Below are 57,671 nucleotides of genomic sequence, written 5' to 3' on the forward strand. Positions count from 1 at the left end.
CACTTTGTTCTTCAAATGCTCGCGCAAGATCTCAACCTTTTTCTCGGGACTGATTCGCTGCCGTTTGCCTTCCATTTCGCTCCTTCCTAACCACCTTATTCAGCTAGGCCCGATTGTCAAGTTCCATCTGAAGCAGGACAAATAACCCAACCCCAACACCTTTTGTATTGACATCGTCAAGGCAAGGTCGTAGAAAGGTTCATCGTAAAACTCCTTTCCAAGCCCGCAAGTATACCTTATATTCATGTCCAAGTCAAACGGGGAGCATTCCGTAAGGGGATGAAATGTTTCTTGATAGAATAAAAACAATGTTAGTAAGGAGGTGAAAACAAATAAAAGAACAAATTCACGAATCGATATTTTTCACAACCAAAAGGAGAAAACATGAAGAAAGTCTTGATAGCAATAATCCCAATAATCGCCTTAACATTCATTGTTTTGAGCGTCTTGAATTCAAGAACCTCTGCAGACGAATTTGCTCGTTGGTTATCAGGCTATGTTAAGTATGAAAATGGTAATGGCGTCGGTTCTGGGAAAAATGTATTTATATATGACAGTCCGACCCACTACGTGGGATACGATGCTACTGATGGATCCAGCCAATATCAGTGGAATTTTTATCCCCCCTTCTACGTCTATAAGGTGAAATGCTCATGGTCGGGTCTCTACTCAGGAGAAACCATCATAGACAGAACACTCTCTGAAGACACCCAAGTGGATATTACGGTACATTACGTTGGTGGTGATACTACAAAATGATATTCATAGGTCAGGGGCAGGGCAATACCCTGCCCCTGAATCAAGATCCGACCTCTAGGAATTATCGTACTGTTGACAGTGAAGAATTTGATTATATAATTGACTAGTTTAATGTGATGAGATCTAATACGATGGCACTTTTTAAATGAAATTATATGTTTTTTTTATAATTACGTGGAAAGGATTATAAATATGTCGAAATGTGTTTCAATAATCATACTCGGATTTACTACATCAATAAGTGCTCAATGGCTTGAAACAACCATCTATGTACCAGACTCACTCTGTGGAGTTATTTACCCACAGGCATTTGCCTATAATGAAACAAACAACAAAATTTACGTCGGCGGCTGGGAAGGTAATTCAGTAGTTGTCATTGATGGGGTGTCTGACTCTAAAATTGCCCGAATTCCTGTTGGCCTGGTTATTCATGCACTTTGCTGGAATTCAAGCAACAATAAGGTTTACTGCGCTAATGCAACCAACAATACTGTGACTGTAATTGATGGTGTAACAAACTCGGTGATAACAACCATCCCAGTGGACGTTTATCCATTGGCTCTCGCTTATAATTCATTCAATAATATGGTGTATTGTGCTAACGAACAGAGTAATACTATAACCGTGATTGACGGTGCTGGGGATTCGGTTATTACAAACATTCCGACGGGAACCAACCCCCATCAACTGGTTGTGAATTCAACCAGTAATAAAATCTATTGTACTAATTTTTACAGCAACACTATATCTGTGATTGACGGCGTAACAAACTCAGTGATAAGTACTATCACAGTAGGAAATCGACCCACTGCACTAGTTTGGAATGCAACTAATAACAAGGTCTATTGTACTAATAAGAATAGCAACACCCTGACCGTGATTGACGGTGTTGGGGATTCGGTTATGACAAATATCGCTGTAGGAAACGGCCCTGACGGTCTTACTTGGAATATAACAAACAATAAAGTTTATTCTGCAAACAGAAGTAGTAACACTATAACAGTAATTGATGGTGCCGGGGATTATGTCACAACGAGCATTGCAGTGGGCAGTAATCCTGGTTTCCTAGTTTGGAATTCCACTAATAACAAGGTCTATTGTGCAAATGAAAATAGTGATAATGTTACTGTAATCAATTGTACAACCAATACCGTTATCGCCACAATTACGACAGGAAATGGTCCTCTTGCCCTGGTTTTTAATCAAATCAATGATAAAATATATTGTGCTAATGGTGTGCATGATATTGTGGGTGCCTATGATGGCCTTGATATAACCGTGATTGACGGGGTAACGGATTCCATTATTACGAACATCGTTGTCGGATGCGAACCGTTCGCAATGGCCTGGAATTCCACCAACAACAAAGTTTACTGTGCGAATTGCAATAGCGATATCATGACAGTAATCGACGGTGTAACAAACTCCGTGATAAAAAATATAATAATAGATGGACCTTTTGAAGAAATAATGCCCTTTGGGATGGTTTGGAATTCCACCAATAACAAGATCTATTGCGCTAATTACAATCATAATACCGTGACCGTTATTGATTGTTTAGCAGACTCGGTGATCACTAATATCCCTGCTGGAACTGGCCCTTGGTCTCTGGCTTGGAATTTAACAAATAATAAGATCTATTGTAGCAATGGAGAAGGCAACACCGTGACCGTGATTGATGCGACTACTGATACCGTGATAACAAGCATTGCTGTGGGAGATTATCCCTGTGGTTTGCTCTGGACTGCACCTAATAACAAAGTTTATTGCACTAGTTATGGGAACGACAATATGATTGTTATTGATTGTGCCGGGGATTCTATAATTAAAAACATCAGTATAGGGAGAGGTCATGCGGCTCTGGGCTGGAATTCAATCAACGGCAAAGTTTATTGCGCCAGTTTTGACAGCGCTTATGTTACCGTAATTGATGGCACCACCGATACGATGATAATAAATATTGCAGTAGGGAGTAGACCTGATATTTTTGTATACAATTCCATAAATAATAAAATTTATTGCGGTAATACCGGGGATGGCACGGTGTCTGTCATTGATGGCACAGGAGACGCAGTAATTGCGACTATTGCGGCCGGCGAAGGGATAACACCCCTTCCTCTAGTCTGGGATTCGATTAATAACAAGATTTATTGTGGTAACGGCGATACAACGGTAATTGTAATCGATGGCGCAACAGACTCCGTGATAGCAAACATCACCGTGGGAAAATGGCCATACGGTTTGGCCTGGAACTCCATACAGAATAGAATATATGTGGCGAATTATCTCAGTTCCAACGTATCAGTGATTAGAGACGTCGTCGGAATTGAAGAAGCCTATGGATTCAATGTGAAACGCATGATGCTCAAAATCTTTCCAAATCCCTTTTCTTCATTGACCAACATCTCATATTATCTTGAAAACTCCTCCAGTGTTTCACTCGAAATCTATAATGTCGCGGGTCAGTGCATGAACACGCTTGTCAATGAGAAACAGAATGCTGGTACTTATAAAAGAGTTTGGGAGGGTCGTAATGATATAAATGAAAAACTATCACAAGGTGTTTATTTTGTTCGATTAACAGCTGGAAATCATTCTTATACAGAAAAAATTATTATGGTAAAATAAAGGGCTGGCTTGCGCCAACCCCCCTTTTACCGTGTGTCAAATCCGTGCCCAACTTCCCACCAAAACACATTGCAGCATATAGAATTACCGACAATGGATGAAATGATTTTGACAGCAAAAAGTACAGTTTTATTCAGTTTTCCTTATCCCTAAAAATTTCCTTATTTTCCTTAAATTCCTTTTGCTCGGCTCAACCCTGCCCTTCTCCCAGCAAGTTATTGTATTAGTGGACACGCCAATGAGCCTGGCGACATCCTTCTGAAATAATCTCATGTCCATTCTCTTCTTTTTAAGCCTCTCCCCGATTGTCGTAGGCTTCAAGGGATAGTCTTTTGGATGAAATTTCGGACGTTTAATATTAATGTGAAGCTTGGGCTTTGTAAAGAAATTGCAATGAACCCCTGCCGTTTCATTATTATTTCCGTCTTGATTTTTGATCCGTATTTGCTATACTGAGGCATCGAACCATGAGCACTCCCGAATCCGCTTTACCGGAAAATATTTACGAGCGGCTGATCGATGCCCTTGACGCCCTGCCCAATGGGTTCCCGAGGACCCGGTCGAGGGTAGAAATACAACTGCTCCACAAGCTCTTTGCGCCGGACGAAGCGCTGATCGCGTCCCTGATGTCTCGGCACGAAGAAACGCCGGATGTGATCGCCCAAAGGGCAGGTCTGCCAGCTGCTGAAGTAAAAGCAATACTCATCACCATGGCAAAACGCGGGCTATTATGGTGTGCCAAGCGGGGCCGGGAAATGAAGTTCCGGCTCGCGCCCTTCATCGTCGGCATTTACGAAGCCCAAATGGAAGTACTGGACCAGGAATTTGCTCTACTTTTTGAAGAATACATGAGCACGGGCGGCGCCGTCGGCATCATGCGGCCGTCGCCGGCCCTGCACCGGGTCGTGCCTACCCAGGGCACGATCAAAACCGACTGGATCCTGCCGTATGAGGACGTCAAGGCAATCCTGCTCGAAGGCAGGGTTTTCAGCGTGCGCGACTGCATATGCCGCGTGCAGCAGGACCTGCTGGGCAAGCGCCGGTGCAAGCATGAGCTCGCAAGCTGCCTTAGTTTCACGAAGATGGAACGCCCGCCTCGTGCCGGTGACATACCCATCGAGCAGGCTTTAAAGATCCTGAATGACGCCGAGACCGCCGGGCTGGTGCACACGGTCAGTAACGTCGTTGAAGGAGTTTTTTATATCTGTAATTGCTGCGGCTGCTGCTGCGGTATCCTGCGCGGCATCACAGACTTCGGCATCGAGACCTCGGTCGCGCGGTCAAATTACTACGCGGTCATTGATCAAGAATCCTGCACCGGCTGCATGCTGTGCAGCCAGCGATGCCAGGTCCATGCCATTGCCGAACCGCCATCGGGTGAACCCGTGGTCATTGACAGTGTTAAATGCATCGGCTGCGGGTTATGCGTTAGTGCCTGCGCGACGGAATCGATCCGGCTGGAGCGCAAAAAAGACGCTCAGGCGGTTCATCCGCCAAAGGATTTCGCCGCCTGGGAAATGGCTCGCCTTAAGGATCGCGGTCTGCCTGAATAAGTGATCTTTAATCGCCGCGATCACTGATCTCTTTTTTTATCTCACAAACACGAATTTCCCTTTACTCTGTCCCGCATAGTCCCGATACCGGTAGAAATACACGCCGGACTGAACCGGCAGCCCGCCCCGCGAAGTACCGTTCCAGACGAGTCGTCTGCCGGTGACGCTCGCGACCATCATGCCCGCCGCGTCGTAGATCTCGAGCACGGCTTGCGGGCTCGGAGCCGGCGACGCGTCGAACCGCACGCTGCCGGAAGCCGGGTTGTTCACGATCGACAGCATTAAACGCGCAGGATTCGCCGATCTTTGTTCATTGACGGCCACCGGGCTGCTGCCGACCACCAGCGAGCATACCAGCGCCTGGGTTATGGTGCACGTATCATCCTTGAAGGTCATGACCAGCCTCAGACGTTTTATCGTTCCTGGTATCGCGTTCGGACTGCAATAAATGATGAACCGGGAGCCGCTGTTATTACCCGTGCTGTTCCTGCGGATGACAGGGAACGTCGCGCTGGCGCTCTGGACCGTAACCTGCGAATCCAGGGAAACCAGCTGCGCGTTGACATTATAGGCCGAATCGAGCGGATGGACCGCGCGGTTCTTCAAGCTGAACCATATATGCGACGTTTCGTTGGGATCCAGCTGCCCGGTCATATTGCCCAGGACCGTATCCGCGACGGTTTTTTTGAGGTTGTCAAAGAACACGCCGGCGATCCTGGTGAAATAGTAATTTACCGGCCGGCACTGGTTGATATTGTCGGTGATCGTGGTCATGTTGGATACACCGTCCCAGAAGTCATTCTGGTCGGTTTCGATCGAATAAGCATACGTCATGAATTTCTGGACGCCGTTGTGCAGCGTGTCTTTCACTTCCCATTCACAGCTGCCGCCGTTTGCCGCGTATAAAACGCGATAAATGGGACCGGTCGCGTTCGCCGGGAAGCCGTCCTTTGCGCGCATGGAATCCAGGATCTCCCATTGCATGATCGAATCCGGGATCGGTTCGGCAGAACCGCTGTACCCCCAGACGCAGAGGTTGTAGGGCCCGTAAGAGTGGTAATCCATCTGGGTCCGGATCTTTTTGGGCAGGAAATAGTCGCGGGCGACCTGGGTCTCCGGCTCGGAAAACCGGGAAGGACCACGATATGTTTCGCTGGAGGGGTTCGAGCTTGAACCATAATTATCATATCCCCATTTATAGCCGTAATTGCGGTTGAGATCGATGCCGACATTCGGCGATTGCACGACCCGGCGGTTCTTCCGCCAGTTGGCTGTCGAACCGCCCGAATCCGAATTATAACGGTATCCGTCCGGGTTCATCACCGGAATGAAATAGATCTCGCGGTTGTTGACCAGCCAGGTGATCGTCGAGTCGGTACCGTAATTGGAGAGCAGGTATTTTATGAAGTCCACGCAAAGATAAGTTCCCATGGGTTCGCGCGCGTGACTGGCGCCGTTAATGCATACCGCGGGTTCGCCCTCGTCGACCAGGGGATTATCCGATATTTTAAAGGCGATCATGCTCAATCCCTGGTAGGAATTGCCCGCGCTGTAATACCTGCTGATGCCTGGATACAGGCCAGCCAGGTATTGCAGGGTATCACGCACCTCCCAGTATGTGTAAAAATAACCGAAACTGCGCAGGATCTGCCGGTCACGCGTACCGGCCATTTCCCAGAATTTATCGGCGATGTCGTCATACGTTATCTCGGTTCTGAACCCCCGCGCTTTTATCCGCTCGAGTTCATCCCTTGTGGCATTGATGACAAGGTAGTATTCGCCTGTCTTTGCCTGTTGCACTGTACAGACATCCAGCCTTCCGAAAAGTTCTCCCATATCCCGGTAAAGCTGATCGGCGTTGGAATAGTAGACTCTTACTTCCATCCGGATATCGCCGGCAAAAGCGCCTGCGACCAGGGCGGTAAGACACAAAAACCAGGCAATTATTTTCATAGACCATCTCCTTGTTGCTTATATATATTATATGAATGCATTTTTCGAAGTCAATACGGAACGGATGACTACAGCGATGTACTATGAAGGAAGAGTGTAGAGATAAAAATCCAAAAAAACACTATATTCAATCTATTATCGTTGTAATCTGTCTTTTCATCTCCGTAATCAACGCTACGAATGAAATTGGTAGCGTTCTTACTGCTGTAATCTCAGCTCGCCTTTTATCTTGACCTCATCCATGATCTCGACCCGTGCCGGCCAGGGATCGTCGATCTTGACCTTGAAGGGTTGTGATGGGTAGGCGTTCCAGTCCACGATCTTTACCGGCACCGGTTCGCTGATGACGACCTGGAGCGGTCCGGAAACCGATGGTAACGTTTCCTGAGCCATAAGTGCGTGATCGGGTAAGGCCATTTTAAGCGCGATAATGGTCAGCGCAAAAGCGATCCACGCCAACAAGAGCTTCATGGTCCTGTCTATCTTGATCATTTAAGCCTCCTTGATAAATTATAGCAAAGCCGGCATGATAGTCAACTGATGTGGGATGCAAAAAAGAAAAAAAGGAGCGATGCGCGACCGCTCCTCTTTTTCAGGCGTTTTTATGAACGCGTACAAAGCTAAACGCGTTCGATCTTTGTGGCTTTTTCGCCCTTGGGCGAAGAGGTGATCTCGAACTTCACCTTTTCGCCTTCGCGCAGCGTACGGTATCCATCACCGATGATATCCTGAAAATGTGCGAACACATCGCCAGAACCATCCTCTTTTTGGATAAAGCCGTAGCCCTTTTTGCTATCAAACCACTTTACAGTACCCAATGGCATACGTCTCCTTTCAAGCCTTTATTTGTTTTTGGGTTGAGAATATGAATATTCTTCCACCGCTTCTCACAAATACCAAGCTTTTCAATGGGCAATTATATTTATAAATAGAAATATGTCAAGTACCAAAATGCACTCGGATCACTGCTCAATTCCCCGTCTGGAGCCAAGGTCATCGTATTAATAAAATAGAGACCTTGCCGTGATCCCTAGACTGTCTCAGACCCATCGATCACATAACCTTCCTGCTTAAATAGACTCAGACATGCCTCAGCCACTTCCGGGTCATAAAGATCCCCTTTATTCTGCTTTATCTCAGCCAGGGCTTTTTCAATACCCAGCGCCGGACGGTAGGGACGATGGGATGACATTGCTTCGACCACGTCGGCAACGGCTAGTATTCTGGCGCCGAAGGCGATCATTCCTCCGGACAATCCATGCGGATAGCCCGATCCGTTCATGCGTTCATGGTGCTGCAACACCGCCGGCGCCACCGGCCATGGGAAATCTATGGACTTTATGATATCATAACTAACCTGGGGGTGAGTTTTCATTATATTGAATTCGCCTTCAGTCAGCTTGGATGGTTTGCTCAAAATCTCTGCCGGCACATATACTTTTCCAATATCGTGCAGTGCCCCGGCGACGCGGATACCTTCCAATATTCCTTCTGAAAGACCGAGTTTTTTGGCAATGGCATATGCCAGTTTGCTTACTCGTTTTTGATGGCTTGCGGTATACGGATCCCTTTTGCTTAAAATCAGGGTTAGGGCATCGATCGTGTTTTCCAGCGTTTTCCCCGCGCTGACAACACTTTGCTTGAGATCGGTTTCCAGACGCAGCACCCGGTAACCGATGACGATATCGCCCGCGATTTCGGTCAGAAAATCGATCTCATCGTCGCCGAATGCATTCGGACGCGTGGAACCGATATTTAATAAGCCGATCACATTTTCATGATCGATCAGCGGCAGTATGATCCGCGACCAAAAAACCGGCTGCCCACTCTCGCCGCGGTCGCCTACATCCGGCTCATTGAGCACTAATGGTTTCATGGTCTGGATCGCCGTGTGACCCGGGCCGCGCTGCTTGTCCAGGTCGGCGCACAGCAGCAAAATATCTTTGGTGAGCGTATGCTCAATGCCGGCTTGCGCTACGAACTTGATCTTCTGCTCTTTTTCAAATTCCTCTATAAGACCTATCCACACATACTGGGCAGAATCGTAGTGAGTAATGATGGCGCATACTTCGTTCAAAAACAACCTTTCGTCTTTGATCTTCAATAACAGCTGGCTGATTTCCCGGACGATCAGCCTCTGCGTTGACAGGCTGGCAAATTCAGAATTAAACGAAGGTGAATTATCCAAAGACTTTGTCATTTTCTCCTGTAAATTATGTTATATAAATAAATTAACCAACCCATAACCCGGGTGCCGCTCAAATGGCGAACAGCAAGCTGACCAGAAAGCTGGTGCTACGTCAGCTTGCTGTTCTCGGGGAACTTATTCACTCCCCCCTGCAGAGACAGGCGCCTTATCGACGGCAGAGACACATACTTTGCGCCAGCCCAATTCCCGTATGGAAACGATGCCGCTGTAATATAGGCGGATCTTATTCTGCTCCACTGAACCGGACCTCATGATGATCATCTTATCATCGCGATACGGTATTTCACCACGGTATAAGGTGCCGTCTATCAGCTTCACTTCGTAAAGGTGCAAAGATTTCATGCAATACCTCAATCCATTATTACTTAATCGGCGGCGGTTTGGGAATATATCCACCAACCGTATCCGAATCTGCATAAGCTACCGACGGCATGAAAATATCCAGGACCACGCCAGTAACAGCATTGTCGGTCTTGGCCTGTCTAGTAGTAAACCCCACCATACACCCGATAACCAGTACCAATAGTGTATAAATTAACGCTTTCTTCATGGTTATGTCTCCTTTCATTATTATCTTAATAAGCAAAATCTGTGCCAACTCTGTTTGTTTCGAAAAATCGAAGAATAGTCTTATTAACCATCATTTTGGATGTCTGAAAAGTGCGACAAAATGTCGCACTTTTTAAATATGCAGTTTTCGCCGTGATTTCATGGAGTTTGAGATGCGCTTTTACGACAAAATGTCGCGCTTTATTGAAATGTCGCAGCAGCTGTCAATATGTCATGTAATAACGTTATATTTCTTTATATGTCTCTCGATTGTCCTGCGGCTTATATGCAGCATTTTAGCTGCGAGTGTAACATTACCGTCTGACGCATTTAACGCTTCAATGATGGCTTCTTTTTTTATGTCGGTCATCTTGCCCATTACCGGCGTTACATGTGATAATCCAATATCTTCAACCGACACCATGCTGCCCTTTGATGTCACGACCGCCCGCTCGATCAAGTTTTGGAGCTCCCGCACATTACCCGTCCAGTAGTATTCTTTCAATTGTTTCATCGCTTCAGCGGTAAAATCTCTGATCGCTTTATTCACTTCAGTGGAATATTTTTTTAGAAAATACCGCGCCAGGTGCGCGATATCGCTGGAGCGTTCGCGGAGCGGCGGGACATGGATGCTGAATACGTTGATACGGTAATACAGGTCCTTCCTGAATCGTCCTTCTTCCACTTCGATTTCGAGGTCTTTATTCGTGGCGAACAAGAACCGGACATCGATTTTTCTCTGCTCGGTTTCGCCCAGTCTGCGGATGACCTTGTCTTCTATGGTCTCGAGCAGTTTTGCCTGAAATGACAATGACGTGTTGGTTATTTCATCGAGGAAGATCGTGCCGCCGTGGGCCTGCTCAAGCAGACCGCTTTTATCGCTGACCGCGTCGGTAAACGCGCCTTTCTTATGACCGAAAAGTTCAGATTCCAGAAGCGTCTCCGGGATCGTGCCGCAGTTGATCGTCAGAAATCTATTGTGTTTTTGACGGCTGTACATATGGATATACCGGGCGATCATTCCTTTGCCCGTGCCGGTCTCACCCAGTATCAGTACCGGCGCGTTGCTGGGACCTATGTCTTCGATCTGACGATAGATGGCTTTCATCGGTTTTGACCTGCCAATGAGATAGCCCTGTCCGATTGCCGGATCTATTTTGCTTTTGAGCAATATGTTTTCTTCTTCTATTGCCTGCATTACCGTTGATTTTTCTAAAACCGAAGCCAGAATTTTCGTTACCGTGGTAAGAAAATCCTTATCCTGCACGCTGAATACAGCGTTGGCAAAGCGGGAATCCAGATATACCGCGCCGAGCACCTCCTTGTCGATGGTCAGGGGGATACATAAAATCGTGCGAATCTGATTCAGCATCACGCTCTTTCTGACATTGTATATCACGTCGCTGACCGCGTCCTGGATATAAACAAACTCACGGTTGGCGATGTCACTGATCACGGTCCGGGACAGATCGCCGGCGTCCTTGATCGTGGTTTTATCCAGATTGCGTCCGGCAGCCAGTTTCATCCGTTTCTTGCTCTTTATAAAAAGCGCGCCGCGTTCGGCGCCGGTCGCCTTAATTATCAAGTCAAGGACCTGGTTACTGAAATCAGGATCACCAAGTTTTGCATGAATCAGAGTTGCGATACCCGACAATGTAGCGAGATATTTCTGAGAGACAGCGTGTCGGGAATAATCGCGCACGAGCACAGGATAGAGTTTTTCTTTGAGCTCTTGCACCCTTTGAAATTCGGTCTTGGCGCCGGACAAAGCGTAAATATTTCCGATCTCATAGAGATCCTTAAGAATAGCTTCGATATTGTTTGCTTCAATGTTGGTTTCCAGGCGTATCTGACAGACCAGCTTTGTTAAAAAGGCATAAGTGCTTATGAATCCTCTTTCTTTTAGAAATAATAAATCTCCGTCGAATCCCTGAGGGTCAGTATTGTTCATTGCTGCAGATATGATACTTACCAAAACATTCGTAATGTTGCGGTGGATACTGTGTTCAGAAGATAAAGCTGCAACCTGTTCTGCAAGACTCAGTGCGCGTTCAAATTCATTAGTAAGACAGTAGAATTCGCACGCCCTTATTAGTATATCTGTTTTGTCTGATATATTTGTAACCGCCCCGTTAATAAAATCGAGGGCTTTGGCTAGAACGGATTTAGCTTCGCCTAGCTTTCCCAATGCGAGGTATATGAAGGCGAGATTCATGTAAAAAAGGTTATTTTGGCTCCGACTCAAAGCATTTTCAAGCTGTGATTGTGCTGCATCAAGATCACCTTTCAGATACTGGATAAATGACATTTCATAAATGGCGTGTGGATCATCCGGCGCTGTGTCATGTGCTTGCCGTGCGTAAATCAATGCTTGTCCCAGATCACTAATTTGTCGGCTAATCAAACTCAAATTGAGGAGACAGTTTTTTAGTATTTCGTTATTATCGTGGAGGATTTCGGATTTTAAGACTTCCTCGTATGCGCTTTGCGCGGATTTGAGATCTCCTTTGATAAGGAGAATATTTGCCTTATAAACCACAGCAGTTGCAACAGCATCCGCTTGCTTAACTTTTCTAAAGCCCGCAATTGCAAGATCCACAAATTCCATTGCTTTAACATAATCCGCTTTCAGGAGATAAAACGAAGTGAAAAGGTTCGCAACAAAAGCGTACTGCTTTTCAAGACAATGGGTTTTGCAAAAACTAAGCAGCTCCGTGCTTTTGACGATTCCTTCGTCATAATTTCCCCTATGCCAAGCCATCGTGATCATATAGTAGGATGATTCGGCTTCAAGTGCGTGATTCTTCAATTTACGCGCAGAATCGACGGATTGGTTCAGGATATCTCGCGCTTTATCAAACTCGGAAACATCGAACAGCGCGTACGCTTTATAGTTCGCTGTCCTGATGTATTCCTCAGTGCCAAGAGACATTCGCTGGAGCGCTTGATCAAAGAGCCCCAAAGATTCGCTTAGTTCGCCAAGCGCGTGTATAACTTTTGCAAGGCCGGCATAAGCACGCGCCATTATTTCAGGGTCCGCTGTTTTAAGTGCTTGATCATAGCGTTGTTGAGCGCGGGCATTGTTGCCCGCAATGTCATAAAGATCGGCGGCTTTGAGCACAAAAGCGAAGTATTGGTCATTTTTCTTACTTTCCGACAGGCCGATCAGTTTTTCATACAGAATTACCGCCGAATCATTGTCGTAAATTCTTTCCGCTTCTTCAGCTGCTTTTTGAAAATACGTTATTGCCTGAGGTATCCTGCCTGACTTCTCGTATAACGCGGCGACCGGCGCGTAATGCCATGCCTGCATCGGTGACATGGATTCGAACGCGGCGATCAATTTATTGACTAATTGCGCCTGCTCCTGCGGCGGGATCATTTCCTTAACGATGGCTAACAGGATTTTATTGGCAACCACGGCTATGATGCCGTGCGCAGTATGCTCGATCCGGACCAGACCGCTGTTTTTCAGACGTTCAAGGTTGATTTCGCCGCGTCCGGGCACCAGGTCGTTTATCATTGCCATTGATAATGGGCATTCACAAATGGCCAGCAGCTTGAGTAACAAAAGTTCATCGTCCCCAACATCTTTTATTCTCATCGTGAGAATGTTTTCGGTCTTTGAAGGCATTTCCGTTTGTTTTAGTAAAGCCATATTTACCTGCCATTTGTTATCCCTGAAAACAAGTGCCTGTTTCTCATGGAGCGCTTTAAACGTTTCGACAATAAAAAGCGGATTTCCGCTGGTCATATCCATAATTGATCCGGCGAATTCATGGATACCGCTTTCCGACGGCTGAATCTCGATGACGAAAAAAGTCTTCGCGAGCAGCTGTTCGATTTCGGGCATCGAGAAAAGCTCCAGGCCGATCATGTCGAAATTTGTCTGCTTGACGCGCTCCGATGTTATGTCTCCGACCGTATTCGCGCTTGCCGCGACCAGCAGGTTAGAACCGGCTGCTCCCAGACCGATATAACGCAGCAAACCCAGTTCGAAATCACTGCAATCCTCAAGATCATCGACCAGAATCCCCAAACCGGAACGGGAAGCGTACTCAGCTATTGCCTGCCTGATCTCTTCATAAGCCTGGATCTTATTCTGAGGATGATAATCCCGGCTATTATCATCATCCGGGATACCGAGGAAATCCCTGAGCGCCGCCAGGAGCGAGATGTTTCCTTTGCCGATATGCCAGAGGACCTGCCAGCCCCTTGTCTGCAGCCTGTACTTTATCTCCCTTAAGTGGCGCGTTTTGCCGGCGCCGGTGTCGCCGCAGATAACGAAAGGATTTATTATTGCGGCGGTATCCGTCCTCATTTTTATTTCAGGGTTTTCCACGTAGCCGGTGACGGGGATGTCGACGTCATACTTCATCGACTCGATCTTGCCGCTGGGGAGTTGTTTTCTGAAATACTCATGCAACTCGGGCAGAGCCGGTCTGAGATAAGGCTCGGGTGCGATAAGGCGGTCGAGATAAGAATTCAGCTCTTCAGGCACGCGGTCTAATTTCTGAAAATTCTTGTACGGTTTGATACCGGATAAAATTTCATACATGATTATGCCGAGGGAATATAGATCGCTGCGCTGGTCAAGCCCGATGCCCTTGAGCACCTCGGGCGCTATATACCCGATCGTGCCGGCGCCGGGCGAATCGCCGCAGGCAATGCCGGCAAAGCCGAAATCGATCAGCGTCGCTTTTTTTCGGACCGTATCGTACAGAACATGCTCGGGCTTTAGGTCGGAATGAATAAAACCCTTGTTATGAAACGCGCCGAGCGCGTCGAAGACCTGCAGAAAAGCGGCGATGAAATCCTCGGTAAATCCTTTGAAACACTCGCCGATAGGCTTGCCGTCGATATATTCGGACGTGAAAAAAGCCCGGCCTTCCTTGTCAATATCGTAATCAAGTACGCGCACGATATGCGGATGCTGAAACTGCGTCAGAATACGATATTCCCGTGAAATGAGCTCATTGAATTGGATCGAGTTGTCGAGCGCTTTTTTTTGAATTAATTTGCTTTTATCGGAGGCTTCCAGGAGATAAACGACCGCATTGCGCGTTTCCTCGAGTTTTTTGGCTTTTTTGTACTGAGCAAGCGGCGGCGTACCGGTCATAATAACATTTAGAAGTCTATATAAATCTATTCGGTTGTCAACACCTTTGGAGGTTTAATTCTCTGCTTGCTTCATTCACCGACACCAGGCACAAAAACTATAGACAGATAATATCAATTCCTTTAATATCGTTTTTGCTCAACACTTCATTGACCAAGTCCTTGCCGTTATGACCGTTGCAGTTCCTCGGCACGACAATATGGAATTTGGCGCCGAGATTCAGGGCGGTCATGGCAAATAACCGGCTTTTGCTGACGGTAGCATCGTCAAGCATCGTATCGCATGTTTCGATCTCGTAGAGCAGCAGTTTGAGATTTTCCGAGGTGGTGTTTTTATATACGGCATCCGGCAAATGTCTGGTGTTGGGTCCGGCGATCTCTTCACAATCGATTTCCGTAAAATCCTTCATGTTCTTCAAACTATCGCGCAGCGCACACCGAAGCTGATCATATTCGCTGGTTTTTCTTGCTCCACCCTCCACGATTCTTGGTTCCATATAACCGACGTAGAGTTCGGTATCGCACCGTGGACAGATCATCAGTTCGTCGGGACCGATATAACCCAACGACATCCAGCATTTAGAGCATCTGAACACCAGCCTGGGTATGGCATCCTGCGAATCGTCTAATGGCATGGGTCATTCCTCAGCTTTTAATGTAATGATATTTAGAATTAAGCCTCTGTCAATAGTTGATCAAAAGGGAACAGAAATTAGATTGTGTGTTATTTGAAGCAAAGGGTAATGCACAAAGTAAAGATCTGACCTCCAGGGTTCAATCTCAGCCTGGAATATGTCATTGCGAGTGATTTTGGTACGCAACCTTATATATAACAATAAAAATACATGGAGTCCCTGTGGGGCAACCCTTAAAATTCCAACGCTGGTGTCCCGAGGAACGAGGGGAAGCAATCTCATCCCGGACTATGTCATTGCGAGTGATTTTGGTACGAAGCAATCTCATTTTTTTTATGTCATTCTCGTGCAAACGGGAATCCAGTGTTTATGTCGTTATCACTGTAATCTATTTCTTCATCACTGTCATCGATCTGCCGCTAGGCAGAAGCAATCTCAGCCTGATTCTAATATTTGTGTTTCACAAACCTGCTTTCAGGACAGTCCGGTTTGGTTGGTTTTTAGTCTGAGAACAACCGTGATCCAACCGCCGGCTACGATTCCACAATTGCGAAATAGTGAAATAGTCATATCAACGAAATGTATAATGTAAAGATCTGACCCCAAGGTACACACATCAGATTATCAGGTGTAAATCCTTTAATTGATCTGCTGACAACCTTGAAAAAAAGTTGTTACTGGTGTCCCTGTGGGATATCCTGATGATCTGGTCTGCTGTCATCATTTAAGGCAGGCAGAAAATCTGGATTCCCGTTTGCACGGGAATGACAGAGGGAAGCGGATTGACAATGAACCCCTGATGGCTATACTACAGGGACATGGCCGAACTGCTCGATGCCCAGACCAAGCAAGACCTGACCGCCCTGCTGGAGCAGCTGCCAAGGCCGGTCAATATTATTTTCTTTACCAAGGAAAAAGACTGCCCCCATTGCCAGGAACAGCAGCAGGTACTCTCGGAAATAACCGCGCTGTCAAGCAAGATCACGCTCACGGTCTACGACATGGCCAAGGACAGCATCACCGCTGCCAAGTACGGCATCGCGAGAACGCCCGCCACCGTGATCATCAGCACCAAGGATCACGGCATCAGGCTCTACGGCGTGACCGCCGGCTATGAGTTCTCGTCGCTCGTGGAAACCATCATCATGGTAAGTACCGATACTTCGGGCCTGTCGCCGGAGATCGAATCCATAATCAGGACCATTGACCAGCCCGTGCACCTCGAGGTCATGGTCACCTTGACCTGTCCTTATTGCCCGCGCGCGGTCCACGCCGCTTTCCAACTGGCAATGGTCAGCGACCAGATAAGCGCCGACGCGGTGGACTCCGGTGAATTCCCCGAAGTGGCGCAGCGCTACGATGTCTCGGGAGTGCCCAAAACGATCATTAACGAAAAATTCTCGTTCACCGGCGCGATACCGGTCGAATCGGTCTATCTTGAGATCCTCAAAAATCTGAAACCAGACGAATATAAAAAAGTAAGGGCTTCGATCCAGGAAGCCCAGGGACACCGCCACGTCCGCCCCGCCGATCCCAAACACACTTATGATATGATCATTGTCGGCGGCGGTCCGGCCGCCTTGTCCGCGGCGGTCTATGCGGCAAGAAAAGAACTCGATGTTCTTCTTGTGGCCGACGAACTGGGCGGGCAGATCATCAATACCGCGGTGATCGAGAATTATCTGGGTCTGCCCGGCATCAGCGGCAAAGAGCTGGCCGAGCAATTCCAGTTCCACGCCGAGCAGTTCCCCATTGCCGAAAAGATCGGTTCACCGGCATCAAAGGTATCGGAAATAGACGGCATATTCACGGTCAACACGGCGGACGAACAGAGTTTCACCGGCCACACGGTCATATACTGCGCGGGCAAGGAATACCAGAAACTCGGGATTCCGGGTGAAAACCAATTTGTCGGTCACGGCATTGCTTTCTGCGCGACCTGCGACGCGCCCCTGTACAAGGGGAAAAAGGTCGCGGTGATCGGCGGGGGCAATTCCGCGCTCACTGCGGCGCGGGATCTTATGATGTACGCCAGCGAGGTTCACCTCGTGCACCGCCGCGATTCATTCAAGGCAGACCCAACCCTGGTAGACGAAATAAAAGCATTGAAAAAAGTAATCATCCATTATGAAACCGAGGTGAAGGAGTTCCTCGGCGATGAGAAACTTAAAGGCATGAGGATCTCGACCGCCGGTGGTGCAAAACCTGAGGATATCGAGGTGAACGGCGTTTTCCTGGAGATCGGGCTGAGCCCGAACACGGCACCGGTGCAGGATCTCGTGCCCTTGAACGCCAACCGTGAGATCCCTGTTAACCGCGATAATTCGACCGCGCGGGCGGGATTTTTTGGTGCCGGTGACGCCACCGACGTGGTGGAAAAGCAGATCGTTATCGCCGCGGCCGAAGGCGCGAAAGCCGCGCTCGCCGCGTACAAATTTCTGGTTGGCAAAAAAGTCTTGAAAAACCTTTCGGCAGCGGATTCATGGACCCAATGATCTTATGCTGGGCGCTGCTATTTGCGGTCACGGGAGGATCTCCTGATCAAGGCGCGGACATGAACGATCCCTATCAGATCCTGGAAAAGCATTTTGAAGCGACCGGCGGGCTGAAAAAGATCCAGGGGATAAAGACGGTTTATAAAGAAGCCAAACTTGTGATCGCGGGCACCGACCTCAAGGGAACCGTAAAACAGTGGGAGCGCCTGCCCCGGATGTGGCGGCAGGAGGTGGACCTGGGCGTGATCAGAACTTACGCCGGTGACAATGGCGAGATCCGGTGGTCGGTCGATCCAAACGGCAAGATCCAGATCCACCGCGACAAAAGCACGCTGGAGGACCGCGAACTAAAAAGGCTGATGAGTCTCCTTGAGTACCGGGATCCTCAGTCGCAGCATTTCAAACTCACCTTTGACGGCGTCAGCAAGGTCATGGACGAGGATTGCTACGCGGTCACGATAGCAAATACCGTAAGCGGCACGACCCAGATCAACTATTACAGTACGGCTACGTTTTACCTGATAAAAATGGTCGTCAAGAGACCGAATTCTCAAGAAACCACATTTTTTTTCGACTTCCGGACCATTGAAGGAGAAGGGCTGATTTTGCCATTCAAAGAGGTGACCGAGACCGCCCCGGCCGGCGAGAAGCAGATCATGGAATATTCGACTTACGATAACAACAAACCGCTCGAAGGCATCTCTTTTGATCCGCCGGCGCAGGACGTGAAAGATTACCGCTTTACCAGCGGCAGCAGCGCCCCGGATATACCTTTCCAGCTCATCGAGAATCACGTTTACCTGCCGATCACGATCAACAACAAAGAACAGTTGTGGGTGCTGGATTGCGGCGCGGCGGTAACGGTCGTCGATTCCGGTTACGCGGCGGGACTGGGGTTTTCTTTTGAGGGGCCGATCAAGGGACAGGGCGCGTCCGGAACGGTCGATCTTTATTACGTAACCCTGCCGGCGTACGCGATGAACGGCATCGAGTTTAACGCGCAAAAAGTGCTCTCCATGAACATCCGGGATATTTTCAAGCCGATCCTCGGTCTGGAGATCGCCGGCATCCTTGGTTACGACTTCCTTTCCCGTTTTGTGACCAGGATCGACTACGCCCGCGAAAAAATTTCATTGTACGATCCCGGAGTATTTGATTACGCAGGTTCCGGTAAGGTCATCGACTCGCCTCTGCAGGACAGGATGTTCAGCCTGCCCATGACCGTGGACAGCATTTACACCGGACAATGGAGGCTCGATATCGGCTCGGCCAGCATCGATTTCCAGTACCCTTTTGCCCGCGACCATGGTCTCCTTAACCGGACCGGAATTGACCTCGTCGCGATCGGCGCCGGCGGCAGCCAGACGATCCGCGTTTCGAAGTTTTCAACCGTCGAGATCGGAGGTTATACTTTCCTCAACCCGCTGATCGGGATCCCGCAGGAAGAAGGCGTCGGCGCGTTCAGCCACTCCACGGTCATCGGTAATGTCGGCAATATCCTGCTGAGGAATTTCGCGCTGTATCTTGATTACGCTCAGCAAAGGCTTATCCTTGAACCGGGCGAAGATCTTGGAAAAACTTTCCCCGAGGATAAAAGCGGGCTGCATATTCAGTACGATCCGGACGACCAGATCATGGTCGCCTATATCACGCCCGGCACTCCGGCGGCTGACGCCGGGTTCCAGAAGGGCGATATTATTACCAAGATAACCGGGAAGGGTGTTGCCGAGTATGGAACGATCCTTGACTTGAGAAAATTATTCAAGGAAAAGGCTGGCCTGCATTACCAATTCGTAATACTCAGGGGCAGTGAAACCCGGGAACTGGAACTAACGCTCCGCGATCTGTTTTAATCCTTGAAATAGATTATTTTCCCCGTCCTGGGGTACCCGGAATACCACGCTGGGTCCTCTCCATTTTTTTGTATCATTTTTCGACAACACCATCAAACGCCATATAATCAGTATGCAGATCGTCAACTAACAAATAATGCCTATTGAGGTTGTCAAAAGGCAGTGGTCGAGTTTATTGAAAATACTCGAAGGGGACTCGACTATTCTGGAGACACGCAGACCAGGGTCTGCCACTACAAAACATGCAAAATACCAACAAATTATTGAAAAAAATTCGAAACTGCCGATGGTAATAGTGGAGAGAACTCAGGTCAATACGGTATTGACAATTTTTGATTTTTATCTATAATATTGACATAAATTTTGTTACGGTGACTAAGGGTAACATATAAAGTAATGAAAAAAAATATATAAAATCAAAAGGAGGTTCAATGATACGATTCTGTTTGTTTATTCTCATGGCTGCTTTAGCAGCCCTGCACGCGGTAACGCCGCTATTCGATGCTCCCATTGCTATCCAGGCCGGCGGTTCGCCGATCAATGTCGGCTATGGCGGGAACGCATCGCCGTTCATGATCGACTGGGACAGTGATGGCAAGCAGGACCTACTGCTGGGCCAGTTCGATGCCGGGAAGATCCGCTTCTATGCTAATACCGGGACCAACTACAATCCGGCATTCGGTAGTTTCAGCTATCTGCAGGCTGATGGGGTCGATATATCGCTGAGCTGCGGCTGATGCCAGGGCGCTACGGTCGCAGTTTGCGACTGGAACCAGGACGGCTATAAAGACCTTATCACCGGAGAGCGTTTAGGTTACTTCCGGTATTTTCGGCGGCTTGCTGCCGGCACTCTCACTTTTGTTGGATATATCCAGACCGACGGCGTCAACATAACGACTGCGAATAATTCCTGGCCGTGCGTCTGTGATTACAATGCCGACGGTAAGAAAGACCTGCTCATTGGACAGGAGGGCATCGGTTCGCCATGCAATGTCTTTGTCTACCTTAACGTCGGGACCAATGCGGCACCGGTCTTTACGGATTCAACACCGGTCCTGTTCAACGGCAGCCCGACCACCTATTACCGCACCATACCCGTTTTGCTGGACCTGGATCTTGATGGCAAAAAAGACATGATCCTGGGCGGCTGGTACAGCGACGTCCGTTTCTACGCGAACGTCGGCACGAACGCCAATCCGGTCTTCACGAATTACATCTATCTGGTCAACCCCGATTCCTCCGCTTACCTCAACGGCAATCCGCCGCGCCTTAATTTTACGGACTGGGATGGTGACGGTGACCTCGACATGCTTACCTGCGATTATTACGGGTCGGTCTTTCTGCGCCGCAATATTTCAGGCGTCAATGTTGAAGAACTCTCAGGCCGGTCGGCCGCACAGGACCGATTCTCCGTCACGCCCAATTTGATCACAAACCGGGCGTTGATCAAGGTCAATATCGAAAGCCCCGCGTTCGTGCGTCTTGATCTCTACGCTCCTGACGGCAGGAAGGTCGCCTCGCTCCTGAACCGCCATGCGGATGCGGGCGAATTGCGGTTTACACTGGATCTGAATTCCTTTGAACGGCAGGTACTGAGCAGCGGTGCTTATTTTGTGGTGCTTAAGACGGATAACCGTATTATTACGAGTAAAGTACAAATCTTGCGCTGATATCCGATAAAAACGCGATAACCTTCACGTAAAACAACCAACCAGTAAAAACTGGACCCAGCCGTTGGCAAGGGTCCAGGCGCTCATCGGGCCGATGGAATTGCCGGTGTATCGATAGATCAAACCATAGCCGCATGAAAAAAGCGCGACCTGCACGGCGTTCGATACATTTCCGGTCGTGACGATATGGAAAAGACCGAAAAATACCGGGACCAAGATCGCGCCGGCCAAGAACGTGTTCGGCGATCGCTTACCGGTCATGACCGATACTAAAATATCCACATTGACCATAAGATAGACGACAAAAAACGCCTCAAGCGGGCCATAGGCGAAAATACCGAGCAACGCATAATACAGATTCAATGGAAAAGCGAGATCAAAACTGCGATAAACCAGGACCACGCCGGTATGGCTGAGCAGGGGACTGATAAGGCGGTAAATCAGGGCGAGCGATAATCCAAGAGTCAAACTCCTGATGATCCCCTTTTTGCCAACGCCGTACATGCTCAGGTTCTCCCTGAAAAATATTACCAGGATCAGCGGTGCCAGACCGACAAACATAAATTCAAAATACGAGGTGTAATGCGGTCCCCTGGCCAGAATGGCCGTGACCAGCGGTTTAAAGATCGCGCCCGTGGTAAGGAGAAGCAGGAATAGCGCGAAGACAACCGTTACTCCGATCTTGCCCAGCGTGCGCTGGATCACTGCATCGCTTGACATATCCATATTATATCGTTAGTTGTGGGTTTAAAAAAGCCTCTCCCCCTTCTTATCGAAGGGGGAGAGGAACGCCATGGAGAATGATGCTTCGTGATCGCGGTAAGAGTATTACCTGAGAAGGATGGCTTTCTCCGTCTTCTTCTCGCCGTTTACCTCAAACCGGACAAAATACACGCCAGCGGGAACTCGACGACCAATGTCATCTGAACCGTCCCAGATGACATCAGTAGGTAGTACGGAGTAGGTAGTAGGTAGCTCAAAGGATTTTACCAACCTGCCGGAAGCGTCAAAGATCCGGAGGGATGGATTCCCATTTTGCTCCTTACTACTTACCACATACTTAATTACTGTCTTTCCAAAGAACGGATTCGGCGACAGCGCGAGGCTTGTCACCAGCATGCTGCCGTTCTGCTCAGCCACGCCTACCAGTCCGTTGAGGTTGCCGACTTCCCAATCGAGAAGCGCAGGATTCGTCGGAGCCTTTGACGACTTGCGGTAGAACGTGCCCTTCAAACGGATATTCCGATAGGTGTTCGTGTCCAACCCGGACAAATTGACCGAATCATACGCTGCGTTCTTGAAAAACCCGGTCGAATTGCCCGGCAATGTACCGTTCGGCACTAATTGCCATGCGCTGCCCGTATAGTATTCGACCTGCAGACCGATCGAATCGCCGGCCGTTGCCTTGTGGAACACCATCCATCCCCACTTGTTCCGGTTGAAGGTCTTTGACAGTTCCTTGTAATCGATGCCCATACCTGTCATCGTGCCATAATCGTTGGAAAGCGTGTAAGTCCGCTTGAGGACGACGTTGTCCGCCGCGTTCGCATACCCCCAGTGCGACGACGCGGTGCTGTCCGAGAAGAACCAGTCGAACTGCATCGAATCGCACGGCAGCTGCGATGTCAGGCTGACCGTTTGGGTGCCGGCTCCGCTGCTGGAATAAACGACAAGATCGGTCCACGCCGTCCAGGCGCCGCTTCCGGTCTTCTTGCGGAATTTCAAGCGGTACTTCTCGCCGACCTGGTATATCTGGAATCCATAGCCATACTCAACCTCCAGGTCATCCGTGATGCCTCCCACATACCACTTGGGCGAGAGCAATTCCTCGTTGTTATTGATCACGCCGCTGCCCGCGTCGTCATCCGAATAGTACGCGTAGTACGTTCCATAACTCGGCGGCGTATATGATCCAAGATCGCTGGTCGTGCCCACTGTCCACATGTATGAATCACCGTTGCCGTTGACCACGCTCCAGCCCGACGGGATGCCGGCTACATCAAAGAACTGCTCCTGTATGGTATCCACAACGACTGCGCCCGACGGCACCAGGATCACGCTGTCCCCCTGGATCATCGTCGCGTTATAGGTATTGTAACTGAACTGCGCGGCCGTTGTCTGAAACCATGAACAGGTGTTGGCCGGCAGACTGGTGTCGACCGTGAACGACCGTGCGGTCGTATAACTTGTCCAATATCCGGAACCGCTGGGGTCGGAGCATTTCACTTTCCACCAGTAGGTCGTGCCGTTGGTCAAATCGGAAGGGAATGAGAAATTTACAACGGCGCCGCTTGCGTAGTTGGCTGTGAGCGAGCTTTCCGGACTGGCGAAAGTCGGGTCGGTATCCCATTTTACGCAGTACCGGATCTGCTCGCCCTGCGGATCAGTGGAATAGAATGTCAGCACTGGGTTCAGCGCGGACAGCCGCGCGAAATCCATCGGTTTGACCACCGTCGGCATTGCGGGCATGCCGGCGTCGATGACGATGGCATAGCCTTCGTACGGATAGTGGTTCTTTTTCGTGACCGTGACCCACATCGTGTCGAGCGGGACCATCGCCGTGATCGTGATATTCGCTACGCCTGAGCCGTTCGTATTGCCGGTCCCGTATAATCCCGCGTCGCTCTTGCCGTCCAGGCATACCAGCGCGCTCGTGACCGGTGTCGTCCCGTCGCTTTCCTTGACCGTTACCGTAAAGCTGTTCGTTCCCATCGGAACCATGGCATTATATGTGACCTGCATGGTCGCGGGGATATCGGTCCAGAGCGGCATTTCAGGATCGCCGAACAGGTTCAGCTCATAGATACACCAGCGGGTCATATCATACTGATTACCAGAATCAGCATAGGGAACCCAGGCGTCCTTGTCCACGGCCAATATCGGTCCGATGTTATACATGCCGGCATTGAATATTTTCGCATAGAACGTAGTGTCCAGGCGTTCGGAAGGACCCGGGACATACTGCGTGGTATACGCGCCCCATCCATATCTTGCATTCATCATCGAGGCTACGAGACCGCCGCCTTGCCGGTTCACCAGGTGTTCGGCAAAACAATCAAGGCCCGAAGAAACAAGGTCCCAGCCGCCGGTCATACAGGCAATGCTGATATTAATGCCCACTTTATCGCCATTGATCAATCCATCCGCAGCGGAGGAACTCAAATACGGCGTACTGCCCATGTAGATCCCGTTCTCATCCCCATGGCCTTCCCAGGCGCCCATGCCAAAACCAACATTCATTGAATCGACCATGAGCTGAGGCGATAAGGTGCCGTTCCTCTCATAGAGTTTACCATCAGTCCAGGTCGCAGCTGGCGTCATCCGGGCGATGGAGTCCTGCATGGGACGCTCTTCGTAACTGGACCAAAGGATCGCCGTGGGTAAAAGCATTTTACGCAGGTATCCAGTCGGCGGATTTTTTTCATATTTGAACACTTTATAGACAAAATTCTGGGCCAGAGCAACCGTGTAGACCGATGCCCGGCCTACATAGACATCATGATACATATTGACATTGTCGCTGAGCTCGCCGTAGGTATGATCACCGTCCGCGTCCCAGTTGCCATTCAGGTCCGAATAGTACAGATCCGCGGGGAGGTAATCGCCATCCGGACCGCCGGCAGATGTATACCATCCCTTGCGCGTCGGTACCAGGTTCTGACCGGTCGAATTGTAGTCGCCTGAACCGCCCAGCAGGAAATACATTGATCCCCATGTCGCATAGGCATCGATGATAAAATTCCTGACTTTCTCTGCCAGGTCATAGCCGGTATAGTTGCTGTTGATATAGGATACCAGGACGACGGTGGCCGGAATGCCTTTCTTGGTCTTCCAATTGGCCAGGCGCTGCAAAACCGTGTCCACGGGCGGCGCGCTGATCACAACGTACTGATAATTCCCCGGCGGCAATGCCCTCGATCCCATGCCAAGCCTGACCTCGGGCGCGAACTTATCAACGGCCCCGGGGTTGGCGACGATCGAACGGACTTCCTGTCCGGATACCTGCTGCTGCAGTAAGGTCGGGATCCAGGCATCCACCTGGTGCTCTTTGTAGGTCAAACGATATGTCAGTTTCGTGACCAGTGTCAACTTCTGTTTCTTAGGCTGGTACGTCAACGGGTATATTTCCACGTGCGCGATACGGTAGCCGTTCAACGTGCCGGCACCGGTCAGCCTGATATTTATTTCGGGATAACTATTTTCTGATCCATAGATAAGTGAATTCGGTTTCGATACCTTGGGGGTAAAAACTTTACCCGGCATTGGCAAGGGCACATCGTGTTGCGTAGGGAGAATATTGTAAGTGCCCGGAATATCTGCTGCCTCTTCCGAGATCAATTCCACTGATACCGGATTAGCACCGGCCGGAATTACCAGTGCTTGAACGACCCTTGGCAGCCTGGGCTCGCCAAGCTTGGTACCGCTGGGGTACCCTTTCAGGTCAACGACATCGTAGTTGTCAGCGGCGGTGAAATACAGATCTCCCGGCGAGAAACTCACGGTCTGAACGATCTCACCCGCCCATAACATGCCGGTGATCACGACTCCCAGCATTACATATTTTATGACACCCGCTTTTATCATTCCTGCCTCCTTGCATTCATGTTTACCGTTATTTTTTATTAACTATATTATACTACCGGCATTGTGGATTGTCAAGTGACATCACAAAACCCGGCCGGCTGGTCGGCAAGCAGACCGCCCGCGGTTCACTGACAGCCGGTGATGATGATTTTTTCTAACGATCCATAGCGCTGGTCGGGAACTTCATGATCGCGCTGGAAATTCAAGTTTACAAAATAGACGCCGGCCGGCAAATCGATTATCCTGCCGGCAGAAACGTTATGTTCCTTGAAAACACAACGGCCTGACGCATTCCAGATTATAACATCGGCAGATCCCGGAACCTTCAGTTCCTGGCAGATACCGGGTAGAACACGGATATCCCGGGAGACCGGTATTGCACCGCGGCCTTCATTGATATCCACAATGCCGGCATATCTCAGCCGCAGCGCCGGGTCACCGATCAGGTTGTTTAAGACTGCCGGCCCGTACAGCGAATCGACCGGGAAATACGTGCTGATGATGCGGCATTTCGCGTCATACACGATCCGGCCCAGGACGCGTTCATTTTCAACGTATATCTTCTTAAGCATCTCCCCGTATAGATAATGGTGGCCGGTCGGGGTGCCGCAGGGATTTGGCGCCGTGGTAGCGATCGCGCCCCCGGTTGCGTATTCCACCAGCTGTTCGGCGAGACACTCCGAACTGGAGTTGTCAAAATATCCCTCGGTTCAGCCCCGGCCGAACGAAACGGGATACACCTGGTTGCTCAAGCTCGCGATATCAATACCCATGAACAGGGTGTAAGTTACACCGATCCATGCCGGCGGCTGGGCGCCATGGCAAGCAGGCATGATGATGGCTGCGCCGTTATTGATCGCCTGGATATGACGAGCGCGCAGGCTGGGTGTGTTTCCCTCGGATTCGTATATTTTTACGATCGAGTCGCCTGCCGGCTGGAAAAAGTTTACAATGTACTGGTCTGCATATATTTGCCGGTCGGTTGACGAATTCAGGATAACAGTCCTTTGCCATGGTCCGGCTGAATCCCCGGTCTCGTAATTTATTATTTTATTCACGACGTTCTGCGCCATCACCGCGGAGTTGACCGCCAGACGGCCGATGATCATATCCGGCACGGAATCGTTGCCTTCCAGCGTTACATACCAGTTGTCGGCGCCATGCTGGGTAATGCCGCCGGTGTAAGGATAGTTGAATTTTGGAAAGGTCTTTACCGGCACATAATCATTGGCGCCGCCGCCGCGCTGGGCGTCGCCGACCAGTAGTATGTAGGTAGGCCGGGGATTCCAGTAATTGTAGATCCGTTCCATGCAGAGACGGATCGACATCGCCGGGCTGGTATCGGGAAATGTCGAATATATCAGGTCGGTCTGCGCCATTTTTACCTGCAAACCAAGGCTGTCCCGTAACCGGCATAGCGGCGTGATAGCGTTCGTGAAATCAGGGTGTACTGCGATGAAATAATCGGCGCCGTTATTGAACAGCGAATCCGGCGTCGTGATCAAATACTGAGCGTACAGGGGGACCAATGCGATGAACAATATACCCGGTATTTTCCTATTAATTGTCATTTTGCATCTAATTTATTATTAATTCAGTATGCATGTTATTATATGCTGCGATGCCGGCATGTCAAGTCAGGTCTTCACATACCAGCCTGATATCGAATAACAGCCGTTACATATGGACGTTATCGGATCGATATTAAAGCTACATGACCATGATCTATCATATTATTCGACTTATTCGACGATCAGTTTTGCCCGGGTTGTCCGCGCGCCGTCGGTAATTTCAATAAAATGAACGCCGCTCGGCAGCCTGTCCGTTGAGTAATAGAGGTCATCTCCACTCTGCCGCAATTCTCCGCACCGTACGCGATCGACCATTCTGCCATCGGCATCGTATATTCGGAGGAGACTTGACGGTATGTTTTTTCCCGCCGATCTGATCCGCGCGGCATTCCCGCGTTTTACGATGCTCGGCAAGATCTCGATGTTGGTAATGCGGGAATTATTATTGACCTCCTCCGTGCCGATTATACCGACCGTGATGGATCCAGGCACAACAATGGTGCGCCAGCTCTGGGTGTGGACGACCACAATGAAATTATTCTGCTGACCGCCCTGCGCGAACGAGCACGTCGTTGTATCGATGGCGATCGTTTGCGGTATGGCATTGTCCGCAATAGTAAAATAGAGTTTGAGCGCAAGATAGTATCCGGGAAGCATGGAATCTCCCGCCCATACATACAAACCGGTCGCGCCGCACGTCTGGACGCCATCCCACTGCCCGTTATTAACAAACTTGCTTTTCCACGCCCAGTTCTCCATTGTCGTGCCGGCGTAGCTTACCGAATCGCAGACCAACGGCGATAACCCGTTCCCGAATTTCATCGGCAGGGTCCAGCCCTGATAGTAATCGGTCGTTCTGATGTATATCGGCACCATGACATGCTGTCCCGCAACACCGATCACGTTCCCGACGTAAAGAGTGTCATGGGTCAGTACCCCCTGCCCAAAAGCCGCGGCAGCCCATAATGCTATAAATACCAAGCCGAGGACAACCTTAAAATATGTTGGTTTCATAAAAACCTCCTGTTCCATTACAATATAATAAAGTTTGTGTGCGCGAGACGTGATCGAAGGGCTTCCACCCATTGGAAATACACACTATTCTGCGTTTATTCGACGGCTTCTTGACATTTTGATAGAAAATTGTATAATATTTCCATAAATGGTGAAAAATGGCTTTTTCTGAGTTCATAAAAAAACAGGCGCTTGAATGCTATTTAACCGGCAAAACTCTTGAACAGACCGCCACATTGTTCAAGGTCCACAGAAATACGATACACCGCTGGCATAGAGCATATGAACAGCACGGCTGGAATGGATTGGCTGGTCAAGGGCAATATCCAAAGAAACTCACGGCTTCCACTGATGCCAGGATAGTTGCGCTCAAAGAATTAAGGCCTGCGATCACTATTCGCAAAGCCCGGGATTTGCTTCGCGGACAAAGTATCTTTGTCTCCCAAAAAAGCATATGGAAGACATGGCAGCGTTATGGCCTGGGCGGTTTTGCCAAGGAACAACTCTCCCGGTCGTACGCGCAATACTTGAACAGCGTCATGCCGCCGGTGTTGACCGGGGAGATAGACCGGCTCGTAGATGCAGGGAAATACCGGAAGGCAGCCGACATCATCAATGGTCTGCCGGTATTCCCCCAGAACGAAATCATCCTTAAGATCCCCGAACATCTGCTCAGTTTACGCAGAAGGGTCGACCGCCTCCAGATAGAATTCGCCAGGATCCCTTTAAAGACTTACATAAGGAAAGCAGAAAGGCTGCGCGGTCAGCTGGAGAAAAAAAAACTGTATTACTCATCGCTCTGGGTATGCGTTGCCGAGTGCTATGCGCATATGTGGGCGGGAGCGACACTGCACGTATTGGGACTATTAAAGCTTATGCGAAAACGGACAAAGGGGCTGTGGGACGCGCGCCTGCGATTCATTATGATCATGCTTGAAGGGCAGGCGCAGGCAAGCCTGCTCCATACAGAAAAAGCCATGCTCTGTGCGGGAAAAATGAAACAGATCATCCGCGGAGCTAAGGATCCGCACTTTTTCATGGGTGGTCTGGGCGGCCTGTATTCACTGATCGGTTATTTTCGCGAAAGCATCAAGTGGACGCGCAAGGCTCTCCTGGGAGCTGCTCCCAGTTACCAGCAACAGCTCCATGTTAACCTGGCAGGATTCTATACGACATCCGGTGAGTACCAAATGGCATTGGAGTCATTAAAAAACGGCAAGCTTGAGGACTGGGGATTTCATTCCCGCACGAGCATGATAAAAGCATGCGCTTATCTGGACCAGGGGAACTTCGGAAGGGCGATCGATGAAGCAAGCGAGACCCTTGGCCGGGCAGAAAAAGAGGGCGTCAGGAGGCTGCTCCATCCGGCCACGCTGATCCAGGCGTGTTGTCACCAGGCGGCAGATGATAAAAAAGAGGCATCCCGAATTTTAAGGGAAGTGTTACCGCTGCTGAAAAAATATGATCTTAAGCTGGAGTATTACCAGCGCCGGATGATTATCGGCCGCGCAAGGATTTCTAAAAAACTTCTTAATGTCCCAAGCTTGCGTTTGATCTACCTGTTGCAGAAATCCATATGGAACTGCAGTCTCGGGAATTACCGCGTCGCCTTGAAATACGCCCGTACTCAAAAGCTCCTTGGCTTGTTCATGCGTCTTGTCCCATTTTTTCCTCAACCGGTCAGGCGCTTGCTGGAAAAAGGCAAAAACACCGGTCTTCCCCAGCAGTTCCTGCACATGCCGGTATTTCAGTTTGACATTCCTGTCTATAATATTCGCTACCTCGGCAGGCTGCACATTGCCCGGCGAGGCAAACCCCTGCCCGGATCGAATCTCCGGCCGAAAGATGCTGCTTTTCTCATTTATCTGGCAGGCAATAAAGCGCGGTCAAAGGAGCTTGAAAGCCTGTATAGAAATTTTTGGCCCGGCCGCAAAGAGCCGGCAAGGAACCTTTCTCATCTGCTCTCCCGGCTTCGAAGGGCCCTTGGCATCCCCGCGCATCTTGTTAAAATGAAAGGCGGATACCTGCGGTGGGATGTTTTTTTCACTACCGATCTGGAACTTTTTTATGAACTCTTATCACGCGCGGCGGCATATGCGCAGGCTGGCGAGTGGAAATTTGCCACGAGCGAGTACCGGCGCGCTTTCCGGCTCTGCCGCGGCATACCCTTCAAAAGCATGTATGACAACTGGTCAGAGGATAGCCGGCACGCCTTTTTAAACCGGCTGGAATCGGCAATTACTGGCTTTGCTGAATCCTGCAGGAATTGTGGAGATATGGTTGAATATAATCGGGTATTTGAAAATCTGGTCGCGAAAAAACTGCTGCCCGGTAAAAACGAATAACCGACTGGTTTAAAAGACGACTTGTATCGGATCGGTGTTTGAAGGCGGGTCAGACGTCGAAGCGGTGTACAGTTTTACCTGAATCAGTTATGTTTTCGCCGGTGCTACGATAAGCTTGTGAACTTCATATAGGATACGCTGTTACTTTTTAAATTCACTTCTTTGATCCGGCCTTATCCTGTGATTTGTCCTTTTCCTCCTGCTGTTCGATAATATACTCATGCGCCTTGCTGGCGCTTGGCTCAAGGGCGTCCTGCACGGCCCTCATCGCGTTGCCCGCTGTTCCTGAAGCTCTGCCTTTCATAAAAATATGGGTTATATTGAAATGATCAAGGACAGCCAGGACAATAAAGGCTAATATTACTCCACCGGCGATCAAGAGAATTATCATCATTTGATAGTCCTACTTTTTTCCGATCCGTTTAAGTTCGTATACTACGTGGTTTTCCGGATCGGGACAACAGACATGGGTCATGCCTTTCTTTTTATCCCAGGGCTGGGAACCGCCGAATCTTAAGATACGGAGGGCTGAAAATATGGCCTGATAGGCGCTCTGGCACATGCCGCCCGGAGTCGTCTTGTCGATCACCCAAGTTCGGCCGGCTTTGAATTTCATCGGGCACTTGCCTTCAATGGATTTGATCCTGACTTTAACTTTATTGGTTTTTCTCATTATCGCTCCTTCTTATTATTTTATTATATAACGCTTTTGATCAAAATCAAGTTATATAAAAACAGATGGGATTGCTTCGTCACGTTGTTCCTCGCAATGACGGACGAATGGCTTCCGCTATAACATATTTAGCGTTGATACAAAAAGGGGGGGCGGGTATAGAGCCCGCCCCGAGTTTACTCCTGTGTGATTATTTAATTACCGCACCCGCCGCAACCACTGGCGCCGTCCATACCCTTGCCGCAGCCCATGCCGCCCATCATGCCGCAGTTCTCGCCGATATCGCAGCAGTCAAAACCACCGCAGCCCATGCCCATCATCCCCTTCATCATGGTCTTCTGCTCTGGCGTCAGGATCTTCATCATGGCCAGCTTGTGGTTGATCATCTTTTCCTGCAGTTTGAGTTTCAAGCCGCCGATCTCCTGCACCTTGACCAGGATCTTCTTAGCGTTGGGATTGTCATCCTTCCACAGCTCCATGAGTTCTATGCCCTTGACCTTCAGGTCGGTCTTCAGGGGTTCTGTTTCCTTGAGCATGGTGGTTTTCAGGTCCATCATCTGCTTTTCCTGCTCCGCACTCAAATCCATGGCCGGCATTGGCACGCCCTTGGCGTTTCCGGCTGGCATACCTTTGTTACCTGCCATCGGGCACTGACCGAAGAGCGGCGCGGTGGCTAACAAGCCCGCCACGATCACGACCGTCATCAGAATATGTCCATATTTTTTCATGTTTATCTCCTTTTATTTAATTATTTATTCTGTTCTTGACATTCATTCATACAGCCCGCTTCCATTGCCGGGCATAGTTCTTCCGTCACCTGGCGGTACAGGATCTCACGCTGCGCAGGATCCAGCTGGTTCCGAACGTCGCACATATGTCGAAAAACTTCCTTTTCCAGGGAAACCTGGTCAATGACCAATAGCGCCAGCAAGCTGTCCAGCATTGGTTCTGGGACCGTATCCCGCCGATATAGATCGAGCAGGGCCTGGCGGTGTGCGCGCAGTTCATTCCGGATCCCCGCGGTTCGATCGACCATTTCCAGGCGGCTCTTTTCCAGAACCTCGGCCTGGTCCTGGCTCAGGTGATAGTCCCCACGCATGGCCGAACAGCGCCAACCATACTGAACATCCTTCTGCGATCGCGCCTGCTTCATAAGCACGATTATGGCTCCAGTGTTAATGCCAAGGGAAATAATAAGCAGGCAAGTTAACAAGATTTTGGATTTCATATCGGTCACTCGCCGGTAAGCTGGCTGTACGCGCCCGCCAGGGTAGTTTGGGGCGCATCATGAAACACGGAAAGGTCCATAGTCGCGGACGTGACCTGGAGTTGAGGACTAGCCGGCGGGGCAATGATCCGCGTTATCAGGTCAGTACTGGCAAAAGCGGTCAGAATAAAGGCGGCCGCCGCAAGGACCGGGACCAGGGCCGGCTTCCACCAGGGGATGGCGCGGATCCGGTTATGATCCGGCAGGCGTTCGCGGATCAGGGCGAATAAGCGAGTCGGGGCCGGCACGTCGGCCGGTTTTTCAATGATTTTCAGCAACGACCGGAGTTCCTCGGTCTCCTGCCGGCAAGCCGGGCAGGCCGCGAGGTGGTCTTCAAAAGCGCGTAAAATATCTTCCGACAACTCCCGGTCGAGGAATCTGGAAATCAATGATCTGGCTTGTTGGCAATTCATTTTTGGTCCTATTAATTAGACGCCAAATAATACACCGTTCTTACGCATGACTTTGCCGGTTGATATTCTGTCATAATTCTCCTTTGAGCCTGAAAGGCTGCAGGACCTTTTTCAGTTGCTCCTTGGCCCGGTGCATTATGGCGGCGACCGCGTTGGCGGAAATGCCTAAAACCTTCGAAATTTCGTCATAAGAGTACCCGTCAAACTTTCCCATGATGAACGCGATCCGCTGTTTGGGGGGCAAGGAATCGAGGGCATTACGGACCAGTTCCGCTTTTTTCCTTCCGCGGTATATCTCCTCCGGTTCTTCTGATCTGGGCGCCGGCTCCTGCACAAAATCCAGCGATTCAGTCATGATCTTTTTTCGGCGCTTGAAATTAAGGCAGGTATTGACCGTGATGCGGTACAGCCAGGTGGTGAACCGGGCTTCCCGCCGGAAAGAAGCGGCTTTTTTGTACACTTTGAGAAAAACATCCATGCTGATCTCCTCGGCGTCCGCAGACGACCCCGTATACCGGTACGCCAGGTTGAACACCTGGTCGCGGTGGCGGTCGAACAACTGCCGGAAGGCGCTTTCGTCGCGCTGGACGATGCGCTGCAGCAGGTCATGATCGGGGATCGCGGGCTGGTCGTTCATAAAAACATGAGAAGTATAACCCCCGCTTCGTTAAAGTCAATGAGAACTCTATATGGTTTAGAACGTTTAGACCGGCATTTTTTCGGTGTTGACATCATCATGTGGTCTATTATAATAAACTCAAGGAGATAGAATGAAGCTGATCAGCTTGATCCTCGGTGCGATATTGATCCTATGCGGAACTATTCAATGCCGTAAAAACGAGCCGTTGAACCACGGGATTGTCTTTTGCTCCGATCGAGATAAATCGGGTGTCTGTGAAATATATGTCATGAACGCCGACGGCTTTGATCCAATACGATTAACTGATAATGACGCGGACGAAAGATACGCTGACTGGTCCCCGGACAGCACGAAGATCGCCTTTACCTCATGGAGGGATGGCAACAGCGAGATCTATATCATGAACTTTGACGGCTCCGATCAGACAAATATAACTAATGATAGTGCTAGTAATATCTATCCTTCCTGGTCCCCCGATGGTTCAAAGATCACCTTTACTTCTGACCGGAATGGTAATTATGAGATCTATGTGATGAATGCCGACGGCTCCGATCCGGTAAATATTACTAACGACAGTACTGGCGCCGATCTTTCTCCTTCCTGGTCCCCCGATGGCACAAAGATCGTCTTCACTTCAACAAGGAATGCCACCGTCGGGATCTATGTGATGAACGCCGACGGCTCCGGTCAAGCAAACTTGAGCAATCACCCGGTTGGTGAAGATTTTGCATCCTGGTCGCCGGATGGCACAAAGATCGCCTTCACTTCATGGAGGGATGACAACAGTGAGATCTACGTAATGGACACCGATGGTTCAAATCAAACGAATTTGACAAAACATGGCGCTGACGATCATTATCCTGCATGGTCGCCCGACGGTTCAAAAATAGCCTTTACATCAATGAGAGACGGCAACAATGAGATCTATGTGATGAACGCCGACGGCTCCGAGCCTGTAAATCTTACTCATAACGGCGCTTTTTTGGATATATTCCCCAATTGGCATTGAGGAAGTAGAACAAGACGTTCAGATCGTTTAGAGCGTTGTGATCGTTAAGGAGACAATGGGGTCAAATCTTCAATCTTCAATTTTGATAAAGATGTTTGGTAATTACGCTTAGTGGAGTCTATTTTGATCTATTGACGGCACATTATAATCCCGTTTCATATAAATAGTTATTTAAGAACGGGAAATCCGACACATAAAAAGAATCGGGGTTGGCTTAAAAACAGATCCCAATCCACTATCATTGATATCTTAATAGTACAGTTGTTTTGTTACGATTTTGTTATAATTTAAAACTGTCAACATATGATTATCTTCCAAATAACCAAATAAATATTGTCAAAATTAATGGCAGTCCTATTACTAGCAATAAAAACAAAAATATAGTCCATCTCTTTTTCCTAAAGGGCATTATTCCCCAGTTAATTTTCATAAAATCTTGATCAACAGGTAACTTTTCGACAATTGCTTTTGCTTCTCCAAAATGTTTTTTTGAAACAAAGATAATAAATTCTATGCCAGGATAGGCAACAGGAAAAACAGGAAATGCTTGAAGAAGCCCGGTAATGGCACCTTCCTGCTTATAACACGGGATTTTTGCTTCCCGTAATACATTGAAAACCATGTCAGCCACAAAGGGTTGCTGATGACGAAATATCTCTGTGAATTCATTCATAATTCTATGTATACTCGGGATTCGTGTTATGTATCAGCGTGAATCGGACATATTGACAATAAGTTGTTGGACATTTTTCAATCTTATACCATACCATATCCTCACACCACGACATTATATAATAATTTCAAGATCAGTCAATAGTGTTTTATCCCTTATGGTTTTTCAACCAACCTGGGCAATCTGGTGCTGTCTGGACGACAGTATTCACTCTTAATTTGTGGGATTCCAAATAAATTTTCCGGTTTTATCAATGTAACACCATTTATTGTCAATCTTGACTCTTGCCAATCCATCGGAAAAACTTCTGATTTCATCGAACTGGGGATTGATGATAAATTCCCCGGTTTTGTCGATATAACCCCACTTATCACCTATCTTTGCTGTTGCCAGACCATCAGAAAAAGGAAAAGCGAGGTCAAACTGGGGTTTAATCACCAATTCGCCAGACCTATCTATATAACCATATTTATCACCTACCCTGACCACTGCAAGACTTTCAGAAAAATATAGAGCACCGTCAAACTTGGGTTTGATAATAAATTTGCCAGTTGTATCAATAAAACCAAACTTATGACCTGACCACACCATTGCCATTCCTTCGGAAAAAAACAGACAATGCTTAAACTTGGGCTTAATAACAAATTTGCCGGATTTATTTATATAGCCCCATTTGTTATGAATCATAACCATTGCCAGCCCCTCTTTAAACAAATCAGCACGTTCAAACTGAGGTTCAATAACAAATTTGCCTGACTTGTCAATATAGCCCCACTTTTGACTAATCAGAACTACTGCTAAACCTTCACTAAACCTTCCGGCTTGGTCAAATTGGGGGTTGATGACATACTCGCCAGTCTTATTTATATAACCACTTTTAAAATCTTTCCTGACTTCTCCAAATCCCTCAGAAAAATTATCGACACCATTAAACTCAGGTTCGATGACAATTCTGCCAGTTTTATCAACATAGCCCCACTTATGGTCGATTTCAATACGTGCTAATCCTTCAAAAAAATCATCGGCAAAATTAAACTTCGGAACGATGACAATTTTACCGGTCTCGTCGATAAAACCCCAATGATTATTTTGGCAAATAGGGAATAATTTTTTTTCTTCAACTGTCTTATTTTGTTGGCAGTTTAACATCATTAAAACTATGAATGGAATCAACGAAGTCAAATTTCTTGTATTAAATAATACGTTCATTTTCACTCCCCCTCTCTTATCTTGTTTTTTCTTTGTTATGTTTCTGTGTAATCGGACATTTTTACCTTTCCTCACTGCCATATTATAAGAGGTTTTTAGGGGAAGTCAAGTTTTTACCCATTGTATAAACCAAGGCTCGCCAGAACAAATCTGGTGCTGGCTGGATGGCAATATAGCAGGGGTCAATTAAAAGCAAAAATCGTCATATACTTAGAGGTTATTTGCTTCTTTATGCAACATGCTTTTTAGCTGACTTTTTAACCGGGGCAGCTCGTCTTTGGGCAGGGGGGGGCAGGCGTTAACCGTTAACCTAAATATCTTACAACGATATGACCGCATACTGGATTCCCGCTCCCCGTTTTTACGGGGACAAGTTTACCCCTGCGGAAACACGGGCGGGAATGACAGAAAAGAGAAATAAAGTAGTTTTCGATTCCCTCCATACACCATGGCGGGCAGGCACAGCGTTCACTCGAATAATATATGGAAGATGAGATTGCTATGCTACGCATTCGATTGCAGTGATAAAACAGCAGATACCGGCTTAAAGCCGGGGCAGGCGTTAACCGTTAACCAGAAAAAGATCCCCTGACGCTACTCGGTGGCGGAACATAGGACGGGCGGCTCGTTAGCGTCGCTACTTCATTTTCTTTAGAATTTTCTCAATCAGTGGTTTCACAGCAGGTATTTCCTTGGTTGCCGAATCCCAGACAATGTCCAGGTCGACGCCGAAATATTCATGAATGAGTTTATCACGCATACCTGCCATTTTTTTCCACGGGACATCCGGATATTTATCTTTTATTGTGGATGGTATGTTTTTTGCCGCTTCACCAATGATTTCCATGCTTCTTATTACCGCATTGACTGTCTTTTTATCGCCCTCGAAATCGCGAAAGCTTAATCCTCGCGTGAAACTCTCCAATTCCAGTATGGCGTCCAGAATATCCTGGACATAATCGCCGTATTCCTTGAACGTCATACGTAGACTACCTCTTGCAGTATATGCTTGCCGATTCGCGGCTTAAGCGCTTTTTTGGAAACGAGATCGACCTTGATGCCTATCAGGACAGTAAGGTATTCCTCCAGGTCCATAAAAGCGAAAATCCCTATCGGTTGTTGAAACTCGACAAGAATATCAATATCACCGTCTGTTCGTTCTTCACCGCGGGCATATGAACCGAATATGCCAATACTCTTAACGTTGTATCGCTCCATGATAAAAGATTTCTGCTTTTCTATTTTCTGCTTGATCGCTTCGATTTTTGCCATTCGGACCTCCGTGCCTCCAGCAACTTCACGGCAGATTATAATGGTATTGCCGTAGTTGTCAAGCGATCGGTGAAAAAAGCGGATTCCCGCTGGCACGGGAATGACGGATGAGATTGCTTCGTCCACCAAAAGAAATAGCGGACTCGCAATGACGATAAGCGTTTAGAACGTCATGATCGTTATTATCGTTTGATTCGTTGACATAGTTTACTTATTGAATATAATATTTCATCCTCACTCTGACCTCCCCCATCAAGGGAGAGGAAAGGGAAAGATGGATTCCGGATCAAGTCCGGAATGACAAATATGGTCGCCGAGATGGCGGAACCGGGAGACGCGGCGGACTCTTGAAGGCTCCGCAGCTTTTTAGGGAGCCGGAAATCCCCGTTGATATATGCGGGGAAAAATCTTGATTTTGTAGTCCGCCGGAATATGCGTAACGTATTGTTGATGCGTTTGTAATTAACTTTAGTCGCCGAGATGGCGGAACTGGGAGACGCGGCGGACTCAAAATCCGCAGTGCTGCAAGGCATGTGGGGGTTCGACTCCCCCTCTCGGCATAAGGGGGCATATCCCCCTTATATCCAAAAAGTTTGGACGAAACAATACTTTTCGGATGCCTTGAATCCCCCTCCAGCTGTTCTTATACTAAACGCTGCTATTTATCTCTTTATGCTACCAGGACCGAATAGGCTGTGTAACTTATTAATGATCTGGGGCATATCCCCTGCCAATTTTTCCCAAATCCGACTTTGGATTTGGCTGAAAAATTGAGCATCCCGCATACTCATTAGTTTGTTTTACAAATGCGGGACTTCTCTCCATTCGGTTTTTGAACACCACAAAAACACTCATGGAGGCCTCGGATCCCCCAGAGTTTTCCGATAACATACGCTGGGTTCGATAAGTGTCGGTTTTACACTAACAGGTTTGTACAAATTTTAAATGCATTTTTATACTCTCCCCTGAAGGGGGTTTGGAATGCTCCCCGTTTGACTTGGACATGAATATAAGGTATACTTGCGGGCTTGGAAAGGAGTTTTACGATGAACCGCAAGATTTGGACGCTCGAGGAAAAGCTTGGGGTGGTTTTGGCGATGTTGAAGGGAGAGGAATTGAGGAAGTGGAGACCGCATAACCCCCTTCAGCTGTTCTGTTACATGTCGCCTTAATCCACAAAGCTTACGCAACCAACTAAAATAGACTGCGCTGTGTTAATTTCACCCTCACCCTAACCCTCTCCCATCAAGGGAGAGGCGATGTGTAGAATGGAACCCTAAACAACCCTTGATTATACTTTCTGGCTGGTTAAAATATATCATGGTATTGAGTAGAAAAACCCTGGTAATGACATGCTTGCTGATCGTGTTGTCGGCGCTCGCATGTTATGGCCAAAAGCAGGGTATTTATCCGGTCAAGGTGCGCAAGATCAATGACAAAGTCATCATCTGCAATTGTCTCGGCGTAAACGTCGCGGCCATTGCGGCGAGCAAGGGCCTGGTGATCATCGATACCAATCGCTCGCCCGGGATAATGGAAGACATAAAGAAGATCATAAAAAAAGAATTTAAAAGAAATGATTTCCTGTATGTCATTAATACCCACGGGCACTGGGACCACGCTTCGGGTAACCAGGTTTTCCCGGGATCGATCATTATCGGTCATAAAAAATGTCCCGAGTTCCTGAAACGGAATCCGGCGACAGCGCTTACCACCATCTCGTCCCTCGGACACCGGCTATCGCTTTATAAAAACAGATCGCAGAAGCTGAACAAAAAATCGACCGAAGCAAAAGCGCTCGTTGCCGATATCCGCAGCCTTGAAATGCTGATCCGAGACCTTAAAGATAATTACTCGGTGACTCCGCCCGGCAGAACATTTACCGACAGCGTGACGCTCGATGCCGGCGATATGACGCTTAAACTCTTTTACTGCGGGAACGCCCACACCGACAATGATATCTTTATTTTTATCCCGGAACAAAAAATGTTATTTTCGGGCGACGTGTTTTCCAGCCGCAGCAGTTTTTCTTTCAGCGTGAACGTTATAAACGACATCCCGCGAGTGATCGCCGCGATCGACCGGATACTGACCGATGGTTCGGGCGTGGAATATGTCATAACCGGCCATGGACAATCAGATCTGTCCGGCAGCGACCTGGGAAATCTCAAGGGATCACTGCAAGAACAGTATCTTGAACTTGACAGCGCGCGGTCGGCGGCGCTGGTTTTGAAAAAATTACTGCTGGATCAGGACGGCGAGACAGCTATCCAGAAATACAAGACCTTCCGGAAAAATGCCGGGGCTCGATATTGTTTTTCCGAAAATGAGTTCTCCCTTGTGGCCTGGCAATTGCTGTGGACCGGCTCGATTGACAAGGCGATACGAGCGTTTCGGACGATGACCGATGAATTCCCAGCTTCTGCCCTGGCACCCGATAACCTGGCAGAAGCCTTTATGCAAAACAGTGATATTGATTCAGCGGTGAAATATTATAACAGGTCTCTGCAGTTATACCCTGGCAACATCAACGCGCAGGAAATCCTGAAACTGCTCGGTAAATAAACTGCTGGCAACAACATATTTAAATACGTCTAAACGCTTATCCACTCAGTCCACCTACTCTGTCACATTCAGCGGAATGTTACGATTTCTGATTATAATCCCCCTTCTTCCCCCTTTAAAAAAGGGGGAAGAAGAGGGGTTTGTATTTAAGGTGAATTAAGTGGATATGCATTTGAGTTCATTTTGACAAATCGATGATCACTTCATGGATCTGTGAATGACGGAGCTTTTTGATAATGAACTGCACGCCGTTGGCCCTGACCCGGGAATCGGTCTTCACGTTGTGATCCAGCTGCTCCTGGAGCCAATCATTCAGGGAGATATCCTGGTCTGGTGTCGACACCGGTATCGATGATGATACTTTGGAATTCAGCTCGGACAGTTTTATCTTGCCGCCGGCAATATAACGGTCCCGGGCGATCTTGTACAAGTAATCGGGCATAAGGTCCAGTTCACCGCTGATATCGCCGACCAGCACCTCGATGATGTCCTCCTGCGTGATCAAACCCAGTTCGGTTGTTTCCTTCTTCGCGTCCGTAACGAGACCGATATGCTGGAAATTCCTGATCATGGTCTTGAGCGCGGCGACGATGTATTCCTGGTCATTAAATTTTATTAAAGGCCGGCAAATAGACAAAAGCGACGGCTCGCGGGGGTTGAATTTGAGCACGTTGATGATGTCCTTGAAATTGATATAGCCGATCGTTTCGTTTGTCTTTTTGTCCAGCACCGGGTACCGCGTATGCTGGTGCACGTGCGCCTCAAGCAGGGCGTCCAGGAGGCTCATGTCCGAGTAAAGATACTTGATGTTTTCCTTCGGGACCATGATCTCGTGGACTTTTATCTGGTTGATCCGGATCGCGTTCTTGATGATCTTTTCCTGCTCTTTCTCGATCTTGTGCTCGATCACAGCCACTCTCGTGGCGCCCAGGATCTGCTTGACCATGTCAAGCTCCTGGTCTTTGGCAGTTTTCGGGATGCCCGCGATCTTGAAGAACAATTTTATGGAAAAACTTAAAATCGCGACAAAAGGGTACAGTAGTATGGAAAACACCCGGATGATATTGACCAGCCGGATGATCAGCATCTCTGCGTTACGCAGGGCAAAGGTCTTGGGTATAAGCTCGCCGAATACGATCGTAAAATAAGTGACGACCAGCACCAGGAGGACCAGTGATATCAGGTATGCGTAATGGCTGATGAACGCCACGGGGATATGCACGATAAGCCGGCTGAGAGCGCCCGCCAGAGTCAGGCCGCTGTACGCGCCGGCAATGACGCCGATCAGGGTTATGCTGACTTGGATCGTCGATAGAAACTTATCCGGATCCTTGCGAAGTTCGAGAACCTGCTGGGCTTTTTTATTGCCCTGGTCGAACGCGATCTCCCTGAGCCGGCTCTCGCTGGACGCGACAAACGCGATCTCGGCCAGGGCGAACAGACCATTGAGCAGGATCAGAAGCGCGATAATGATTATTTCCATGTTTTCAGTTTGGTCGTTAAAATTCCCAACAACCTGATATCATTATTATATCGATATATTCGACCATGTAAAGACAGGAGCACAGATCATGTCATGCTGACATAAAATTTGAAAGCATTATACGGTTATCTACGTTTGTTCTTTTAAGCTGTTTGGATTAGAGTATGACTTTCAGGTTCAGTATATACCGCCAACAACGGCACCCAATACGATCCCCACGATTATTGATACCATTATTAGTTCTCCACCGCCCATGCAGTCATCGTCTTGCATTGCGATTAACGACCCGGCGGCCAGGCCAACAACACCGCCCAGACAGCCGTAACCAACCTGCCTTATAGATCGAGGAGTGCCCTCATCTTTTACGGTTACCTTCATTTCGGGTATTGGCGCCACGGATGTAGTTTCCGGCGCGGCCACAGCCGTTTCGATCTTTTCAACCTCAGCGGCGGCGATGCTGATCTGACCGGCTGATGTCTTGACCGTAACCGAATCAGCCGTGACGGAGAGCAGCTCGCCTTCGATCTTAAGACCGTTTTTCAGGGTGATGGTATCAGAGTAAAGAATGGCAACAAACAGGATAACTAGTAGGCACATTATATTTTTAATCTTCATGCTTTTCATTTTTCCTCCCTTTCAGCTGCTCCAAAAATTTATGCATCATACACAATAAATCATTACTTAGATGACATAATAATGCTATATGTATTTTATCGGTTGTCAAGAGGTTCTTAGAGACATGCTCCCAGTTACCCCCTGAGGGGGTATCGATTACCCCTTGACAAACCGGCAATTTTAATTATAATATACTTAAGTGTCAAAATGAATATAATGATAAATAATACAAAATAACGAAAGGAGGCTGCAATACCCTATAAAAAGTTTACGATAGAAGGAAATAAACGGCGCGAAAAACATACAAGGAGGTGTGTAGTGCGCATGAAATTTTTACCCATATTTCTGCTGGTGTTTATCGCCTTTGGCATGGCAGCATGGGAAGCAGTCGGGCCATATGGCGGTTATATCCGCCCGGTCATGGTATCATACAGCAATGAAAATATCGTCTACGCGGTTTCATACACGTACCCTTCAGCGGTCGCTAAATCCACGAACGGCGGCGCCACATGGACAACCGTTGGCTCGATCAGCGGCAACGGGTATTCCGGCGCGATCGATCCCACTAACCAGGACAAGGTCTATGTTGGCACCGGCTCGTATTTTTATCGTACGACTAATGGCGGGACCAATTGGTCCAGCACCTATGTCGCCAACACTTACCCCTACGGCTTGGTCGTCAATAATCTTGTGCCATCGACGATCTATGGCGCGGGCTACGCGTACGACAATGTAAAATGGCGCATGGCGTTCTTCAAAAGCACTGACAGCGGCGTGAGCTGGTCGACCGTGTATCTTTATGACAGTTCGGCCTATGGCTACGGCGTCGCGATAAACCGAACGAACCCCAATATCGTCTATGTCTGCGGGTATTCCTATTACAATAGCACGTATGTTCCCCTCATCTACAAGTCAACGAACGGCGGCACGAACTGGACCCTGACTACGACCGGCATCCCCTCCACCGCCTACTACATCAATTCCATCGCGGTTCATCCCACGAATCCGAACATCGTCTACGCCGGTGCCTATTCAGGAATCTACCGCTCGATCGATGCCGGCGCAACCTGGACCCAGACCAGCACCCATTATTATAACTACGGCATGGCGGTCAGCAGTGCCTCGCCCAATGTCGCTTATGCGGCTGGCTATACTGATATATTTAAGACGACCGACGCGGGTGTCACGTGGGCCACCGCATCAACCGGTTTTCAGGGGTCTTATCCTTACTTCATCGCTATGAGCCATACCGGTACCCAGGTCGCGTATTATGGAGACAATAAGGGCATTTTCAAAACCACCGACGCCGGCTCGAGCTGGTTTGACACTAACAACAACCTGAACATCGGCTCGATCGGCAGTTTCGCAGTCGCGCCTTCGTCCGCTTCCACGATCTACACATCGTTCAAGGAAGTCGGCGTATACAAAACGACCAACAGCTGCACGAGCTGGTCGATCCTGCCCACGCCGGTAGGCTGCGGTAATATCTGCGAATTCGCAGTAAATAATACCAACCCCAATATCGTCTATGCACTAGAGGGGTCTGGCTGAGGCAACGCTGAGCTCTATATGAGCACAGACGGCGGGTCCGTCTGGTCAGCAGCCTTAGAAAGCTATTATACTGACGGCGGCGCGTTGGTCATGGATCCCAATAACAGTTCGGTATTATACAGCGGCGGTTACGTGTATAATCCCGATACCCTTGTGTATACTTATGTGATGGCCGTCTCAAAAACGACCGACGCTGGCACGACTTGGCACCGTGATACCCTGACCACGACTTACGGCATGTGCTACGCGCTCAGGGTCGACCGCACGAATTCCAATATCGTTTACGCGGGCGGCTACAACGGGACGTTGTACAAGAGCACGAATGCCGGAAGCACATGGTTCTTGTCGAACACCGGGTTGAGCGGAACTATCAATGATATTAGGATCGGTTCGACCAAGGCCAACACCATCTATGCCGGTTCATCGTCCGGCGTATTCAAATCTACCAACGCCGGTTCGAGCTGGACCAATACTGGGTGCACGAACGTGTATGACGTCATGATCAATCCGACCAATGAGAACGAGATCTATGCGGCGACCTATACCGGTGTGTACAAGAGCACGACCGGCGGCGGCGGCTGGACACTGATGAATACCGGTCTTGTGAACGTCAATACGACATCACTGGGCATTTATGCTAATAACTACTTGTTTGTCGGCACCGACGGTGGCGGCATGTCTCGATGGAACATCATGGTTGGCGCTGAAGAGCAGAAGACGACCGGGTTTAAGACCATGTTCACGGCCAAACCCAATCCTTCAGATGGCTGGACCAGGATCTCATACCAGGTCACGCAAACAGGAAACGTTAACCTGGCGATTTACGATATCCAGGGGCGGCTTGTTAAAATGCTCGTCAATACAAACCAGGCGCCAGGCACATACAGTGCGGTCTGGAACGGGATCGATGAACAGAGTAACCGCGTAGCCAGCGGTGTTTATTTCTGCAGGCTGGATGCCGGTGATGAGCAGATGATCCAAAAACTGATACTGGCGCGATAACTGGATAACACAAGAGCAGAAAAAAAAGCGCCCGGCGTATTATCGCCGGGCGCTTCACTTTGCGCAGGCGATCAGTTCTTTAAACGCTCCAGTTTTGTAGTGCCAGTTCTTTCAAAGAAAGGCTGAACCTCAACAGTGGCGTCCGGTCAAGTTCAATTGTTTTCTCGCGTGCCCGAACCACGAATTCCACGATCCCGGCCTCGCCCTTTCCGCCTTGCGCCTGGTCACGGCTGGGAGCATCGATACCGAGCATCTCATAAGGTACCGATACTTCGATGATCTCACCAACCTTGAACACCACCGCTGCCGGGCAGGCGTCATCGAGCGTGATCTTCAGGTTTTTTGGCTTGTAAAAATCGATCGAGTATTGATAGGCACCGATGTCGTGATTTATAACATCGCACCTGACGTAGACCGCCCGCTCATCAAATCCATAGTGGATCGCCGAGAACAAGCCGGCAAAACGCTGCATGGTGCCGCCCATCCGTTTGACTTCGGCGCGGCCGGCATTGAACCATTCGTAGAAATGCGTAACCCTGCCGTCGATCACGGGTTTTATACGGTCGATCGGCGGCTGCGAAAGTGTATCATCCTGGGTGTTTATCGAAGAGAACAGTTCGTGCGGGCGTTTCTCGCCGATCCGGTTATAGATCCAGATCGCAGTGAGCCTGAATAACTCGTCAAATACTTCGCCGGTGACCGAGAAAAAATCGTCGCCGAACCACCAGTACCAGTCGCTGCCCTCTAGAATATAGAACCGATCCCAAACGGCGGGATCGGTTATGTTCTTCTCGACCAGTTTTTCCCTCAAGTCCTTAAGCACCTTCCATGCTTTATGATCCTGAGGTCGACCCATCCAGATATTGAAATTCGCGCCTATCCATGATCCCGGGAACAATTTCGTCAGTTTATTCTGCGCGCCGTGCGCATGCAGATAGTCCGAAATGGTGGTGGTCGTGACCTTCTCCTTGAGCAGCTCCTCGTACAGGCAGTCAAGGAACTCCGAGCCGTCGCCCGCGAAGAATTCCCAGGCGTTTTCGCCATCAAGAATTATCGGCAGCAGGAAACTATCGAACTGCGACAGCGAATTCCCAATTGTCTTGATCCGCCCGACCAGATCCTGCGCCGCCTTTTTCTGATCCCAGGTGTTGTAGTTAAAGGCGATCATGTCGGACAGAGTATGGTCCCTGAAGATCATTTTTACCTTGCCGATCTGCCATGGCTTGTACAACTGGGCGGCATTGGTCGGGATGCCGTTCTCGTCCCGGCGGAATGACGCACTGAGCGACCGGGCGAGGATCTCCTCGTCCGCGGCGATCCATTCCACGCCCAGATCGGAAAGGATCGGGATCAGTTCCTCGCATACGCTGCCCTCGGAAGGCCAGATACCTGCGGGCTTTTTACCAAAACAATGCTCGAACAGGGCGATACCCAGTTCCAGCTGGCGACGGGCGTCTTCGGGGTGTTTGAATTGGAACGGTATATCAAGGTTGGGATTGGCGACCTTGGCGAGGTCGCTGTTGATCAAAAGCGGAAGGATCGGATGGTACATTGGTGACGTAATAAGTTCGATCTGCCCCGAATCATAGGCTTTTTTATATTCATCGATGATCGATGACAGAATCCGGTTCTGCTGCGCGACGATCCGGTCCTTGTCCTGTTCGTGGAATCCTCTGCCCTGCTTGTAGAGATCGCTGATCTCGTCCCGGAATATCGGATCTATCCAAACCAGGTTGGCCCAGACCTGCAGGTCCCTGAATTCATCTACCGTGAATCCTTGAGCGACCGCTGCCAGTTCATCATCAACGATGTTCTTTCCCCGTTTCATCAGCAGTGAAAAATACCGGGGGTATGGTTCTATCATGGTCGTCCAGTTGGCAAGGAAAAAATCGCGCAGGATCTCGGTTTTTTCCTCCACGGTCAGGTCGCCGGCATCTTTCCGGAACAGTTCGAACTGACGGTCGGTGCACGCGCCCGAGCCGTAGTCCTGGATCTGCTTGAGCAGGGATGGCGTGAAGTTGAACGTGGCGCGAATACCCGGAAATTTCTGGATGTGCTTGAGCATGTCCAGATAATCCTTGAGCGCGTGCAGACGCACCCAGGGCAGGGGCATTACTCGGTCATCGGGTTTGGAATAGATCGGCTGGTGAAAATGCCAGAGAAACGCGACCTCAATATTCATGGCGCTGCGCTTACAGCGAATAAAACGAATGACAGCGAATTAACCGAATCCTTTCTACGAATGGAGCAAATGACAGCGAATTTATCGAATCCGAGCATTCTTTTTCGTTCAGCTCATTCGTCTTTAAATTCGTATTTTCTCATTCGCAATATTCGTGTTTATCTATTGAAGTACCCGATGTAGAATTTCGCGTCGTTGGTGATATCTGGAGGCGGGTTCTGCGTCACCAGGTCTTTCAGGATCGTTTGCGCTTTTTCATACTCGCCCTGAATGCCGCTGATCCGTCCGTAGGCGAGAAGTGACTGGAAATAAAAAGGCGAAGTCTTATCCTTGATTATGCGGGAATAGTACCCAAGGGCTTTTTCGTATTCTTTCAGGCCTTCGGCCGCGCAACCGGCCGCGTACTGCGCCGACGGCGTAAGCAAGTAGTCATTCTTCATGTTGCCCAAGAATTTATCGAAGTAATCCAGCGCCTCGGCGAACTGCCCCCGGTAATAGTATATTACGCCCAGGTAATACAGAGCGATCTTGCCGGGTCTTGTGTTCGAGTACTTTGTGCTGAGTTCGGTCAGTACCTGCTCCGCGTCCGGGAACCGGCCCTGGGATATCATCCCGATCGCCTGGGTCTGCATGAGTTCGGCTTCCGGTTTCTGCACTTCGCTTTTTGACGTCATATAGCCGAAAAACACGATGGCCGCCACAACTCCAATGCCGACCCAGATCGAAGTCTCCTTGTGGCGGACAATGAACTTGATCGCCTTCTGCATTATGGATTGGAACTCGTCTTCGGTCTTGACCCCGCGCTTCATATCTCTAAACATGTTTTATTCTCCTTTTTTTTCAATCACCTAATATCCATCTTCTATTATCTAACAACTGTTTTCCAGTTTCAACAGCACCCCTGACCCGATTCGAACGGGTGGCCTGCGGTTTAGGAAACCGCCGCTCTATCCTGCTGAGCTACAGGGGTAAAGAGGGGCGCTGCCCCCCTTTTATCCATTCACTTTTTAATACACACCCATTAAAAACTTCATGGATACCTTGAATTCCCCCGTCGGCTTTTCTTACACGCCCGGGTGATAACTCTATGCCTCCGCTACCAGAACCAGCAGCTAACGCTGACAAGCTATGCAGTTTCAATGGAGGGGCACATCCTCTTATAATCCCGCATATTCAAAATGCCACTATTTAAAATGCGGAGCTTTTCTCCATTCATAATTATTTATTTCGTCCTCACCCCCGTATCAAGTACGGGGCAGGCTCTTACCCTCTCCCACCAAGGGAGAGGAAATTGAGGAAGCAGAGACCTCGGATCCCCCGCTACCGACGATCGCTGTCATTGCGAGGAACGCCAGTGACGAAGCAATCTCCCGTCTCGTTTATGATTATTATATCTAATGGGTTTTGAATGTCAATCCGCGCCGTAAGATTCGTTTTTCTCTTTCTTCGATATCTCAACGACACAAGATATTGCATCAAAGCTGACTAAAAGCGACGGGTCCGGGTTAACGTATTAGATTCCGATCAGCTCAAAAACTTTTGCCCTCAGTTCGGCGATATTCACGGGTTTGGTAATGAAAGCGGCAATGTTGGATGTGCCCACGACAACGTCGTCCTGCATCAGGCGGTATGCTGAACAGATGATTATCGGTATGGTTTTGTTTCGCTCGCGGATGCGTTCGATCGCCTCCAAGCCATGCGTCCCCGGCATCTTGATATCGATGATCAGCAGGTCGAATTCCTGCATGGTCACAAGTTTTACGGCCTCGCGGCCGTCACTTGCCTCGGTCATTTCGTAATCGCCCTTCAGAATTTCGCGCAGCAACAACCTAATCGACGCTTCATCATCACAAACCAATATCTTCTTCATCTTGCACCTCGCTTTTTATTGCCGGGGCAAAACAGCCGGACCCTTCCGCAGCATGATATTGCAGGTGGTTCCTTCCCCGACTATGCTGGTGAATTCGATTTTACCGTTATGCTCATCAATGATCTTTTTCACGATGGCAAGCCCCAGACCCGTGCCCCGCTCTTTGGTTGTGTAGAAAGGTGTAAAAAGGCACTTCAGGTCCTGCTCGGCTATGCCCTGACCATTATCGCTCACCTTGATTATGGTCCATTCATCATTCTCCGCAATTTCGATCTCGACCTTGCCTTCTTTGCCGATCGCATCAAGGCTGTTTTGAAGAAGGTTCACGAAAACCCGGCGCAGCGACTCATACTCGCCCTGCACTACGGGTTTGGAGATTCCTTTAATGCGGATATCGGCGGCAAAATGCTTGACGATGCCCTCGATCAGACCCCTGACATCGACGTCCTTCATCTGCAGCTGCTTGGATCGAACGAATCCAAGGATGTCGTCGATTATATGGTTGATCCGGTCGGCTCCGTTGCGGATTTCACCGCTGTAAAGGTCGATGCTGGCGGGATCCCGGGTCGTGGCCAGCAGTTGGGCAAAACCAGCGATCGCGGTCAACGGGTTGCGGATCTCATGGGCTACCCAGCTTGCCATTTTGCCCAGGTAGCTCAACCGTTCCGATTGTTTCAGCTTTTCCTCAAGCGCTCGCACCTGGGAAAGATCTTTGAATACCACGACACAGCCCGTAACCGAACCCTCCGGCCTGTAGATCAGTGAAGTTGAAAATCCCAGCGGTATCGGATCGCCGCGGCGGTTGCAGATATCGATTTCGTCGCGGCCGATCGCCTTGCCGTCATGCAGCGATGGTTCGATTTTATCCCATAGCGGCTGCAGTTCTTGGACGTTTTTTATATTATACCCTTCGGTATCGTCTTTCTTCAAACCCAGCGCTCGTTCGGCTTCCGGATTTAGGGTGGTGATGACGCCGTCGCGCTTGATGACGATAATACCGCTCGGGACGCTGTTGATGATCCGTTCATGGTAAATTCTCAATTCGATTTCTTTGGCGATTTCTTTATCGATGATGTGTCTCAGTTCTATATTTTTCTTTTCCAGTTCATTTTTCTTCCTGGACTCCCGCCGGACGAATGAAACCCAGAAACTGCTGATAAAAGAAATGATGAACAAAAAGGGAATGCGGATGAGAAATTTAGCGTCAATCAGCGATATCCCGGGGTTTTCGCGGTACAGCAGCCAGCCGTAAAATATGCTGATAACGATGGCGATGACGAAACTGCCACCGATATTCTGTCCGATCGCCGAGATGAATATGACCAGAAAATAAACAAGATAAAAATCGGTCTGTATGCCTTCGGACAAGTATATCGCCAGCGTGATGATGAGGATATCGAACAGTAAAACAAAGAACGACGACACCGGCCGGTTGATGATCTTCGTCGGGATGAAATAGAAAATGACATTGGACGCGAAATATATCAGGGCAATGACATAGCCCGGCGAATCGATGCTCAGCCCCCGTTTCGAATAGGTCATGATCAAGATGGTCGCCAGGATGAGCACGAACCTTAAAAACAACATGATGCGTTTTGGAGAGCTGAATATCTGATGGTTCATCTCTTTTGCCGCGCTGTCGTCTTGCGTCATTTTACCCGGTCCTGGGGAAGTATATACGAATACCGAGTGAAGTCAATCATAACTTGACAACGGCCTCCGTATATATATAATTCAGACAGGAGATTGGACCTTAATAAAGGAGGATCCGTGAAATCCCGAATCGGTGAGATGCTGGTCAATCACGGTATTATCAGCGAAAATCAGCTGCAGCAGGCGCTCGACCTCCAGAAAGAGCAGAATAAACGGCTCGGCGAGATCCTCATCGATCTCGGTTTCATTAAAGCCAATGACCTGATGTGGATGCTCAGCGAACAGGCAGCGATACCGTTTGTCGATCTTCACCCTGAAATGCTCGATTCCCAATTGATCAACAGCTTTCCGGAAAAAATATTGTATGACAATTGTATCCTGCCCCTGTACGCAACGGATGACTCCATTTATATCGTGCTGGGCGACCCGGCAAATACCGCCGGTATCAATGCCATTATAGAATACACAAAAAAACAGATCGTCACTGCTGGCGCCGTACCGGGAAAAATTCTCGAATTGCTTGATAAATTCTATTTGTCACAGCAGACCGAGGCGATCATCGACGGCGAGTTCAAGGGCAAGATAAAAGTCCTGATCTGCGATAACAAGGCGACCGTTGAGTTCACCGATGAAAAGGGCGCCGTGGCAAAACGTAAATTGCCAGTCGAGGTGAAAATACACATCGGCAAGTTCAAGGATGAAATAGACGATGCGAGAGATTGACGGCCTGCTGAAGTACACAGTTGAAAACAAGGCCAGTGACCTGCATATAACCGCGGGTTCGCCGATCATGGTGAGGATCCATGGATCCATGATACCGGTGGACCCAAACTCCATAAGTCCATCAAAAGCGTATGAGCTGGTGCGTCCGGTTTTGAGCGACGAACAATTCGCCACTCTGGAAAGAGACAAAGAAATAGATTTTTCCCTGTACATCGAGAGCATCGGCCGCTTCAGAGTGAATATTTTTTACCAGCGCCATGGCATCGGCGCCGTTATGCGCGTGATACCCGAAAAGATCCCAAGCATGGATGATCTCGGTCTGCCCAAGGTCATCAAAGAGCTCATTGACCTGGAAAACGGCCTTATCCTGGTCACGGGACCAACCGGCAGCGGCAAATCAACCTCTCTGGCCGCGATGATCGACTATATTAATACCAACCGAGACGGACATATTATCACGATCGAGGATCCGATCGAATTTATGCATAGTTCCAAGAAATGTATAGTCAACCAGCGGGAAGTCGGAACGAGCACGCGATCCTTCAGTAACGCGCTGCGCAGCGCTTTGAGAGAAGACCCGGACTATATACTGGTGGGCGAAATGCGGGACCTGGAAACGATCGCCCTGGCTCTAACGGCCGCCGAGACCGGGCATCTGGTATTTGGAACACTTCATACTTCGAGCGCGCCCAAGACAATCACCAGGGTGATCGATGTGTTTCCGACCACGCAGCAGGACCAGATCCGGGTCATGCTGTCCGAGTCGATCCAGGGCGTGATCGCCCAGAAATTGTACCCGCTCAAGGACGGCCAGGGCCGGGTCGCGGCGTTCGAAATACTCATTGCCAACCAGGCCGTGAGGAATATCATTCGGGAGGAGAAGATCTTTCAGTTGGAATCGGTGATCCAAACCGGCCGGCAGCTGGGCATGCAGGTCATGGAACAGGCAAAGCGAAAGCTCGTGTCCGAAGGTAAAATATCACCCGAATTCCTTGAAGAACGGATGACCCTGTATTAAAAGTTAAAAGATCACGGCCATTTAAACACCAGCAAAAAATAAGTATTTCTACCTAGTTGTTTTCAAGTAGTCTATCTAATTTACTTGTCAAAACACACGCTTACAATAAAATTGTATGAAAAAAGAATTCATTCAATTTTCTTCGTATGCCGGGGAACATTTCCCGCCAGTGAATTATAAACTGCACAGAGACGCAACTATGTGTGATGAATGGACCCGTATTACGCCACGCACCGAGGAAAAAGCGGCAAGAATACGCCCGGCGGAACTGCTAATTTATCATGAGCGTTTGTCCAAGAGAATTTTTGATATCTTACTTGCAGGTTTCGGATTATTCATATCGTCATGGTTATGGGTGTTGATCATTACGGCAATAATCATTGAAGATGGATTTCCGGTTATTATCCGCCAGAAACGAATCGGCAAAGGCGGTGCCCTGTTTAATTCATTCAAATTCCGCTCAATGATCAAAGCGTCATTAAATGAAAAGGTGCAGGTTCAGGCCGCTGAAAATGACCACCGCGTCACGAGAGCCGGCAAAATTTTAAGAAAAACCGCCCTTGATGAACTGCCGCAATTGCTTAATATTCTGTTCGGTGAGATGAGTTTTGTCGGTCCCCGACCACTCTTACCATCAGAGTCGGAAATAAACGGAAATCCCCAAATTATAAATATCGCGTGCATTCCCGGCTATGATAAGAGAATTTTAATCCGTCCGGGATTGACCGGGATATCACAGGTTTTTGCTTCCCGGGATCTGCCCCGCCGGCATAAATTCAAATATGACATTTTATATATAAGAAAGGCAGGGATTGTTTACGATATAAGGTTAATTATTTCGTCTTTCCTTGTGACCTTCAAGGGCGCCTGGGAAAAGCGCTGTACGAAGCTCAGGTTTCTAGAAACAAGAAATAATCACGACCATTATTTAACATCCAATTAATATGAAAAAAGTGTATGACGTGGCGGTTGTCGGCGGCGGACCCATCGGTTCTTATACAGCATACCAATTGGCCGGAAGAGGCTTTAAAGTCTGCGTGTTAGATGAGAAAAAAATTATCAGCGAAGGGGTTATTTGTTCGGGAATAATAAGCAAAGAGGCATTCAGGCGTTTCGATTTACCCCGCGCATCCATATTGACGGACATTGACTCTTTCCGGGTTGTATCCCCCGGGGGTCAAACTCTGGAATATAGGCATCAGAGTCCTTTTGCCCATATTGTTGATCGCGAAAAATTCAACGAGGATATCATGGAAAAAGCCAGGGAAAAAAGCGCGCAGATATACCTTGATCATCGGGTGGACAGAATCGACAAAACCGGCGATTTTTATATGATATCTCATAATGGTGCCGTGCTACAAAGCAAGGCGGTGATCCTGGCAACCGGTATCAAGTATGATTTGCATGCAGCATCGGGTCTGGGCAAGCCGTCCAAATTTCTCTACGGTTCGCAGACCGAAATCCCTTTGTCAATGCCGATTTCGACGATTGAAGTCCATCTCGGTCAAAGTTTTGCGCCGGGATCTTTTGGCTGGATCGCGCCGTTACACAAAGATACGTCGCGGGTTGGCGTTATCGCTGAGGAAAAAGGTAAACATTTATTAATGCGCATGCTCAGGGAAAGAATCAATTATCCCGCTAGTAAAATAAAGATAAACATGATAAAATCAAAACCTATTGTCTTTGGTCCGATCAAGCCCAGCGTTAACGGCATGCTTTTAGCGGTTGGCGAGGCTGCCGGGCAAGTAAAAACAACGACCGGCGGAGGAATATTTTTCGGATTACTGTGTTCAGAAATTGCGGTTGATAAATTGACCGCGACATTAAAAGGTAAATATGTATTAAATGAATACGAAACTGCCTGGCGGCAGGCTCTGCATGCAGAACTCGAAATCGGGATGGAGTTGAGAAAAATTGCCGGCATCCTGGGTGACAAACAAGTGGAAAATTTGCTTAGTTTTATCAAAAAGAACCCGGTATTAATTAAGTGGATAATACCGCACATTAAGTATGATTTTCATTCAAACTTCCTGCTGGATTGCCTGAAAGGATTTCAATCATTGCTGGGTTCCTGGCAACCAAAAGCTTTCAGGAATGATGATGTGACCCTTCTACATGTGAATAGTTGTTTAAACTCGAGACCTTTTGCCGAAAAGAACCTTGAACCGGCATTCATACCCTCAGGTTCATGGAGAAATCCTTTAATCTGAAAAAGTCCATCCTCAATCTCTCTTTAATAAGGGAAATTTAAGGTATTTGCCATTGACACTAATTCAGTCTTAGGTATAATCAAACATGTATAATTTAGTGGTTGCCGATGATCATACGCTGGTCCGGCAGGGTCTGCGCAGGATCATTGAAGAGGGCGGCGCATACAAAGTTGTCGGTGAGACCGGGGATGGCGCCGGGATTATTCCCTTGATTCGCCGACTTATCCCCGATATGATCATTCTTGATATTTCACTGCCCAATCTCAGAGGGATTGAAGCAATCCGCAAGATCATCAAAATCAACAAAAAGATCAAAATCCTGATTCTAACCATGCATAAAAACGAAGAATATGTGTACGAGAGTTTGACCAACGGCGCCCATGGTTATCTGCTGAAAGAGGATGCGGACAGTGAATTGATCAAGGCAATCAGCATGATTCAGTCGGATAAGTTATATATATCTTCATCCTTCAGCAGCGACATCATCAAAGGTTTGGTTCAGAGAAAAAACCATAAAAGCGTCAAGTCACAGTTCAGGATCCTTTCCGTACGTGAAAGAGAAGTCCTCAAGTTGCTTGCTGAAGGAAATTCCAGCAAGAAGATAGCAGGTCAATTGAGTATTAGCACCAGGACGGTTGAACATCACCGCCTGAATATCATGAAAAAACTAAAAATCTCGAATATCGCGAGCTTGGTTCAGTATGCCATAAAGGCAGGACTGGTCGACCTGGCTTAACAATTTTTATAGAATTTCCTTTTGGACAAAAAGACAACAACTATGAAGAACAAAAACGGCAGACACAGTATACCCAACCGCGTAACCCATGACCATGCGGAAAAATATGTCGCCATTTTGCGCGAGCTTCCGGATATTGTTTATAAGATTGATCCCAAGGGTTATTTTACATTCATAAATAAGTCAGTAAGCGTCCTGGGTTACAATCCGGACGAAATTATTGGTAAGCATTTTAGTAAAATAATCCATCCCGAAGATGTAAAGTTATTCAGCCGGAACTATGTTTTGCCGAAGTACAAAGGAAAATCGACCGGAGCTGCAAATGCCCCAAAGTTGTTTGACGAAAGAAGAACCGGCGAGCGAAGAACAAAAAATCTCGAAATAAGACTGATCCCAAAAGACTGGCGAAAAGCGAAAGATTCCAAAGCAATTATCGGCATGGTCATCGCTTTCGGTGACGTGAGTGCCGGCGGATATTATGGTCTTGACACTGGTGACGGAAAACGGAAGTTTCAAGGGACCTTGGGGATTATCCGGGACATCACCGATCGCAAGCGGCTTGAGGACGCGCTGAAGAAGAGCAGAGAATATTTCCTCACCCTCACTGAAAATTCTTCGGACATTATCATTATTTTGGATAGAAAAGGGACGATGACTTACGCGAGTCCCTCGATCGAGCGTTTTAGCGGATATAAAAAAGAAGAATTGATCGGCAAAAGCGGTTTTGGTTTCATTGTAGCCGGTGATCTTCCGAGAGCTATTTATGATTTTGGCAAGGCAATACTAACAAAAGATGTTATCATCCCCAATGTTTTTCGCATTCGACACAAAGACGGGTCAGAACGCATTTTCGAGGGGCTGGGTAAGAATCTTTTGGATAATCCGGTAATCGCGGGTTTTGTTATGAATGTCCGGGACATCACCGATCGCAAAAAAGCGGAGGAAGCATTAAAAGAAAGCAGAGAAAAGTATCGCTGTTTGGTCGATGGTATGCATGATGGTCTGATGCAGGTTGACAATGACGATCGCATCCTTTTTGTGAATGAGCAGATTTGTAAGATACTCGGTTATACTATGAAGGAACTCCTGGGTCAAATAGGCTATAAAATATTTTTCAGCGAATCTGATCAGAAACTTATAAGAAAATACAACGAGAGACGGCTTAAGCAATTATCCGATAAATACGAAATAAGGATGAAGAAAAGATCAGGAGAGTTCATCTGGGTGCAAATACGTGGTTCGCCGGTGATCGGACCTAATGGTACTGTCTTAGGTTCGATCGGTGCAATCGCTGACATTGACCAGCGCAAACATGCCGAAGAAGCCTTACGCAAATCCGAAGAGAAATACCGCGACCTGGTTGAGAACATAAACGATATTGTCTTTGCTACTGATCTAAATGGTATTGTTACTTACATAAGTCCGGTCATCGAATCACTCGGTGGCTACAAACCCGCTGAAGTAATTGGAAAACCTTTTACTGATTTTATTTATCCGGAGCATCTGTTATCTGTTAAAAGACGATTTCAAGACCTGATCGACGGGAAACAGGAGCCGGCTGAATACAAAATTTTAACCAAGTCAGGAGATGCCCGCTGGGTCCGAAGTTTCAGCAAACCAGTCTATAAAGAGCATCGTTTTATGGGCATTCAAGGTGTCATCACCGATATTGACCAGCGCAAACAAATGGATGAAAAACTGCAGTATCAGGCTGATATGCTTGCGAATGTCTCCGACGCCATTATCTCTACGGACCTTGACTTTAAAATTCGTACCTGGAACAAAGCGGCCGAGAGAATTTACGGTTGGCAGGCATGGGAAGTGATTGGTAAACCAGTAGGTAGAATCACCCGGCTCGTTTACCCGAATGATCAGCAGAATAAGGTCGTAGCGAAGTTCTTTAGACAAGGATATTGGCAGGGAGAAGTCATTCAGACAAGAAAAGACGGCACAAAACTCAATGTGCTGACG

45 protein-coding genes, 2 tRNA genes and 2 pseudogenes (1 of these 49 running past the window's edge) are annotated in these 57,671 nt (G+C 48.5%); 20 read left to right on the forward strand and 29 right to left on the reverse strand.

What is annotated here, in order from left to right:
- Positions 1–384 precede the first annotated feature (384 nt).
- The 3 genes from VF399_09560 to VF399_09570 all read left to right on the forward strand — a co-directional run bounded on the left by VF399_09560 (position 385) and on the right by VF399_09570 (position 4,940).
- Complete coding sequence (locus tag VF399_09560) at positions 385–759, forward strand: hypothetical protein (GenBank protein HEX7320585.1); 375 nt, start codon at positions 385–387, stop codon at positions 757–759.
- A gap of 192 nt (positions 760–951) precedes the next feature.
- Complete coding sequence (locus tag VF399_09565; GenBank protein ID HEX7320586.1) at positions 952–3,387, forward strand: T9SS type A sorting domain-containing protein; 2,436 nt, start codon at positions 952–954, stop codon at positions 3,385–3,387.
- Positions 3,388–3,854: 467 nt separating this feature from the next.
- Positions 3,855–4,940: a 4Fe-4S binding protein gene (locus VF399_09570; protein HEX7320587.1), complete on the forward strand. Its 1,086-nt coding sequence runs from the start codon at positions 3,855–3,857 to the stop codon at positions 4,938–4,940.
- A 36-nt stretch (positions 4,941–4,976) separates the two neighbouring features.
- On the opposite strand, the gene VF399_09575 is transcribed toward VF399_09570, so the two are convergent.
- The 8 genes from VF399_09575 to VF399_09610 form a co-directional block, all read right to left on the reverse strand.
- On the reverse strand, positions 4,977–6,893 hold the full coding sequence (locus VF399_09575) for a M14 family zinc carboxypeptidase (GenBank protein HEX7320588.1): 1,917 nt from the start codon (positions 6,891–6,893) through the stop codon (positions 4,977–4,979).
- Between the two features lie 198 nt (positions 6,894–7,091).
- Entirely contained in the window at positions 7,092–7,385 is a 294-nt protein-coding gene (locus VF399_09580) for a hypothetical protein (protein HEX7320589.1), read from the reverse strand.
- 128 nt (positions 7,386–7,513) lie between these two features.
- Positions 7,514–7,717: a cold-shock protein gene (locus VF399_09585; GenBank protein ID HEX7320590.1), complete on the reverse strand. Its 204-nt coding sequence runs from the start codon at positions 7,715–7,717 to the stop codon at positions 7,514–7,516.
- Between the two features lie 206 nt (positions 7,718–7,923).
- Positions 7,924–9,093, reverse strand: coding sequence for an HD domain-containing phosphohydrolase (locus VF399_09590; GenBank protein HEX7320591.1), 1,170 nt, complete (start codon positions 9,091–9,093; stop codon positions 7,924–7,926).
- A gap of 123 nt (positions 9,094–9,216) precedes the next feature.
- Positions 9,217–9,444: a hypothetical protein gene (locus VF399_09595; GenBank protein ID HEX7320592.1), complete on the reverse strand. Its 228-nt coding sequence runs from the start codon at positions 9,442–9,444 to the stop codon at positions 9,217–9,219.
- A gap of 19 nt (positions 9,445–9,463) precedes the next feature.
- Entirely contained in the window at positions 9,464–9,670 is a 207-nt protein-coding gene (locus tag VF399_09600) for a hypothetical protein (GenBank protein HEX7320593.1), read from the reverse strand.
- Between the two features lie 213 nt (positions 9,671–9,883).
- Positions 9,884–14,770, reverse strand: coding sequence for a sigma 54-interacting transcriptional regulator (locus tag VF399_09605; GenBank protein ID HEX7320594.1), 4,887 nt, complete (start codon positions 14,768–14,770; stop codon positions 9,884–9,886).
- Between the two features lie 97 nt (positions 14,771–14,867).
- Complete coding sequence (locus VF399_09610) at positions 14,868–15,404, reverse strand: hypothetical protein (GenBank protein HEX7320595.1); 537 nt, start codon at positions 15,402–15,404, stop codon at positions 14,868–14,870.
- Positions 15,405–16,222: 818 nt separating this feature from the next.
- On the opposite strand from VF399_09610, the gene VF399_09615 reads away from it, so the two are divergent.
- The 5 genes and pseudogenes from VF399_09615 (at position 16,223) to VF399_09635 (ending at position 21,422) form a co-directional block, all read left to right on the forward strand.
- Positions 16,223–17,899, forward strand: a complete 1,677-nt coding sequence (locus tag VF399_09615) for an FAD-dependent oxidoreductase (GenBank protein ID HEX7320596.1) — start codon at positions 16,223–16,225, stop codon at positions 17,897–17,899.
- The gene (locus VF399_09620) at positions 17,887–19,752 is read left to right on the forward strand and encodes an aspartyl protease family protein (GenBank protein HEX7320597.1); all 1,866 of its coding nucleotides are present in this window, start codon (positions 17,887–17,889) and stop codon (positions 19,750–19,752) included. The genes VF399_09615 and VF399_09620 overlap by 13 nt, the downstream gene beginning before the upstream one ends.
- A 431-nt stretch (positions 19,753–20,183) precedes the next feature.
- Complete coding sequence (locus VF399_09625; GenBank protein ID HEX7320598.1) at positions 20,184–20,489, forward strand: hypothetical protein; 306 nt, start codon at positions 20,184–20,186, stop codon at positions 20,487–20,489.
- A 39-nt stretch (positions 20,490–20,528) separates the two neighbouring features.
- A pseudogene (locus VF399_09630) lies at positions 20,529–20,879 on the forward strand (VCBS repeat-containing protein).
- Between the two features lie 180 nt (positions 20,880–21,059).
- Entirely contained in the window at positions 21,060–21,422 is a 363-nt protein-coding gene (locus VF399_09635; protein HEX7320599.1) for a T9SS type A sorting domain-containing protein, read from the forward strand.
- A 24-nt stretch (positions 21,423–21,446) separates the two neighbouring features.
- On the opposite strand, the gene VF399_09640 is transcribed toward VF399_09635, so the two are convergent.
- From VF399_09640 to VF399_09655, 4 genes and pseudogenes are all read right to left on the reverse strand, one after another.
- Positions 21,447–22,148, reverse strand: a complete 702-nt coding sequence (locus tag VF399_09640) for a CPBP family glutamic-type intramembrane protease (GenBank protein HEX7320600.1) — start codon at positions 22,146–22,148, stop codon at positions 21,447–21,449.
- Between the two features lie 102 nt (positions 22,149–22,250).
- The gene (locus VF399_09645; GenBank protein ID HEX7320601.1) at positions 22,251–26,006 is read right to left on the reverse strand and encodes a C25 family cysteine peptidase; all 3,756 of its coding nucleotides are present in this window, start codon (positions 26,004–26,006) and stop codon (positions 22,251–22,253) included.
- Between the two features lie 125 nt (positions 26,007–26,131).
- Positions 26,132–27,577, reverse strand: a pseudogene (locus VF399_09650) (C25 family cysteine peptidase).
- Between the two features lie 171 nt (positions 27,578–27,748).
- Positions 27,749–28,591 carry a T9SS type A sorting domain-containing protein gene (locus tag VF399_09655; GenBank protein ID HEX7320602.1) on the reverse strand — a complete coding sequence of 281 codons (843 nt, stop codon included), beginning with the start codon at positions 28,589–28,591 and terminating at the stop codon, positions 27,749–27,751.
- 158 nt (positions 28,592–28,749) lie between these two features.
- Between VF399_09655 and VF399_09660 the strand changes: the two genes are divergently transcribed.
- Positions 28,750–30,936, forward strand: coding sequence for a helix-turn-helix domain-containing protein (locus tag VF399_09660; GenBank protein ID HEX7320603.1), 2,187 nt, complete (start codon positions 28,750–28,752; stop codon positions 30,934–30,936).
- Positions 30,937–31,090: 154 nt separating this feature from the next.
- Here VF399_09660 and VF399_09665 read toward each other — a convergent pair whose 3' ends face one another.
- The 6 genes from VF399_09665 to VF399_09690 all read right to left on the reverse strand — a co-directional run bounded on the left by VF399_09665 (position 31,091) and on the right by VF399_09690 (position 33,926).
- On the reverse strand, positions 31,091–31,330 hold the full coding sequence (locus VF399_09665; GenBank protein ID HEX7320604.1) for a hypothetical protein: 240 nt from the start codon (positions 31,328–31,330) through the stop codon (positions 31,091–31,093).
- 9 nt (positions 31,331–31,339) lie between these two features.
- Positions 31,340–31,609 carry a TIGR04076 family protein gene (locus VF399_09670; GenBank protein ID HEX7320605.1) on the reverse strand — a complete coding sequence of 90 codons (270 nt, stop codon included), beginning with the start codon at positions 31,607–31,609 and terminating at the stop codon, positions 31,340–31,342.
- Between the two features lie 194 nt (positions 31,610–31,803).
- Positions 31,804–32,337 (reverse strand): periplasmic heavy metal sensor, encoded by a 534-nt coding sequence (locus VF399_09675; protein ID HEX7320606.1) that lies wholly within the window; start codon positions 32,335–32,337, stop codon positions 31,804–31,806.
- Positions 32,338–32,357: 20 nt separating this feature from the next.
- Entirely contained in the window at positions 32,358–32,762 is a 405-nt protein-coding gene (locus VF399_09680; protein HEX7320607.1) for a periplasmic heavy metal sensor, read from the reverse strand.
- An 80-nt stretch (positions 32,763–32,842) separates the two neighbouring features.
- Positions 32,843–33,289 carry an anti-sigma factor gene (locus tag VF399_09685; protein ID HEX7320608.1) on the reverse strand — a complete coding sequence of 149 codons (447 nt, stop codon included), beginning with the start codon at positions 33,287–33,289 and terminating at the stop codon, positions 32,843–32,845.
- 70 nt (positions 33,290–33,359) lie between these two features.
- A complete protein-coding gene (locus tag VF399_09690; protein ID HEX7320609.1) occupies positions 33,360–33,926 on the reverse strand; it encodes an RNA polymerase sigma factor in 567 nt (188 codons plus the stop codon).
- Positions 33,927–34,059: 133 nt separating this feature from the next.
- On the opposite strand from VF399_09690, the gene VF399_09695 reads away from it, so the two are divergent.
- Complete coding sequence (locus VF399_09695) at positions 34,060–34,938, forward strand: DUF5050 domain-containing protein (GenBank protein ID HEX7320610.1); 879 nt, start codon at positions 34,060–34,062, stop codon at positions 34,936–34,938.
- A gap of 307 nt (positions 34,939–35,245) precedes the next feature.
- On the opposite strand, the gene VF399_09700 is transcribed toward VF399_09695, so the two are convergent.
- The 4 genes from VF399_09700 to VF399_09715 form a co-directional block, all read right to left on the reverse strand.
- Entirely contained in the window at positions 35,246–35,611 is a 366-nt protein-coding gene (locus VF399_09700) for a hypothetical protein (GenBank protein ID HEX7320611.1), read from the reverse strand.
- Between the two features lie 213 nt (positions 35,612–35,824).
- Positions 35,825–36,820: a WG repeat-containing protein gene (locus tag VF399_09705; GenBank protein HEX7320612.1), complete on the reverse strand. Its 996-nt coding sequence runs from the start codon at positions 36,818–36,820 to the stop codon at positions 35,825–35,827.
- A 637-nt stretch (positions 36,821–37,457) separates the two neighbouring features.
- Positions 37,458–37,802: a DUF86 domain-containing protein gene (locus tag VF399_09710; protein ID HEX7320613.1), complete on the reverse strand. Its 345-nt coding sequence runs from the start codon at positions 37,800–37,802 to the stop codon at positions 37,458–37,460.
- Positions 37,799–38,092 carry a nucleotidyltransferase family protein gene (locus VF399_09715; GenBank protein ID HEX7320614.1) on the reverse strand — a complete coding sequence of 98 codons (294 nt, stop codon included), beginning with the start codon at positions 38,090–38,092 and terminating at the stop codon, positions 37,799–37,801. The genes VF399_09710 and VF399_09715 overlap by 4 nt, the downstream gene beginning before the upstream one ends.
- Before the next feature lie 474 nt (positions 38,093–38,566).
- On the opposite strand from VF399_09715, the gene VF399_09720 reads away from it, so the two are divergent.
- Positions 38,567–38,652 (forward strand) — tRNA-Leu (locus VF399_09720).
- A 787-nt stretch (positions 38,653–39,439) separates the two neighbouring features.
- On the forward strand, positions 39,440–40,657 hold the full coding sequence (locus VF399_09725; GenBank protein HEX7320615.1) for an MBL fold metallo-hydrolase: 1,218 nt from the start codon (positions 39,440–39,442) through the stop codon (positions 40,655–40,657).
- A gap of 178 nt (positions 40,658–40,835) precedes the next feature.
- On the opposite strand, the gene VF399_09730 is transcribed toward VF399_09725, so the two are convergent.
- Together VF399_09730 and VF399_09735 are read right to left on the reverse strand one after the other, a co-directional pair.
- Entirely contained in the window at positions 40,836–42,140 is a 1,305-nt protein-coding gene (locus VF399_09730; GenBank protein HEX7320616.1) for a hemolysin family protein, read from the reverse strand.
- A 177-nt stretch (positions 42,141–42,317) separates the two neighbouring features.
- Positions 42,318–42,764: a hypothetical protein gene (locus VF399_09735; GenBank protein ID HEX7320617.1), complete on the reverse strand. Its 447-nt coding sequence runs from the start codon at positions 42,762–42,764 to the stop codon at positions 42,318–42,320.
- Positions 42,765–43,079: 315 nt separating this feature from the next.
- Here VF399_09735 and VF399_09740 point away from each other — a divergent pair, with 315 nt between their 5' ends.
- Both VF399_09740 and VF399_09745 read left to right on the forward strand, forming a co-directional pair.
- On the forward strand, positions 43,080–44,306 hold the full coding sequence (locus VF399_09740; protein ID HEX7320618.1) for a hypothetical protein: 1,227 nt from the start codon (positions 43,080–43,082) through the stop codon (positions 44,304–44,306).
- Between the two features lie 18 nt (positions 44,307–44,324).
- Positions 44,325–45,308 carry a T9SS type A sorting domain-containing protein gene (locus tag VF399_09745; protein HEX7320619.1) on the forward strand — a complete coding sequence of 328 codons (984 nt, stop codon included), beginning with the start codon at positions 44,325–44,327 and terminating at the stop codon, positions 45,306–45,308.
- Positions 45,309–45,387: 79 nt separating this feature from the next.
- Here VF399_09745 and VF399_09750 read toward each other — a convergent pair whose 3' ends face one another.
- The 5 genes from VF399_09750 to VF399_09770 all read right to left on the reverse strand — a co-directional run bounded on the left by VF399_09750 (position 45,388) and on the right by VF399_09770 (position 51,013).
- A complete protein-coding gene (locus tag VF399_09750) occupies positions 45,388–47,490 on the reverse strand; it encodes a glycoside hydrolase family 57 protein (GenBank protein ID HEX7320620.1) in 2,103 nt (700 codons plus the stop codon).
- A gap of 158 nt (positions 47,491–47,648) precedes the next feature.
- Complete coding sequence (locus tag VF399_09755; GenBank protein ID HEX7320621.1) at positions 47,649–48,311, reverse strand: tetratricopeptide repeat protein; 663 nt, start codon at positions 48,309–48,311, stop codon at positions 47,649–47,651.
- Between the two features lie 75 nt (positions 48,312–48,386).
- A tRNA-Arg gene (locus VF399_09760) sits at positions 48,387–48,460 on the reverse strand.
- A gap of 543 nt (positions 48,461–49,003) precedes the next feature.
- A complete protein-coding gene (locus VF399_09765) occupies positions 49,004–49,360 on the reverse strand; it encodes a response regulator (GenBank protein HEX7320622.1) in 357 nt (118 codons plus the stop codon).
- 15 nt (positions 49,361–49,375) lie between these two features.
- Positions 49,376–51,013 (reverse strand): ATP-binding protein, encoded by a 1,638-nt coding sequence (locus tag VF399_09770; protein HEX7320623.1) that lies wholly within the window; start codon positions 51,011–51,013, stop codon positions 49,376–49,378.
- 117 nt (positions 51,014–51,130) lie between these two features.
- Between VF399_09770 and VF399_09775 the strand changes: the two genes are divergently transcribed.
- From VF399_09775 to VF399_09800, 6 genes are all read left to right on the forward strand, one after another.
- Positions 51,131–51,736 carry a hypothetical protein gene (locus tag VF399_09775; GenBank protein HEX7320624.1) on the forward strand — a complete coding sequence of 202 codons (606 nt, stop codon included), beginning with the start codon at positions 51,131–51,133 and terminating at the stop codon, positions 51,734–51,736.
- Positions 51,723–52,754, forward strand: a complete 1,032-nt coding sequence (locus VF399_09780; GenBank protein ID HEX7320625.1) for a type IV pilus twitching motility protein PilT — start codon at positions 51,723–51,725, stop codon at positions 52,752–52,754. The genes VF399_09775 and VF399_09780 overlap by 14 nt, the downstream gene beginning before the upstream one ends.
- 115 nt (positions 52,755–52,869) lie before the next feature.
- A complete protein-coding gene (locus VF399_09785; protein HEX7320626.1) occupies positions 52,870–53,697 on the forward strand; it encodes a sugar transferase in 828 nt (275 codons plus the stop codon).
- A 1-nt stretch (position 53,698) separates the two neighbouring features.
- Complete coding sequence (locus VF399_09790; GenBank protein HEX7320627.1) at positions 53,699–54,964, forward strand: NAD(P)/FAD-dependent oxidoreductase; 1,266 nt, start codon at positions 53,699–53,701, stop codon at positions 54,962–54,964.
- Positions 54,965–55,049: 85 nt separating this feature from the next.
- Positions 55,050–55,700: a response regulator transcription factor gene (locus VF399_09795; GenBank protein ID HEX7320628.1), complete on the forward strand. Its 651-nt coding sequence runs from the start codon at positions 55,050–55,052 to the stop codon at positions 55,698–55,700.
- A gap of 42 nt (positions 55,701–55,742) precedes the next feature.
- Positions 55,743–57,671, forward strand: partial view of a PAS domain S-box protein gene (locus tag VF399_09800; protein ID HEX7320629.1) — the 5' portion only. 777 nt of this gene lie beyond the right edge of the window; only the first 1,929 of its 2,706 coding nucleotides appear in the window; the start codon lies at positions 55,743–55,745; its stop codon lies beyond the right edge, outside the window.

Source organism: bacterium (genome assembly GCA_036382775.1).
Classification (GTDB): Bacteria; Hydrothermota; Tepidihabitantia; order SM23-42; family JAOAFX01; genus DASVHD01.

Excerpts from the sequence above, each read along its gene's own strand:
- VF399_09560 (HEX7320585.1), top strand. The coding sequence starts at position 385 with ATGAAGAAAGTCTTGATAGCAATAATCCCAATAATCGCCTTAACATTC.
- VF399_09565 (HEX7320586.1), top strand. The coding sequence starts at position 952 with ATGTCGAAATGTGTTTCAATAATCATACTCGGATTTACTACATCAATA.
- VF399_09570 (HEX7320587.1), top strand. The coding sequence starts at position 3,855 with ATGAGCACTCCCGAATCCGCTTTACCGGAAAATATTTACGAGCGGCTG.
- VF399_09575 (HEX7320588.1), bottom strand. The coding sequence starts at position 6,893 with ATGAAAATAATTGCCTGGTTTTTGTGTCTTACCGCCCTGGTCGCAGGC.
- VF399_09580 (HEX7320589.1), bottom strand. The coding sequence starts at position 7,385 with ATGATCAAGATAGACAGGACCATGAAGCTCTTGTTGGCGTGGATCGCT.
- VF399_09585 (HEX7320590.1), bottom strand. The coding sequence starts at position 7,717 with ATGCCATTGGGTACTGTAAAGTGGTTTGATAGCAAAAAGGGCTACGGC.
- VF399_09590 (HEX7320591.1), bottom strand. The coding sequence starts at position 9,093 with ATGACAAAGTCTTTGGATAATTCACCTTCGTTTAATTCTGAATTTGCC.
- VF399_09595 (HEX7320592.1), bottom strand. The coding sequence starts at position 9,444 with ATGAAATCTTTGCACCTTTACGAAGTGAAGCTGATAGACGGCACCTTA.
- VF399_09600 (HEX7320593.1), bottom strand. The coding sequence starts at position 9,670 with ATGAAAGGAGACATAACCATGAAGAAAGCGTTAATTTATACACTATTG.
- VF399_09605 (HEX7320594.1), bottom strand. The coding sequence starts at position 14,770 with ATGACCGGTACGCCGCCGCTTGCTCAGTACAAAAAAGCCAAAAAACTC.
- VF399_09610 (HEX7320595.1), bottom strand. The coding sequence starts at position 15,404 with ATGCCATTAGACGATTCGCAGGATGCCATACCCAGGCTGGTGTTCAGA.
- VF399_09615 (HEX7320596.1), top strand. The coding sequence starts at position 16,223 with ATGGCCGAACTGCTCGATGCCCAGACCAAGCAAGACCTGACCGCCCTG.
- VF399_09620 (HEX7320597.1), top strand. The coding sequence starts at position 17,887 with ATGGACCCAATGATCTTATGCTGGGCGCTGCTATTTGCGGTCACGGGA.
- VF399_09625 (HEX7320598.1), top strand. The coding sequence starts at position 20,184 with ATGATACGATTCTGTTTGTTTATTCTCATGGCTGCTTTAGCAGCCCTG.
- VF399_09635 (HEX7320599.1), top strand. The coding sequence starts at position 21,060 with ATGCTTACCTGCGATTATTACGGGTCGGTCTTTCTGCGCCGCAATATT.
- VF399_09640 (HEX7320600.1), bottom strand. The coding sequence starts at position 22,148 with ATGGATATGTCAAGCGATGCAGTGATCCAGCGCACGCTGGGCAAGATC.
- VF399_09645 (HEX7320601.1), bottom strand. The coding sequence starts at position 26,006 with ATGATAAAAGCGGGTGTCATAAAATATGTAATGCTGGGAGTCGTGATC.
- VF399_09655 (HEX7320602.1), bottom strand. The coding sequence starts at position 28,591 with ATGAAACCAACATATTTTAAGGTTGTCCTCGGCTTGGTATTTATAGCA.
- VF399_09660 (HEX7320603.1), top strand. The coding sequence starts at position 28,750 with ATGGCTTTTTCTGAGTTCATAAAAAAACAGGCGCTTGAATGCTATTTA.
- VF399_09665 (HEX7320604.1), bottom strand. The coding sequence starts at position 31,330 with ATGATGATAATTCTCTTGATCGCCGGTGGAGTAATATTAGCCTTTATT.
- VF399_09670 (HEX7320605.1), bottom strand. The coding sequence starts at position 31,609 with ATGAGAAAAACCAATAAAGTTAAAGTCAGGATCAAATCCATTGAAGGC.
- VF399_09675 (HEX7320606.1), bottom strand. The coding sequence starts at position 32,337 with ATGAAAAAATATGGACATATTCTGATGACGGTCGTGATCGTGGCGGGC.
- VF399_09680 (HEX7320607.1), bottom strand. The coding sequence starts at position 32,762 with ATGAAGCAGGCGCGATCGCAGAAGGATGTTCAGTATGGTTGGCGCTGT.
- VF399_09685 (HEX7320608.1), bottom strand. The coding sequence starts at position 33,289 with ATGAATTGCCAACAAGCCAGATCATTGATTTCCAGATTCCTCGACCGG.
- VF399_09690 (HEX7320609.1), bottom strand. The coding sequence starts at position 33,926 with ATGAACGACCAGCCCGCGATCCCCGATCATGACCTGCTGCAGCGCATC.
- VF399_09695 (HEX7320610.1), top strand. The coding sequence starts at position 34,060 with ATGAAGCTGATCAGCTTGATCCTCGGTGCGATATTGATCCTATGCGGA.
- VF399_09700 (HEX7320611.1), bottom strand. The coding sequence starts at position 35,611 with ATGAATGAATTCACAGAGATATTTCGTCATCAGCAACCCTTTGTGGCT.
- VF399_09705 (HEX7320612.1), bottom strand. The coding sequence starts at position 36,820 with ATGAACGTATTATTTAATACAAGAAATTTGACTTCGTTGATTCCATTC.
- VF399_09710 (HEX7320613.1), bottom strand. The coding sequence starts at position 37,802 with ATGACGTTCAAGGAATACGGCGATTATGTCCAGGATATTCTGGACGCC.
- VF399_09715 (HEX7320614.1), bottom strand. The coding sequence starts at position 38,092 with ATGGCAAAAATCGAAGCGATCAAGCAGAAAATAGAAAAGCAGAAATCT.
- VF399_09725 (HEX7320615.1), top strand. The coding sequence starts at position 39,440 with ATGACATGCTTGCTGATCGTGTTGTCGGCGCTCGCATGTTATGGCCAA.
- VF399_09730 (HEX7320616.1), bottom strand. The coding sequence starts at position 42,140 with ATGGAAATAATCATTATCGCGCTTCTGATCCTGCTCAATGGTCTGTTC.
- VF399_09735 (HEX7320617.1), bottom strand. The coding sequence starts at position 42,764 with ATGAAAAGCATGAAGATTAAAAATATAATGTGCCTACTAGTTATCCTG.
- VF399_09740 (HEX7320618.1), top strand. The coding sequence starts at position 43,080 with ATGAAATTTTTACCCATATTTCTGCTGGTGTTTATCGCCTTTGGCATG.
- VF399_09745 (HEX7320619.1), top strand. The coding sequence starts at position 44,325 with ATGAGCACAGACGGCGGGTCCGTCTGGTCAGCAGCCTTAGAAAGCTAT.
- VF399_09750 (HEX7320620.1), bottom strand. The coding sequence starts at position 47,490 with ATGAATATTGAGGTCGCGTTTCTCTGGCATTTTCACCAGCCGATCTAT.
- VF399_09755 (HEX7320621.1), bottom strand. The coding sequence starts at position 48,311 with ATGTTTAGAGATATGAAGCGCGGGGTCAAGACCGAAGACGAGTTCCAA.
- VF399_09765 (HEX7320622.1), bottom strand. The coding sequence starts at position 49,360 with ATGAAGAAGATATTGGTTTGTGATGATGAAGCGTCGATTAGGTTGTTG.
- VF399_09770 (HEX7320623.1), bottom strand. The coding sequence starts at position 51,013 with ATGACGCAAGACGACAGCGCGGCAAAAGAGATGAACCATCAGATATTC.
- VF399_09780 (HEX7320625.1), top strand. The coding sequence starts at position 51,723 with ATGCGAGAGATTGACGGCCTGCTGAAGTACACAGTTGAAAACAAGGCC.
- VF399_09785 (HEX7320626.1), top strand. The coding sequence starts at position 52,870 with ATGAAAAAAGAATTCATTCAATTTTCTTCGTATGCCGGGGAACATTTC.
- VF399_09790 (HEX7320627.1), top strand. The coding sequence starts at position 53,699 with ATGAAAAAAGTGTATGACGTGGCGGTTGTCGGCGGCGGACCCATCGGT.
- VF399_09795 (HEX7320628.1), top strand. The coding sequence starts at position 55,050 with ATGTATAATTTAGTGGTTGCCGATGATCATACGCTGGTCCGGCAGGGT.